The organism is Nocardiopsis coralliicola, assembly GCF_054779695.1.
This window is the reverse complement of the sequence record NZ_BAAGXT010000017.1, coordinates 57356-113131: the sequence shown is the minus strand read 5'-3', so window position 1 is coordinate 113131 and position 55776 is coordinate 57356. Positions and strand designations below refer to the sequence as shown.

45 protein-coding genes (1 of these 45 running past the window's edge) are annotated in these 55776 nt (G+C 74.7%); 27 read left to right on the top strand and 18 right to left on the bottom strand.

The genetic code is table 11. From position 1 onward, the window contains the following. On the bottom strand, positions 1-2069 hold a 2069-nt coding region (locus ACYVGT_RS14610), incomplete at its 3' end, for a helicase-associated domain-containing protein (protein ID WP_460858337.1). 228 nt (positions 2070-2297) lie between these two features. Next, positions 2298-2627, bottom strand: coding sequence for a hypothetical protein (locus tag ACYVGT_RS14605; protein ID WP_460858335.1), 330 nt, complete (start codon positions 2625-2627; stop codon positions 2298-2300). A gap of 206 nt (positions 2628-2833) precedes the next feature. On the opposite strand from ACYVGT_RS14605, the gene ACYVGT_RS14600 reads away from it, so the two are divergent. The 5 genes from ACYVGT_RS14600 to ACYVGT_RS14580 all read left to right on the top strand — a co-directional run bounded on the left by ACYVGT_RS14600 (position 2834) and on the right by ACYVGT_RS14580 (position 9525). Beyond that, complete coding sequence (locus ACYVGT_RS14600) at positions 2834-3706, top strand: hypothetical protein (protein WP_460858333.1); 873 nt, start codon at positions 2834-2836, stop codon at positions 3704-3706. Positions 3707-4214: 508 nt separating this feature from the next. After that, entirely contained in the window at positions 4215-4598 is a 384-nt protein-coding gene (locus tag ACYVGT_RS14595) for a cold-shock protein (protein WP_460858331.1), read from the top strand. Between the two features lie 124 nt (positions 4599-4722). Then, positions 4723-5529 (top strand): DUF3027 domain-containing protein, encoded by an 807-nt coding sequence (locus ACYVGT_RS14590; RefSeq protein WP_460858328.1) that lies wholly within the window; start codon positions 4723-4725, stop codon positions 5527-5529. Positions 5530-5572: 43 nt separating this feature from the next. Continuing rightward, on the top strand, positions 5573-6235 hold the full coding sequence (locus ACYVGT_RS14585; protein ID WP_460858327.1) for an AIM24 family protein: 663 nt from the start codon (positions 5573-5575) through the stop codon (positions 6233-6235). A gap of 158 nt (positions 6236-6393) precedes the next feature. Further along, positions 6394-9525, top strand: coding sequence for a sacsin N-terminal ATP-binding-like domain-containing protein (locus tag ACYVGT_RS14580; protein ID WP_460858325.1), 3132 nt, complete (start codon positions 6394-6396; stop codon positions 9523-9525). Between the two features lie 902 nt (positions 9526-10427). On the opposite strand, the gene ACYVGT_RS14575 is transcribed toward ACYVGT_RS14580, so the two are convergent. Next, on the bottom strand, positions 10428-11915 hold the full coding sequence (locus tag ACYVGT_RS14575; protein WP_460858323.1) for a DUF7059 domain-containing protein: 1488 nt from the start codon (positions 11913-11915) through the stop codon (positions 10428-10430). 10 nt (positions 11916-11925) lie between these two features. Then, entirely contained in the window at positions 11926-12204 is a 279-nt protein-coding gene (locus ACYVGT_RS14570) for a DUF2530 domain-containing protein (protein WP_460858321.1), read from the bottom strand. A gap of 246 nt (positions 12205-12450) precedes the next feature. Between ACYVGT_RS14570 and ACYVGT_RS14565 the strand changes: the two genes are divergently transcribed. From ACYVGT_RS14565 to thpR, 4 genes are all read left to right on the top strand, one after another. Continuing rightward, a complete protein-coding gene (locus tag ACYVGT_RS14565; RefSeq protein ID WP_460858319.1) occupies positions 12451-13950 on the top strand; it encodes an NCS2 family permease in 1500 nt (499 codons plus the stop codon). Between the two features lie 190 nt (positions 13951-14140). Further along, positions 14141-14590: a MarR family winged helix-turn-helix transcriptional regulator gene (locus ACYVGT_RS14560; RefSeq protein WP_460858317.1), complete on the top strand. Its 450-nt coding sequence runs from the start codon at positions 14141-14143 to the stop codon at positions 14588-14590. A 239-nt stretch (positions 14591-14829) separates the two neighbouring features. Then, positions 14830-16083, top strand: coding sequence for an MFS transporter (locus ACYVGT_RS14555; RefSeq protein ID WP_460858315.1), 1254 nt, complete (start codon positions 14830-14832; stop codon positions 16081-16083). A gap of 221 nt (positions 16084-16304) precedes the next feature. Then, positions 16305-16886: an RNA 2',3'-cyclic phosphodiesterase gene (gene thpR, locus ACYVGT_RS14550; RefSeq protein WP_460858313.1), complete on the top strand. Its 582-nt coding sequence runs from the start codon at positions 16305-16307 to the stop codon at positions 16884-16886. Positions 16887-17032: 146 nt separating this feature from the next. Here the strand turns inward: thpR and ACYVGT_RS14545 are convergent, their stop codons facing one another. After that, positions 17033-17764, bottom strand: a complete 732-nt coding sequence (locus ACYVGT_RS14545) for a 3-keto-5-aminohexanoate cleavage protein (protein WP_460858311.1) — start codon at positions 17762-17764, stop codon at positions 17033-17035. 391 nt (positions 17765-18155) lie between these two features. Between ACYVGT_RS14545 and ACYVGT_RS14540 the strand changes: the two genes are divergently transcribed. Then, the gene (locus tag ACYVGT_RS14540; RefSeq protein ID WP_460858309.1) at positions 18156-19241 is read left to right on the top strand and encodes a hypothetical protein; all 1086 of its coding nucleotides are present in this window, start codon (positions 18156-18158) and stop codon (positions 19239-19241) included. Positions 19242-19467: 226 nt separating this feature from the next. Here ACYVGT_RS14540 and ACYVGT_RS14535 read toward each other — a convergent pair whose 3' ends face one another. After that, on the bottom strand, positions 19468-20466 hold the full coding sequence (locus ACYVGT_RS14535; RefSeq protein WP_460858307.1) for a glycerophosphodiester phosphodiesterase family protein: 999 nt from the start codon (positions 20464-20466) through the stop codon (positions 19468-19470). A 332-nt stretch (positions 20467-20798) separates the two neighbouring features. Next, entirely contained in the window at positions 20799-21929 is a 1131-nt protein-coding gene (gene serC, locus ACYVGT_RS14530) for a phosphoserine transaminase (protein ID WP_460858305.1), read from the bottom strand. 349 nt (positions 21930-22278) lie between these two features. Here serC and pdxH point away from each other — a divergent pair, with 349 nt between their 5' ends. The 3 genes from pdxH (at position 22279) to ACYVGT_RS14515 (ending at position 26572) form a co-directional block, all read left to right on the top strand. Further along, a complete protein-coding gene (gene pdxH, locus ACYVGT_RS14525; protein WP_460858304.1) occupies positions 22279-22929 on the top strand; it encodes a pyridoxamine 5'-phosphate oxidase in 651 nt (216 codons plus the stop codon). 268 nt (positions 22930-23197) lie between these two features. Further along, the gene (locus tag ACYVGT_RS14520; protein ID WP_460858302.1) at positions 23198-23902 is read left to right on the top strand and encodes a metal-dependent transcriptional regulator; all 705 of its coding nucleotides are present in this window, start codon (positions 23198-23200) and stop codon (positions 23900-23902) included. 417 nt (positions 23903-24319) lie between these two features. Next, the gene (locus tag ACYVGT_RS14515; protein WP_460858299.1) at positions 24320-26572 is read left to right on the top strand and encodes an ATP-binding SpoIIE family protein phosphatase; all 2253 of its coding nucleotides are present in this window, start codon (positions 24320-24322) and stop codon (positions 26570-26572) included. Positions 26573-26816: 244 nt separating this feature from the next. On the opposite strand, the gene ACYVGT_RS14510 is transcribed toward ACYVGT_RS14515, so the two are convergent. Together ACYVGT_RS14510 and ACYVGT_RS14505 are read right to left on the bottom strand one after the other, a co-directional pair. Then, positions 26817-26984, bottom strand: a complete 168-nt coding sequence (locus tag ACYVGT_RS14510; protein WP_460858297.1) for a hypothetical protein — start codon at positions 26982-26984, stop codon at positions 26817-26819. 70 nt (positions 26985-27054) lie between these two features. Continuing rightward, on the bottom strand, positions 27055-28197 hold the full coding sequence (locus ACYVGT_RS14505; protein WP_460858295.1) for an acyl-CoA dehydrogenase family protein: 1143 nt from the start codon (positions 28195-28197) through the stop codon (positions 27055-27057). 444 nt (positions 28198-28641) lie between these two features. On the opposite strand from ACYVGT_RS14505, the gene ACYVGT_RS14500 reads away from it, so the two are divergent. Then, entirely contained in the window at positions 28642-30618 is a 1977-nt protein-coding gene (locus ACYVGT_RS14500; protein ID WP_460858346.1) for an MDR family MFS transporter, read from the top strand. 152 nt (positions 30619-30770) lie between these two features. Continuing rightward, on the top strand, positions 30771-31913 hold the full coding sequence (locus ACYVGT_RS14495) for an acetyl-CoA C-acetyltransferase (protein WP_460858293.1): 1143 nt from the start codon (positions 30771-30773) through the stop codon (positions 31911-31913). A gap of 53 nt (positions 31914-31966) precedes the next feature. Here the strand turns inward: ACYVGT_RS14495 and ACYVGT_RS14490 are convergent, their stop codons facing one another. Next, positions 31967-33199 (bottom strand): winged helix-turn-helix domain-containing protein, encoded by a 1233-nt coding sequence (locus tag ACYVGT_RS14490; RefSeq protein ID WP_460858291.1) that lies wholly within the window; start codon positions 33197-33199, stop codon positions 31967-31969. A gap of 473 nt (positions 33200-33672) precedes the next feature. On the opposite strand from ACYVGT_RS14490, the gene ACYVGT_RS14485 reads away from it, so the two are divergent. From ACYVGT_RS14485 to ACYVGT_RS14475, 3 genes are all read left to right on the top strand, one after another. Next, entirely contained in the window at positions 33673-34380 is a 708-nt protein-coding gene (locus tag ACYVGT_RS14485; RefSeq protein WP_460858289.1) for a DUF5058 family protein, read from the top strand. Between the two features lie 11 nt (positions 34381-34391). After that, positions 34392-35168 carry a hypothetical protein gene (locus ACYVGT_RS14480; protein WP_460858287.1) on the top strand — a complete coding sequence of 259 codons (777 nt, stop codon included), beginning with the start codon at positions 34392-34394 and terminating at the stop codon, positions 35166-35168. A 120-nt stretch (positions 35169-35288) separates the two neighbouring features. After that, positions 35289-36521 carry an amidohydrolase gene (locus ACYVGT_RS14475; RefSeq protein ID WP_460858285.1) on the top strand — a complete coding sequence of 411 codons (1233 nt, stop codon included), beginning with the start codon at positions 35289-35291 and terminating at the stop codon, positions 36519-36521. 154 nt (positions 36522-36675) lie between these two features. Here the strand turns inward: ACYVGT_RS14475 and ACYVGT_RS14470 are convergent, their stop codons facing one another. Both ACYVGT_RS14470 and ACYVGT_RS14465 read right to left on the bottom strand, forming a co-directional pair. After that, entirely contained in the window at positions 36676-38136 is a 1461-nt protein-coding gene (locus ACYVGT_RS14470) for a sensor histidine kinase (protein ID WP_460858283.1), read from the bottom strand. Between the two features lie 5 nt (positions 38137-38141). Then, positions 38142-38903, bottom strand: a complete 762-nt coding sequence (locus ACYVGT_RS14465) for a response regulator transcription factor (protein WP_460858281.1) — start codon at positions 38901-38903, stop codon at positions 38142-38144. Between the two features lie 280 nt (positions 38904-39183). Here ACYVGT_RS14465 and ACYVGT_RS14460 point away from each other — a divergent pair, with 280 nt between their 5' ends. Continuing rightward, the gene (locus ACYVGT_RS14460) at positions 39184-39972 is read left to right on the top strand and encodes an exodeoxyribonuclease III (protein WP_460858279.1); all 789 of its coding nucleotides are present in this window, start codon (positions 39184-39186) and stop codon (positions 39970-39972) included. Between the two features lie 242 nt (positions 39973-40214). Here ACYVGT_RS14460 and ACYVGT_RS14455 read toward each other — a convergent pair whose 3' ends face one another. Next, positions 40215-40592, bottom strand: coding sequence for a MerR family transcriptional regulator (locus ACYVGT_RS14455; protein WP_460858277.1), 378 nt, complete (start codon positions 40590-40592; stop codon positions 40215-40217). 56 nt (positions 40593-40648) lie between these two features. Between ACYVGT_RS14455 and ACYVGT_RS14450 the strand changes: the two genes are divergently transcribed. Together ACYVGT_RS14450 and ACYVGT_RS14445 are read left to right on the top strand one after the other, a co-directional pair. Beyond that, on the top strand, positions 40649-41368 hold the full coding sequence (locus ACYVGT_RS14450) for an SDR family oxidoreductase (RefSeq protein ID WP_460858275.1): 720 nt from the start codon (positions 40649-40651) through the stop codon (positions 41366-41368). 153 nt (positions 41369-41521) lie between these two features. Next, positions 41522-42412: a ribokinase gene (locus tag ACYVGT_RS14445; protein ID WP_460858343.1), complete on the top strand. Its 891-nt coding sequence runs from the start codon at positions 41522-41524 to the stop codon at positions 42410-42412. A gap of 12 nt (positions 42413-42424) precedes the next feature. Here ACYVGT_RS14445 and ACYVGT_RS14440 read toward each other — a convergent pair whose 3' ends face one another. Beyond that, positions 42425-43042, bottom strand: a complete 618-nt coding sequence (locus tag ACYVGT_RS14440; protein ID WP_460858273.1) for a YceI family protein — start codon at positions 43040-43042, stop codon at positions 42425-42427. Positions 43043-43411: 369 nt separating this feature from the next. Between ACYVGT_RS14440 and ACYVGT_RS14435 the strand changes: the two genes are divergently transcribed. After that, positions 43412-44029, top strand: a complete 618-nt coding sequence (locus ACYVGT_RS14435; protein ID WP_460858271.1) for a hypothetical protein — start codon at positions 43412-43414, stop codon at positions 44027-44029. Between the two features lie 300 nt (positions 44030-44329). Here ACYVGT_RS14435 and argS read toward each other — a convergent pair whose 3' ends face one another. The 3 genes from argS to plsX form a co-directional block, all read right to left on the bottom strand. Beyond that, positions 44330-46063, bottom strand: a complete 1734-nt coding sequence (argS, locus tag ACYVGT_RS14430; protein ID WP_460858269.1) for an arginine--tRNA ligase — start codon at positions 46061-46063, stop codon at positions 44330-44332. Between the two features lie 5 nt (positions 46064-46068). Next, a complete protein-coding gene (locus ACYVGT_RS14425; RefSeq protein ID WP_460858266.1) occupies positions 46069-47433 on the bottom strand; it encodes a hypothetical protein in 1365 nt (454 codons plus the stop codon). Positions 47434-47500: 67 nt separating this feature from the next. Continuing rightward, entirely contained in the window at positions 47501-48562 is a 1062-nt protein-coding gene (gene plsX, locus ACYVGT_RS14420; RefSeq protein WP_460858264.1) for a phosphate acyltransferase PlsX, read from the bottom strand. Between the two features lie 412 nt (positions 48563-48974). Here plsX and ACYVGT_RS14415 point away from each other — a divergent pair, with 412 nt between their 5' ends. Further along, on the top strand, positions 48975-50351 hold the full coding sequence (locus ACYVGT_RS14415) for a KamA family radical SAM protein (protein WP_460858262.1): 1377 nt from the start codon (positions 48975-48977) through the stop codon (positions 50349-50351). 77 nt (positions 50352-50428) lie between these two features. Here the strand turns inward: ACYVGT_RS14415 and ACYVGT_RS14410 are convergent, their stop codons facing one another. Then, on the bottom strand, positions 50429-52051 hold the full coding sequence (locus ACYVGT_RS14410; RefSeq protein WP_460858260.1) for an MFS transporter: 1623 nt from the start codon (positions 52049-52051) through the stop codon (positions 50429-50431). Between the two features lie 455 nt (positions 52052-52506). Between ACYVGT_RS14410 and ACYVGT_RS14405 the strand changes: the two genes are divergently transcribed. From ACYVGT_RS14405 to ACYVGT_RS14390, 4 genes are all read left to right on the top strand, one after another. Further along, positions 52507-53295, top strand: coding sequence for a hypothetical protein (locus tag ACYVGT_RS14405; protein WP_460858258.1), 789 nt, complete (start codon positions 52507-52509; stop codon positions 53293-53295). Positions 53296-53403: 108 nt separating this feature from the next. Continuing rightward, complete coding sequence (locus ACYVGT_RS14400) at positions 53404-54429, top strand: ROK family glucokinase (RefSeq protein ID WP_460858255.1); 1026 nt, start codon at positions 53404-53406, stop codon at positions 54427-54429. A gap of 61 nt (positions 54430-54490) precedes the next feature. Then, positions 54491-55219, top strand: a complete 729-nt coding sequence (locus ACYVGT_RS14395; RefSeq protein ID WP_460858253.1) for an SDR family NAD(P)-dependent oxidoreductase — start codon at positions 54491-54493, stop codon at positions 55217-55219. Positions 55220-55701: 482 nt separating this feature from the next. After that, positions 55702-55776: the 5' portion of a Gfo/Idh/MocA family protein gene (locus ACYVGT_RS14390; RefSeq protein WP_460858250.1), read on the top strand. The gene runs 930 nt beyond the window's last position; the window shows 75 of its 1005 coding nt (coding positions 1-75); the start codon lies at positions 55702-55704; its stop codon lies off the right edge, out of view.

Below are 55776 nucleotides of genomic sequence, written 5' to 3'. Positions count from 1 at the left end.
GCATTCGTTGTCTTCCTAAGACCGCTTGGCCTCCGACTTCGCAGCGCCCGCACCGCCGCAGTGCGCATGCCGCGGTCGGGCGGCGGCGGTTCCGCGACGGCGCTCGCCACCGGCCGCTCCTGGGCGCGCGGCCGCTCCGGCGCGGTCAGCCGCAGCGTGCCGTCGCCCGCCTCCGGCACCGGGTGGTAGCCCAGTTCGGTGAGCCGCTCCAGCAGCGCCGGCCGGGTGCTGCGGCTGGCGACCACCGTGGGTGCGAGGCGGAGCAGGCCCAGATCGGCGGCCGCCCGGTCGCTCATCAGCTCGTCCAGTATCGCGGTGTCCTCGCTGCGCAGGTAGCCGGAGGCGGCGCCGACGCGGAGCCGCGCATGCGTGCGGGCGACGTCGTCGATCAGGTAGCGCAGCGCCTGCGGCAGCGGCGTCGCCGAGTGCCGCTCCAGGAAACCGGCGAGTTCGGCCGGGCCGCGGCCGGCATCGAGCGCGCGGCGCACGGAGGCGGGGCCGAACCGGTAGACCGTCGCGCCGCCGGTCGACTCCACATCGGCGGCCAGCGCCAGCTCCGCGGCCAGGTGCGGGACGAGCGGGCCGGGCGCCACAGCGGTCAGGTCGCCCTGGACGAGGAACTCGTCGAGCGGCTTCGGCATCTGCGCGGCGAGCACGGATTCGCCGCGGTCGCCCGCGTCGTCGGGCAGCGCGGCGGCGTAGGGGGCGAGGGCGCCGCGCGCGATCAGGCCGAGGTCGCGGGCGTCGGCCAGGGCCGCGTCGGTGAGCACCGTGTAGGCGGGGCCCTGGCGGCGCGGCCGCAGCCAGCCGAGCCGTTCGGCAGCGGCATCCGCGCTGAGCGCGGCGCCCCCGGCGGCGGCGAGCACCCCGATCAGGTCGCGCCGCACCTCCGGCGCCGACCGCCGGTCCAGTCCTTCGCCGAGCACGTTGCGGGAGCGCCCGCGCGCGTCCTGCGATCCGGCGAGCGCTGCGACGCGGGTCGAGTCCAGCCAGGCCGCGGCGAGCCGGACCCACTGCCGGGCCGGCTCCTCGGCCCGCCACACGTCGGCGGCGGGGGTCGGCAGCCAGACGCCGCCGACGTCCTCGGTGGGCGCGACCAGCCCGGCGGCGCGGGCGGTCTCCGCCGCGAGGGCGACGCCGGCCTCGCCGGTGTCCAGCCGGGCCGCCGCGCGGCGCACATCGCGGACGCCCAGACCGCCGTTGCGCAGCACGCCCGGCTGCTCGGCCTCCCACAGGTCGAGCAGGTCCGCGACGCGGCGCAGGAACGCGTACGCCTGGCCGGCGGCGGCGCGCGCCACCCGGTCGGCGTCGGGGACGTCCGCATCGCCGGGCACCGGGTCCGGCGCAACGGTGGCCGGCGTGCGGAACAGGCGGCCGCCGCGAAGCACGAGGCCGACCTCGCGCGGCAGCGTCACGGTGTCCGCGGCGGTCGGGGCCAGCAGGCCGCGGGCCAGCAGGACGTCGATCGGGGAGTCGCCGCGGGGGTCGCGCAGCGCATCGGAGACCGTGCCGTCCGGCGGCCCCCAGGCGAGCCGCTCCAGCACCGCCAGCGCGTCAGGGCCGAGCCCGTCCAGCCGCGGCGGCACCGGGGCGGTCTCCGGGTCGCCGAGGCGCGCGGTGTGCGCCGGCGGAAGGGCGGCGGCGAGATCGGCGTAGGACGGGCCGAGCCCCGCTGGGCGGGGCAGCAGGCCGCCCAGCGCGTCGATCGGCATGAGGACCGGCTCAGCGCCGTCCTCCCAGATGAGGGCTGCGCTGAGGAGGGCTTCCAGGGCGCGGCCGACGGCTTCGGCGGGCCCGCCGACCGCCGCGGCGATGCGGTCCCGGTCGGCCCCGCCGAGCGCTAGGACGGCTTCGGCGGCGGCGATCGCGGCGGTGTCCATCCGGTCCAGCGCGCGCGCCGCAGAGCCGCGCGACGCCGCCCGGGCGGCAAGCGCGGCGACGTCGGCCGGCACCGGGGCGACGAGGTCGGGCCGGACCGCGAACAGCGCGGCCAGCGCTCCGTCGTCCCGCTCGCGGAGCCACCCGGTGAAGGTCCCCGGTGCGCTGGACCCGCTCCCGTTCTCACCCATCGGCCACACGATATGCCCGCCTGCGGCCCCGCCCATAGCCCGAGGTGGGCAAATGCGGAACGGCGCGGTTCCGCGCGCGGCCGCCACCCCGCTGCGCGGCGGAGAACGGCCAGGTCCGGTGGTCGCCCGAGGTCCGGGGCGCGGGCGTGCGGGGAGAGCAGCGCAGCAGGGGTGCCGGCCGCGGCGGAGCGGCCCGGAGCCCAGGCGCGGCCGGAACGCCGCGGCTGCTCAGCCGAAGTCGACCAGGACCGAGCGGGCGCCGAGGAGCGGCGGGATCCACTGGGTTTCGTCGCGGCCGCCGCCGAGGACGGTGCCGGTGCAGTCGGGGCCGGAGAAGAACCAGTAGTCCCCGATGGGGTCGAGGTCGGTGTAGTTGACCGCGCGGGCCGCGAACGTGCGGCAGCCATCGGTGACCTGCAGCTCTTCCATGCCGATGCCGGGGCCGGCGTAGAGGGTGAGGGTCCCCGACGCGGCCGCGGCCGCCGGCGCCGGTCCGGCCAGCGGGGCCGCGGCGAGCAGGGCGGTGCCGATCAGGACGGCGGTGCGGCGAGCGCGCATGGAGTCTCCCGTGTGCGGTGGGTCGGGCGGCGCTGGGCGCGCCAGCGGTGCTCCGCCAGTTCTACCGTGCGCAGGGTCGTGGCGTGGCTACTTTCGGTCATGAAATTTGGCCCGCGCACCCGAACCGTTAACCGGGGACCTGGACATTCGTTCGCACATTCTCCTATTACGGGCGCGGTGCGGTGATCTTGCGGCACGATGGGCCCATGTCCGAGTACCCCGAGCGCGCGATTCTGGACTACGTCTCCCGAGTGGGCGAGGAGGCCTACGGGCGGATCCCCGCCCGCCGCCGCGCCGCCTTCCTCGGGGAGGTGCGCGAGCACCTGGGAGCCGCGTGTGCCGCCGCGGGCGCCAGTACCGAGGCCGAGGTCGACGCCGTGCTGGACCGGTTCGGCGCCCCCGGCGAGATCGTCGACCGCGAAGTCGGCGCCGACCCTGCCGACCCTGCGGACGGTGCGGACCAGGACGGCGGTGCGGACGCCGGCGGCCCCGGCGGCGCCCAGGGCAGCGGCCCCCGCCGGTTCCGCACCCGGGAAGCGCCGCCGTGGCGCGGCGGGCCGGAGACGGGGTGGTTCGGCCGGCGGGCCGGCGCGGCCGGCGGTATCTCGGTCGGCCCGGCCCGGACAGAACCGATCGCGGGGCCCCGCCCGCCCGCCGGCGGGGCGGTACGCGCCATCACGTCGCTGACGGCGCTGTCCGCCCACCCGGCCGAGGCGGCGGCGCTGCTCCTCTACCTGCTCGGCGCGGTGTTCGGCGGCGCGGTCTACTTCTGGCCGGTGGCTGCCGCCCTCGTCGTACTCAGCCGCATGTGGCCGCGCACCGACAAGTGGGTGCTGGTGCTGGGCCCGATCGCCGCCACCCTGATCGGCATGGCCGTGTGGCCCGGCGACGCCCCCTACGTCGACCAGGCCGTGCTCGGCGCCCTTGCCGACACCGGCATCATCGGGGCCCGCATCGCGCTGGGGGCCTGCACCGCCTACATGCTCGCCCGGTTCGGCCGCGCCGCCGACCTCCGCGCCGCCGCCACTGCCGGAGAGGCGGGCGGGGACGGCCCCGGCACCGGGGTCATGGACCGTTAAATCCTCCGGCATTTCCTTCTTGACCAGGGCATTCGCGAGAGTCTCCGGGTGTGCTGACGGGTATTCGTAGGGGTGCGCCCGGACTACAGCGGCGCACTCGGCGCCGGACTTCGGCGACGGCGCCGAATACGGATGACGCAGCCCCGGCCCCGCCGGGCCCGTCCCACAACTCCGCAACCGGCAGCGGGGGCGTGCGTCGCCGGAGAGGCCCGGAGATCCGCGTCCGGGCCTCTCATTCTGTCTCCGGTCCTGTCTCCGGCTGCTGCGCTCCGCGCCCGCTGGAGAGCCCGCGGCCCGGCTCCGCCCCGGACGCCGGCGGTGACCGGAAGTGGCCCCGCCGCCCGGGTCGGGGCAGATGCGGTGATCAGCAGCGGTTTGCGCGGTGTCCGCGCTTCCGTGGCCTTTCCGGCCTGCTGTGTCAGGATGTGGGCGGGGCGTGCACCCGTGTGCGCTCCGACCGGTGACTCGGCGCAAACCCCGGCCCTACGGCGAGAACGCGAGGTCAGACGTGCCTACCGGCAAGGTCAAGTGGTACGACGGCGACAAGGGATTCGGCTTCATCACCCGCGACGACGGCGGCGAGATCTTCGTCCACTCCACGGCGCTGCCCGAGGGCACCGCGGCGCTGCGCGCGGGCCAGCGGGTGGACTTCGGCGTCGCCGAGGGGCGCAAGGGGGCCCAAGCCCTCCAGATCACGCTGCTCGACGCGCCGCGCTCGGTGGCCAAGGCGCTGCGCAAGAAGCCGGACGAGATGGTCGTCATCGTGGAGGACCTGATCAAGCTCCTCGACGGCGTCTCCGGTACCTACCGCCGCGGCAAGCACCCCGACCAGCGGGAAGCGGCCAAGATCGCCCAGGTGCTGCGCGTCGTCGCCGACGATCTGGAGGCGTGACCCCCGGGCGGCACTGTGAGAGTGCGCACACCCCGGGTTACTTCCGGCCCTAGGGGACGTAACGGTCGTCTATCGAGTCGGTGTCGTGGTCCGGGCAGCACCCGCCATCGGCGAAAATGGATACGTGAGTCCGAGCCGTCGCACACCCGCACCTGACAAGGCCACCCTGGACGCCGTCGACACCGCCCGCGCAGCTGCGGTCGACATCGCGCGCCCCGACTGGGTCGGCGCACACCTCGGCGCGCAGATCGAGGGTGACCGGCTGGTGACACACCTGTTCGGCTGCCTCGATCCCGCCTACCCCGGGTGGCACTACGCCGTCACGGTCGTCCGCGCCGCGCGCGCCAAGACCGTCACGGTGAACGAAGCCGTGCTCCTGCCCGGAGACGACGCCCTGCTCGCCCCGGACTGGGTGCCGTGGAAGGAGCGGCTCCGCCCGGGTGATGTGGGCGCCGGCGACCTGCTGCCCACGCCCGCCGACGACCCGCGCCTGGAGCCCGGCTTCGCCCAGGTGCCCGAGGACGAGACCGAGGAGGAGGGCGCCGACCAGCAGATGGTCTGGGAGCTCGGCCTCGGCCGCCCGCGGGTGCTCTCCGAAGCGGGCCGCGAGTCCGCCGCCCAGCGCTGGTACGACGGCGACGCCGGCCCGCGCAGCCCGGTCGCCACCGCTGCGCCCGGCCGCTGCTCCTCGTGCGGCTTCCTGACGTTCATGGCCGGCGGGTTCCGCCGCATGTTCGGCGTGTGCACCAACGAGTACTCGCCGGACGACGGCCGCGTGGTCTCCTTCGACCACGGCTGCGGTGCGCACTCCGAGGCCGCCGTCGAGGCGCCGCGGACCGAGCGCCCCGGGCCGGTGGTCGACGAGCTCGGCTACGATCACCTGATCGTTGACGACACCACCGAGCTGGAGCTCGTCTCGTCCGACTCCTGAGCGCAGCTGCTGCGCCGCGGGCGGGACCGGAAAGGAGCCCCCCGTGCGCAGCAACCTCTTCTCCTCCACCGAGGACAACCCCCATCCGGGGCTGACCCTGCAGAACCGCAAGCTGCTCCGGATGAGGATGCAGAACGGCGAGTTCTTCGCCAAGCAGGGAGCCATGGTGGCCTACCAGGGCGCGATCGACTTCGCGTACCAGGGCTCGGGCGTGAAGCGCTTCCTCAAGCAGGCGGTGTCCGGGGAGGACCTCTCCCTCATGTCGGTCACCGGATCCGGCGACGTCTACCTGGCGCGCGACGCCTGGGACATCCACCTGATCGACCTCGAGGGCGACGCGGTCAGCGTCAACGCCGAGAACGTGCTCGCCTTCGACGGCCGGCTGGACTGGGACGTCTCCCGCGTCTCCGGCGGCTCGATCGCGGCCGGCGGCCTGTTCAACACCGTGTTCAGCGGGCACGGCCGCCTCGCCATCGCCTGCCACGGCGAGCCGGTCCTGCTGAACGTCAACGCCCCGACCTTCGCGGACACCAAGTCGGTGGTGGCGTGGTCGGCGTCGCTGCACACCGGTATCCGCTCGACGGTGAAGGCGGGTGCGCTGATCGGCCGGGGGAGCGGTGAGGCGTTCCAGGTGTCTTTCGAGGGGCAGGGCTTCGTGATCGTGCAGGCGTCCGAGGGCGAGAAGCTTCCGGTCCAGCAGAGCTGATCTGCGCCGATCCCGCCACACTCGGGCGCACCTCCCGTACCCCGCGCACCCGGCTCGCGTACCGTGGTGCAGCCCGCAGTGCCGCCCGCCGCGCCTTCCGCGCGGTGCGGCGGTCGGCGGTGCGCACCAGCACGGAAGCTCCGGACCGGGAGGACCCCATGGACGCCGACCCCTTCGGTACGGCCGACCTGCGGCGGCGGGTGCTCGACGGCTGGGCGGCGTCGGCCGCGCGCTTCCGCGAGGACGCCAACGCCGAGCAGGACCTGGCGCTCGGCGGCTACCGGGACCGCGCCGTCGTGGAGCTGGCCCAGAACGCCGCCGACGCCGCCCAGCGCGCCGGCGTGCCGGGGCGGCTGCTGCTCCGGCTGTCCGGCGGGGTGCTCACCGCCGCCAACACCGGTGCGCCGCTCACCGGCGAGGGCGTGGAGTCGATGTCGACCCTGCGCGCCTCCGCCAAGCGCGGCCCGGACGGCTCCGGCGAGCCGGTCGGCCGGTTCGGTGTCGGCTTCGCCGCGGTCGCCGCGCTGGCCGACGAGGTCGCTGCAGCGACCTCCGGCGGCGCGGTGCGGTGGAGCCGGGAGGCGGCCCGCGCCGCGGTGGCCGCCCGCGGCACCGCCGGCCTCGACGCCGAACTGGAGCGGCGCGGCGGCGACGTGCCGCTGCTGCGGCTCCCCTTCCCCGCCGATGCCGGCCCGGCCGGAGAGGGCAGCGGCGAAGGGGGGCTGTTCCCCGCGGCCGTGCCCGGCGGCTACGACACCGCGGTCGTGCTGCGGCTGCGCGACGGCGCCGCGGTGGCCGCCGTGGAGCACCTGCTCGCGGCCACCGGGCCGGCCCTGCTGCTGGCGCTCCCGGCGCTCGCCGAGGTCCGCATCGAAGCCGGCGGCACCGAGCGGGTACTGACCCGCGCCGAGCCGGAGGCCGACGGCACCACCGACTCCGACGACGTGCTGCTCGGCGAGGAGTCCGGCGGCCGGCGGCGGCTCACCCGCTGGCACACCCTCACCCGCAGCGGCCGGTTCGACCCGGCCGACCTCGCCGACCGGCCCAGCGAGGAGCGCGGCCGGTTGGACTGGACCCTGACCTGGGCCGTCGCGCTCGGTGCCGACGGCCGGCCGGGCCTGCCCGACGGAGTGCCCGCGGTCCTGCACGCCCCCACGCCCAGCGACACCGGCCTGGACCTGCCCGCGCTGCTCATCGCCGGCTTCCCGCTGTCGGTGGACCGCCGGCACGTCGCCGACGGGCCGGCCACCGACCGGCTGCTCGCCGAGGCCGCCGACGCCTACGCCGAGCTGCTCACCCGCCTCGGCCCGGCCCCGGCGCTCGACCTGGTGCCCGGCGCCTCGCTCGGCGGCAGCGCCTTCGACGCCCGCTTCCGCGCCGCGGCGGCCGAACCGATCCGCGACGCGCCCTTCCTGGCGGCCGCCGACGGCGCGCCGCTGCGCCCGCGCGACGCGGTCCTCGCCGAGGGCGGCGCGCCGATCGCCCAGGTCCTCGCCGGTACCGTGCCCGGTCTGCTGGACGGCGCGGTCGACGCCGCCCACCCCGCGCTCGCGGTGCTCCGCATCCCCCGCATCGGGCCGGCCGAACTCGCCGACCTCCTCGCCGAACTCGACCGCCCGCCGCGGTGGTGGGCGCAGGTCTACCGCGCGCTGCGCGCCGCAGCCCTGGACATCGGCGAACTCGGCGCGCTGCCGGTGCCGCTGGCCGACGGCCGGACCGTGCGCGGGCCGCGCTCGCTCCTCATCCTGGACACCGACGCGCCCCCGGCGCCGCCGCAGGCGCTGGCGCCGCTGGGGCTGCGGGTGGTCCACCCGGACGCGACCGACCCGATCCTGCTGCGGCTCGGCGCGGTCGAGGCCGATGCGGCCGCCGTCCTCGCCGACCCGAACACGCGGGCCGCCGTCGAGGGCTCGATCGACGCCGACCACCCGGACGCGGTCGCCGGACCGGTACTCCGGCTCGCCGCGGCGGCGGGCGCCTCCACCGAGTCCGCGCCGTACCTGGCTGAGCTCGCGCTGCGCGACACCGAGGGCGACTACGCGGTCGCCGCCGAGCTGCTGCTGCCGGACAGCCCGCTGCGCGAGGTGCTCGCCGACGACGCTCCGCTCGGTGTCATCGCCGGCGACCTGGTGGACGCCTACGGCCGGGATGTGCTCGCCGCGGTGGGCGTGCTCGACGGCTTCGCGGTGCTGCGGGCCGGCGAGACGGCGCTCACCGGGGATCTCGCCGACGCCTTCGACGCCGGGGGAGCCGGTGTCGACGTCGACGGCATCGACGAATGGGCGGAGGAGTCCGCCGACCGCGCCGGGGACGGGGAGCTGCCCCCGACGGCCGCCGAGCTGACCGCCCTCGCCGACCTCGACTACGTGCGGTCCGACCGCTGGGACCGCGCGCTGGAGCTGATCGCCGCCGACCCCGCGGCGCGCGCCGCCGTCGTCGAGCCGGCCCGGCTGGTCCTGGACGACGGCACCGGCATCGACGTGCCGTCCTACAGCGCCTGGTGGCTGCGGACCGGCGCACTGCTCGGCGGCCAGGCGCCCGCGACGCTGCGCACCGCCGGCGCCGACCCGGTCCTGCAGGGCCTGTTCGAGGCCGCGCCGGAAGGGCTGGACCCGGTACTGGCGCGCGCCATCGGGGTGCGGTCCAGCCTCGCCGACGTGCTGGCCGACCCGGACGGGGCGGACGACCTCCTCGACCGGCTCGCCGACCCCGAGTGCCACCTCGACCACCGGTCCCTGCACGCGGTGTGGACGGCGCTCGCCGACGCCGCCGGAACCACCGCCGACGCCGACCCGCCCGAGCGGGTGCGCGCACTGCAGGGCGGCACGATCGTCGTGGCCGACGCCGGGGACGCGGTCGTCGTCGACGCGCCCGACCTGCTGCCGCTGGTGCGGGACCGCCCGGTCCTGCTGCCCCCGGCCGGCCGCGCGGCGGCGCTGGCCGACGTGCTGGACGTGGCGCTGGCCAGCGAAGAGGTCGAGGGCGCCGTCCGCGGAGCCGGCGAGATCCGCGCCGTGCCGGAGACGGTGCGCTACTTCATCGATACCGGCGTCCTCACCTACCTGCACCACGACCGGCTGGTGGTGGACGGCACCGAGGTCGAATGGCGCGCCGACGGCGCCGTCCTGCACGCCGCCACCCCGGCCGGCCTGGCCCGCGCCCTGTGCTGGGAGGCCGGCGAGTGGCCCCGCCGCCACCTCGTCGCCGCCGTCCTCGACAACCCGGACGACGCCGCCCTGCTCCTCGCAGAGGCCGACCTTGAGGACACGTCCCTCGATACGGCGCGCTAGCGCGGCCGCCCGTCCCCAGCCTGTGGACAGGACTCCTCTGCCCGCCACGGGGAGCCCGCCGCGGGCCGGGCCCGCCCGCCCGGGGCGGGCGGGGCCCAACCCCGCGAGGCCGCTGCTGCCCCGGCCCGCTGGGCCCGGCTTCGCGTGCGCGGGGTCGGAGAGGCTCCGGACCCCACCGCGAGTCGCGGGGACCACCCGCACGCGGCGGGGCCTTCAACCTGGTCCCTGAACATGATGGCCCGGGTGCGCCGGGTTTCGGCGGACAGAGAACGGTCGGGTGTGCAGCACGGGCGGGCGCTCGCTCGCGCACGCGGCTGCCCCTCTCCGGAGGCGCGGGGTCGGAACGTGCCGGTGAGGGCGGTATCGACGACGCGCGGCGGACGGCGAAAGGCGACCTGCCACCCGGGCCGCGCACCCGTCCCCGGGTGCGGGCGCACCGCTGGGGGCTCGGGCGCAGTGTCCAGGGCGCAGCGCTGGATCCATCCCCGCGCGCGGAGCATCCCATCCCGACGATCACGGGTGTGGAGGGGCCACCCGGCACACGCGCAGGGCGCAATCACGTTCCCCAGGGGCGAACGGGCGGTGTCCGGGCCCAAGCCCCGGGTGCGGGCGGGCGGAGTCCGGGTCCGCTCCGGTCCGTGCGGGTGCAGGGCCGCGCCGGCCCGCCGGCTCCGTTGCCAGCTGACCTGCGCGGGGAGCACGCCGATCCCTCTGCGGAGGATGAGCAGCTACGCAGGGACCATCCCTGCGTGCCCGGGGAGCACCCTTCGCGACCTGCCTGCCTTATGCTGGAAGGCAGACGATCCCGCATCGTGCCCGGGGGGAACCGCCCGCCTCGCAGCGGGACCGGCGGCCGGCGCAGCATCGCCGGATCCGGGTGCCGCGGGCACCGGCCGCGCCGCCTACCGGGCCACTCGGAAGAAGCCCTCGGCGATCAGGGAGCGGAGGACGTCCGGGGCCTCGGCGCGGACGCGCGCCGGGTCCTGCTCGGTGAGTTGCGCGATGGCGTCCAGGAGCGGGCCGACCGGCATGGTGCCGTCGCAGACGCCGGCGAGGGCGGCCTCGACGGTGCCGACCTGGGCGGCGCGGCGGAGGCCGTTCTGCTGGCGCAGCACGATCCGCTGCGGGTCGGGCGCGCCCGGCACGCCGATCCGCTCTTCCACCACGCCCGGAGCCAGGGCGACGTGCGCCGACAGCAGCGCGGCGTCGGTCAGGCGGTGCGCGCTCATGGCGCCGTCCACCACGTCCGGCAGGTAGGCGCCCACCGGCTGGTCGATCTCGTGGCGCAGCTCCTCCACGCGGACCGCGGCGTCCTGCGCGCCGTCGTTGCGCAGGCAGATCCAGCCGAAGCCGATACCGGAGACGCCCTCCCGCTCGAAGTAGTCGAGCCAGGCGTCGTAGCGGCGGGTGTACTCGGGGCTGCCCTGCTCGCAGGAGTCGCGCAGCCACAGCTCCACGTACTCGGCCGGGTCCTGCACGTCGCGCTGCACAACCCAGCCCGACGACCCGGTGCCGGCGACCCAGCCGCCGACCCGGTCGCGCCAGTCCTCGCCGTCGACGTGCAGCCAGTTGCCGAGCAGCTGGCACCAGCCGCCGTCGGTCAGCTGCTCCGGCGCGCGCCGGACCAGCTCCGCCACCACCGCGTCACCCGGCAGGTCGGACTCGCGGTAGGTGTAGCGCGCCGAGTCCGGGGTGATGACGAACGGTGGGTTGGACACGATGAGGTCGAACCGCTCGCCGGCCACCGGCGCGTACAGCGACCCCTCGCGCATCTCCACGTCGGAGACTCCGGAGAGGGCGCAGCTGATCGCGGCCAGGTGCAGCGCGCGCGGGTTGACGTCGGTCGCGGTGATCGACCGTGCCCGGGAGGCGAGGTGGAGGGCCTGTACGCCGCAGCCGGTGCCGAGGTCCAGGGCGCGGTCCACCGGGCCGTCGACGATGAGCGAGGCCAGCGTCGACGACGCGCCGCCCGCGCCCACCACGTGGTCCGGCCGCACGGTTCCGGCGCCGGGGCGCACGGTCGGGTCGCTGACCACGTAGCCGGGAGCGCCCTCGGCCATCTCCCACGGGGACAGGTGCACGCGCGCGTGCACCCCGCGCTGGTCGACGGCGAGCAGGCCCTCGGCGGCGAGCTCGTCGACCGGCAGCAGGGCGCGGGCCGCCTTCTCCTCGATCGGCTCCTGCAGCCACCACAGGCGCAGCAGCTGGCCCAGCCCTTCTTCGCCGCCGGTGGCGCGCAGCGCTGGCACGAGCTGCTCGCGGGCGAGCGCGCGGGCGGCGGTGTTGCCGAGGCGGTCGCGGACACCGGAGACGGTGTAGTCGGCGTCGATCAGGGTGCGGCGGAGCCGTTCAGCCAGGCGGTGCGGGAACGGGCGGAGCGAATCGGACACGGGCCTATTATCACGCGCCAGAGGGGTCTTCCGCCCGCTCCGCGCCCGCGTGCTCGGCGTCGCGCGCCGCTTCGGCGGCCTCCCGCTTGCCCAGCAGGTACGGGATATAGGCGTAGGCGAACACGCCGAGCGCGATGCCGACGGCGCACACCCAGATCCACCAGCGGTCCGCGGTGCCCTGGACCAGCAGGACGACGAGCGCAGCGGTCCACCCGGCGGTCCCCAGCGCAGTGGGGATCCGGTAGTCGAATTCCAGGACCTCGGGGTCCGGCCGTCTCGCTGCACGCACCCCTTCAGCCTACGCGACCGGCCTTTCGGGCCGAGCGGGCCGCAGGCGGGCCGCACCGGGAGCGGCCGCCGCGCGGCGGGACGGCGCCCGGGGTGGTGTCGGGCACACCGCACCGGCGAAAGTGCCGGAACCACCGCGCATTTGGAGGATCATCCAAGCGATGAGGCGTCTACTCTGTCCGTTTTCGTCGATTTCTCCCCCTAGTGTGTTCGCGTACGTCAAACTGCGCACCACAAGGTCGGGCGAGTGAACGCATCACCTGAATCCACCACCAGCGCCGACGCGCCGCCCAAGCACGGCGGCCTCCTCGGGCGGCTGGACCGCTACTTCCACGTGACGGCCCGCGGGTCCGACTTCGCCCGCGAGCTCCGCGGCGGTGTCGTGACGTTCTTCGCGATGGCCTACATCATCGTGCTGAACCCGCTGATCATCGGTACCGCTCCGGACGTGAACGGCGATGAGCTCGGCATCGCCCGTGTCGCCGCCACCACCGCGCTGGTCGGCGGTGTCATCTCGATCCTGATGGGCGTGGTGAGCCGGTACCCCTTCGCCGTCGCCGCCGGTATGGGGATCAACGTGATCGTGGCCTACACGCTCGCCCCCCAGATGACCTGGGCCGACGCGATGGGCCTGGTGGTGCTCGAGGGCATCGTGCTGCTGGTGCTGGTCCTCACCGGCTTCCGCAACGCGGTCTTCCGCGCGGTGCCGGCCGGCCTGAAGAGCGCGATCGCCGTCGGCGTCGGCCTCTTCCTGACCTTCGTCGGTTTCGTCAACGCCGGCTTCATCCGGCGGATCCCGGACGCCGCCGACACCACCGTGCCGGTACAGCTCGGCGACGGCCACCTCAACGGCTGGCCGATCCTCGTCTTCGTGCTGGGCCTGGCCGTCACCATCGGCCTCATGGTGCGCGGCGCCAAGGGCGCCATGCTCATCGGCCTCATCATCGCCACCATCGTCGGCATCATCGTCGAGGCCGTCGCGAAGGTCGGCCCGATGGTCGGCGACGACGGCACCGTCAACCCCACCGGCTGGGCGCTCACCGTCCCCTCGGTGCCGACCTCGGTGGGCGACATCGTCGCCGCGCCCGACTTCAGCCTCGTCGGCCAGTTCAACCTGTTCGGCAGCTTCGCCAACGTCGGCGTGATCTTCGTGATCCTGCTGATCTTCACCCTGCTGCTGGCCGACTTCTTCGACACCATGGGCACCATGGTCGGCGTGGCCGAGCAGGGCAAGATGCTCGACTCCGAGGGCAACCTGGAGAACACCCGCGAGGTCCTCGTCGTCGACGCGGTCGGCACCATGGCCGGCGGCGGCGCCTCCGCCTCGGTGAACACCGTGTTCGCCGAGTCCTCCGCGGGCGTGGCCGAGGGGGCCCGGACCGGCATCGCCCCGGTGGTCACCGGCCTGCTGTTCCTCGTTGCGACGCTCTTCTCGCCGCTGGTGGCGCTGGTGCCGTTCGAGGCCGCCACCCCGGTGCTGATCATCGTCGGCTTCATGATGATGACCCAGGTGACCAAGATCCCCTTCACCGACTACGCGATCGGGATCCCCGCCTTCATCACCATCGCGACCATGCCGTTCACCTACTCGATCGCCGACGGCATCGGCTTCGGGTTCATCAGCTACGTCTTCATCAAGCTGGTGCAGGGCCGCCCCCGGCAGATCCACCCGCTGATGGCGCTCGTGGCGGCCGCCTTCGTCGTCTACTTCGCGCTCGGCCCGATCCAGTCGGCCCTGGGGCTGTAACCCCGCGCGCGGAACACGATTCGCTGCCCGCTCAGGGATAGAGTGCCCTGTCCGCCCCGTTGGGGAGGGCAGGGCACTCTGCCGTTCCCGCGGTGCTGCCCCGCGGGGCGCCGCTCCGGTGCCGCGCTCCGCGCGTCCGGGGAATGTCTCAGGCCCCCATTTCTGTTAGCAAGAGTAATGAGTCGTGCTAATGAAGAATCCCGATCTTTCCCCGCAGACCCGAACCGACGCCGGACTGGCAGCGGTGCTGCGCGTCGTGGTGGGGCGGCTCGCCCGCCGGCTGAGGGCGCAGCGCCCGGACGCGTCGCTCTCCCTCGGACAGGGAGCCGTCCTGTTCGCGCTCGCGCGCCGCGGCCAGATGACCCCCCGGGCCCTGGCCGACCACGAGAAAGTCCAGCCGCCGTCGATGACCAGGATCATCAGCGCCCTGGAAGAGCGCGGTCTGGTGACCCGCAGCCCGGATCCCCAGGACGGGCGCCAGCAGCTGGTCGACCTGACGCCGGAGGGGCATCAGCTGGTGCAGGAGGACCAGCACCGCAGGGAGGCGTGGCTGGCGCGCGGCCTGGCGGAGCTGAGCCCGAAGGAGAAGGCGGTGCTGCGCCAGGCGGCGGAGATCCTGGACCGGCTGAGCCAGTCTTAGGCAGCCGCGCCGGCGGGCGCGCTGCCGATTCCGGAGCCGGCCCCGCCGCGGGCGCCCCCGCGGACAGCGGCCCGGCCGGTGGCGCTGCGGACCTTCCGCCGCCCGCGCCGTCTCCCTCCGCGCCGGACGCTGCGCCGGGTGCTCCCCCCGAGGCGGCGCCCGAGGCCGCGGTCCCGGAGCCCGCTGCCCCCGAGGCGGCGGAGAACACCTCCGGCCGGTCGGGCGTCCGGCTGCCCGCGATGTTCCGCTCCCTCGCGGTGCGCAACTACCGCCTCTTCGCGCTCGGCCAGGTCGTCTCCAACACCGGCACCTGGATGCAGCGCGTCGCCCAGGACTGGCTGGTGCTCCAGCTCAGCGGCGGCAGCGGCATCGCGCTGGGCATCACCACCGCGCTGCAGTTCCTGCCGATGCTGGTCCTGGGCCTGTGGGGCGGCACCATCGTCGACCGGGCCAACAAGCGCCGGCTGCTCATCACCACCCAGGCGATCATGGGCGCCCTCGCGCTCGGCCTGGGCATCCTCGCCACCGCCGGCCACGCCCAGGTGTGGCACGTCTACCTGTTCGCCGTCGGCCTCGGCCTGGTCACTGTGCTCGACAACCCGGCGCGGCAGACCTTCGTCGTCGAGATGGTGGGCCGCCGCGACCTGCCCAACGCCATCGCCCTGAACAGCGCCAGCTTCCAGCTCGGCCGCGTGCTCGGCCCCGCCGTCGCCGGTCTGCTCATCGCCGCCATCGGCAGCGGGCCGGTCTTCCTGATCAACTCCGCGTCCTTCCTCGCCGTGCTGGGCGGCCTCTGGCTGATGCGCCCCCGGGAGCTCCAGGTCACCGAGCCGGCGCCGCGCGCGAAGGGCCAGACCCGGGAGGGCCTGCGCTACATCGCCGGGCGCCGCGACCTCGTCCTGCTCCTCGTCATGACCGCGTTCCTGCAGATGTTCGGGTCGAACGTGCAGAACCAGATCGCGCTCATGACCAACAACGTCTTCACCGCCGGCGCCGCAGCCTTCGGCGTGGCCGCGGCCGCGCTCGCGATCGGCGCCCTGGCCGGCGCGCTGATGTCCGCCCGCCGCGAGCGGCCGCGGCTGCGCACCGTCCTGATCGGCGCCCTGGTGTTCGGTGCTGCCGAGACCGCCTCCGCGTTCGCGCCCGGCTACCTCTCCTTCACCCTGGTCCTGATCCCGATGGGCGTCGCGTTCCTGACGTTCACCGCAACCCAGAACGCCTTCTTCCAGACCAGCGTCGAACCGCAGCTCCGCGGCCGGGTGATGAGCATGTACATGCTGGTGTTCCTCGGCATGGCGCCGATCGGCGCGCCCATCGTCGGCGTCCTCGCCGACGCCTTCGGGCCGCGGGTCAGCCTCGCCACCGGCGGCATCGTGACGCTGGTCGTGACCACGGTGATCGCCGTCCTGCTCGCCCGGCTGAGCGGGGTCCGCCTCGCCCGGTCGCCCCGGTGGCCGTGGCTCTCGGTGGAGCGGGGGCCGATCGGCCCGTGACGAGCGGGCGGGCCCGCCCGCCCCGGCAGCCGGAGCCGCGGGCGACCGCGGGCCGCGCTGGTGCTGATGGGGTTCCCCGGCCCGTCGGGGACTCATGTCCCTTTCCCCGCGCCCGGGGGTGCTGGTAGGCGTAGGGCGTGCCTCTGCGCATTCGGCCGAGACCGACGGCCGCAGTCCGCCATGATGCACACGACGGGCCCGAGGGAACCGAGGAGGTGGCCGTGCGCCTGTTCGTCGCGGTGGACCCGCCGGAAGAGGCACTCGACGCGGTCGACGGCGCGCTCGCCGCGGCCCCCGGTCCCGCGCTGCCGCTGCGCTGGACCGCCCGTGCCGACCGGCACATCACGCTCTGCTTCCTCGGCGACGTCCCCGACCGCCGGTACCAGGGCCTGTGCACCGCCCTCTCCGCCGAAGCCCGCCGCCACGCCGCGTTCCGGATCGCGCTGCGCGGCGTCGGCACCTTCCCGGGCGACGATCGGGCCGCACGCGTCCTGTGGGCCGGGGCGGAAGGCGGCACCTCCGCGCTCGGGCGCCTGGCCGCCGCGCTCGCCAAGACCGCCCGCCGCTGCGGCCAGCCCGCCGACCGGCGCGCCTTCGTGCCGCATCTCACCCTCGCGCGCAGCGCGGAGCCGGCCGACCTCGCCGATCTCCGCACCGCCCTCGCCGCCCTCGCCAGTCCCTTCTGGAACGTGGGCGCCGTGCACCTTGCGGAGTCCGTGCCCGGCGCCGCCGACGGCGCCCGCTACCGCACCCTGCGCACGTGGGAGCTGGCGCAGGGCGCCGACAACCCCGCGCTAGGCTGAGGGTGCCCCTCCGCACCCAGCACACCCTGGCGCTCCGGCGCATCCCCTCCCCGCGCGACGAGGTCGGTCCATGAGCATGCTCACCAACAACCGCAAGCAGCGCTGGCTGCTGCCCACCGTGCTCACGGTGATCATGCTGATCGTCGTCATCGGGGCGCTGCTGCGCTGACCCGCTGCACCGCCTCGGCCACCAGCGCCGCGTTCCCCTCCGCCTCCCGGCCGTCCGGACCCGCGAGGGTGTCCTCCAGCCCGATGCGGATGTCGCGGCCGGTGGCGATCGCCGCGTCCAGCAGCGGCCACGCCGCCGCGCCGGTGCCGTGCAGGGTCCGCGGCCCCGGAACACCCGCCCGGTCCAGCACCGCGTCGATCGCGTCCGCGGTCTGCAGCGCCTCCTCGGGATCCTCCTGGGCCGGCTCCACCAGGATCCGGGCCACCGCGCCCGCCAGCTCCGTCGCCACCAGCAGCCGCGCCGCCTCGACGGTCGCCAGGCCCGCCTCCACCGCCACGCGACGGTCCAGCAGCAGCCGCGCGACCTCCACCGCGCCGGCCTCGTGCAGGTGCACCACCGCCGCGTCCGGCATGGCACCCCAGCGCTGCACCAGGTCGTAGCGGCGCCACGGGTCCGGTTCCGCCGTCAGCGCGGTCGTGACGCTCAGCGGCACTCCGCCCGCCGCTCGGCGGACCTGCGCCAGCAGCGGGGAGAGCACCTGCGGCCCGAGCTCCTGAGCGCCCCGCGCATCGCGCGGATGCAGGTGCAGGGCGTGTGCACCCGCGCCGACCGCGGCGGCGGCGTCGGCCGCGACCTGGTCGGCGGTGACGGGCAGGGCGGGGTGGTCGCCGGGGCGGCGGTCCCCGTTCAGGCAGGCGGTGATCCTCATTGCTCCATCCCTTCATCGCGGCGGCGGAGGGTGCGGTCCCGGCGCCGCGGGCGCGGCCGCCGGAGGAGCCCCGCACCGCCCGGCGGCTCCCTCCGCCGGGCCGGCCGCGCGGCCGGTGCACCGCCCGCCGCGGGGGCGGCGGCTCGCGGGCATGTTCGGCGGCACGCCCTGGGGTGCGCTCGGCGGGTCGCCGTCCCCTGCACGGCGTCCCGGCACTCTCCTCGCCGCGGCCTGCTCAGCCGGTGGCGAGGGGACCGGCGGGCCCACCGGGTCCCCGCCGTCCGGTGCCGGACCACCGCTTGCCGCGGAGACCGCCCGCCGAACACGCCCTTGCCTGAACATGCCCCGCCTCCGGGCCGGAATCACCCCCGGCGCGGGCGGGGATGGCAGGATGACCGGTATGGTCCGCCGCCGCGCTGCAGCGCTTCTCCTTGCCACGGTCCTGGCCTGCACGCCGGCCGCGGGGGCAGCGGCCGACAGCTCCGGCGGGGGCGGCTCCGGCGGGTCGGGGGGTCTGCGGGGCGGGGGGAACGTGCCGGAGGGCGCGGAGCTCGCGTTCCGCATCGACGACGAGCGCGTCACCGAGTCCAGCGGCCTCGCCGCCTCAGCCCGGCACGACGGCGTGTACTGGACCCACAACGACAGCGGCGACTATCCGGCCGAGGTGTACGCCGTCGACTCCAGCGGCGCGGTCGCCGCCGCAGTGGGCCTCACCGGCGACGGGGTCGAGCTGCGCGACTGGGAGGCGATCGCGGTCGCCGAGGACGCGGACGGCAGGGCGGAGGTCTTCGTCGGCGACATCGGCGACAACCACGACGGCGGCTGGCCCTCGGTCCGCGTCTACCGCTTCGCCGAGCCGGAGACGCTCGCCGACACGTCGGTGGAGGCCGAGGCGTTCACGCTCGTCTACGCCGACGGCGCGCGCAACGCCGAGTCCCTGATGGTCGACCCGCGCGACGGGCGTCTCTACGTGGTCAGCAAGGAGTTCGGCGGGAGCCTGTACGCGGCGCCCGAAGAGCTCGACCCGGACGGGGAGAACGTCCTGGAGCGGATCGGCCCGGCCCCCGCCTTCGCCACCGACGCGACCTTCGCACCGGACGGCTCGGCCTACGCCATCCGCACCTACTGGGGCGCCACCGTCTACGAGGCCGCCGACGGCGTGCCCGGCCCGTCCCGCACCAAGCTCGGCCTCCCGGAGACCGAGCAGGGCGAGTCGCTCGCCTTCACCCCCGACGGCACCGCCCTCATGGCCGGCAGTGAAGGGGCCCAGAGCCCGGTCTACAGCGTTCCGGTACCCGATCCGGACTCCGGCTCCGCGGCCGACGCCGCAGATCCCGCCGAAGCCGCCCCCGCCGACGGCTCCGCTCCGGACCCCGACGGCGCCTCCGGCTCCGGCGGCCGCGGCCTCCTGCTCGGCGGGGCAGCGGTCGCAGCCCTCGTCATCGGCGCCATCGTGTTCCTCGCCCGCAAGGCGTGAGGCGGGGCGGCACCCCGCCCGGGAACCAACGGCGGGTGGCTGCCCCAGCCGAACGCAACGGCAGGCAACGGCAGGCAACGGCAGGCAACGGCAGGCAACGGCGGGTTGCGGGGGGTGCGGGGGGTCGTCTCCCCGCCCGGCGGTACTGGTGCGGGGGGTCGTCACCCCGCCCGGCGGTACTGGTGCGGGGGGTCGTCTCCCCGCCCGGCGGCACGGAACCGCACCGTCAGCCCTCGGCTTCGAAGACCTCGCGGGCGAGGTAGGCGTGCCGCGAGTGGTCGGTGAAGACGCCGTCGACGCCGGCCGCGAAGAAGGCGTCGTACTCGGTGGCGAAGGACCCGAAGGCGCTCGGGCCGCCGCCGGAGCGCAGGTCCGCGGGGAGGAAGCGGTTCTCGCTGCGGAAGGTGAACGGGTGCACCAGCAGGCCTGCCTCGTGCGCCGCGTCCACCAGGCCGGTCGGCTCGGCGGACAGCGCGCCGTCGGCGTCGCGCGCGATCACGAGCTCCTTCGCCGGACCGATCGCCGCCGCGTACTCCGCGACCGCCGCCATCCCCTCCTCGGTCAGCACCGGCGCCCACTCCGGGCCCGACCCGATCAGCTGGACCGCCGGCAGCTCCAGCTCCGCCAGCGCCTGCAGGCTGTCCGCCTCGAACGACTGCAGGAAGACCGGCAGCTCCGGCTCCGGGCCGGCCAGGCCCGCCGCGTTCAGCTCCTTGATGAGCAGCGGCTCCAGCGCCAGCCCCTGGGAGGAGTGGTAGGCCGGGTGCTTGGTCTCCGGGTAGATGCCGACCGGCCGGCCCAGCTCCGCGGTGAGCTCCCGGGCCAGGGCGATGATCTCCGCCAGGGTCGGGATCTCCTCCTCGCCGTCCCGCTCGGCGTTGTCCGGGCGGATTTCGGGCAGGCGCTCCACGGCACGCAGCGTCTTCAGCTCTGCCAGCGTGAAGTCCTGCGCGAACCAGCCGGTGTGCTCGGTGCCGTCGATGGTGCGCGTGGTGCGCCGTTCGGCGAACTCCGGCCGGGCGGCGACGTCGGTGGTGGCGCCGATCTCGGCGTCGTGCCGCGCCACCAGCGCGCCGTCGGCGGTGGCGACCAGGTCGATCTCGATGAAGTCGCCGCCGTACCGCGCCCCGAGGCGGTAGGCCGCGGCCGTGTGCTCCGGGCGGTGCCCGGAGGCCCCGCGGTGGGAGATGACGGCGATCGAGTGCTGCCCCTTGTTCCTGCGCACGCTGTGCTCCGCCCGGTTCGGCTCGGTGGGATCCGCGCGCCGGAAACCGCCTCGGCGAGGGGGCGGACGCGCAGGTGGCCGGCGCCCGATCGGGCGCCGGCCACCTGTCTATCCGCTCGCGGGTGCGCAGGCCAACTCGGTGCCGGACCGGTGCCTGCGGCCGGGCGCTCTAGGTCGTGTTTGTTGAACCATTCCCGGCTGCGCGACTACCAGGCTGCCTCTCGCTGCGCCGCTGCACTCGAAAAGCCACACCAGGCTCAGCTTCGCACAGCGGACTCGCGAGAGATTGCCTGGACGGCCGCCCGCCTGACGGAAGCCGTCAAAAACACTCCCTAGCCCAGGGCGGCGACGACGTGGTCGATGCACGCCGTCAGCGCCTGCACGTCGGACGGCTCGACGGCCGGGAACGTGGCGACGCGCAACTGGTTGCGGCCCAGCTTGCGGTAGGGCTCGGTGTCGACGATGCCGTTGGAGCGCAGCACCTTGGCGACGGCGGCCGCGTCCACCGCCTCGTCGAAGTCGATGGTGGCCACCACCTGCGAGCGCTGCGCCGGGTCGGCCACGAACGGAGTCGCGAACTCCGCCTTCTCGGCCCAGGTGTAGAGGATGCCGGAGGACTCCGCGGTGCGGGCGACCGACCAGTCGAGCCCGCCGTGGCCGTTCATCCACTCCAGCTGCTCGGCGAAGAGCAGCAGGGTGGCCACGGCCGGGGTGTTGTAGGTCTGGTCCTTGCGGGAGTTGTCGATCGCGGTCGGCAGCGAGAAGAACTCGGGCACGTACCGGCCGGAGCCGGCGATCTCGGCCGCCCGCTCCAGCGCGCGCGGCGACATGATCGCCGCCCACAGGCCGCCGTCCGAGGCGAAGCCCTTCTGCGGCGCGAAGTAGTAGACGTCGGTCTGGGCGATGTCCACCGGCAGGCCCGCCGCGCCGCTGGTGGCGTCGGTGAGGACGAGCGCGTCGCCGGCGGCGCCGGCCGGGCGGCGGATCGGCATCGCCACACCGGTCGAGGTCTCGTTGTGGGTGAGCGCGTAGGCGTCGATGCCGTCCTCGGCGCGCGCCTGGCCGTGGGTGCCCGGGTCGGTGGCGATCACGGTGGGCTCGCCCAGCCACGGCGCGCCCGCCGCGACCTTGGCGAACTTGCTGGAGAACTCGCCGAAGGACAGGTGCTGGGAGCGCTCGCGGATCAGGCCGTGCGCCGCGATGTCCCAGAAGGCGGTGGTGCCGCCGTTGCCGAGGACCACCTCGTAGCCCTCGGGGAGCGAGAACAGTTCGGAGAGGCCGGAACGCACCCGGCCGACGAGGGATTTGACCGGCTTTTGGCGGTGGGACGTTCCCAGATAAGTCGATCCGGAATCGGCCAGCGCCCGGAGCTGCTCGGGGCGGACCTTGGACGGGCCGCTCCCGAAACGTCCGTCGGAGGGAAGCAGGTTCGCGGGGATCTGAATGTCGCTCACCCGGCACATGGTAGTGCCCGCGCTCGCGGCGCCGCAGGTAAGGGGGTGGAAAGCGCGGATGCGCGAGGTCGCGCCGGGAATGCCTGCGGCGGGGGCGGTGCGGCCCCCGCCGGTTCCCGCAGGGCGCCGGCGCGCACTGCGAATAGCGGCTTCCGAGAGCGCAACGGGGCGCTTCGCGAAGGCGCCGGGGAGGCCCGTCGAATTGGCCGGCCGACTGTGAAGAAACTGTGAATTCGCGGAATTCGGCGTTAATCCCTGTGAATTGCGCCGGGGCGGGCCGGCGGCGGGCGGGGGCCCTGCGGTGCGCGCCGCGGAACCGCTGGCGCCGCGGTACGGCAACGTGCTTGGATGCGGCCTCGTGAACCACTGCGATCCCGCCGAGCTGCGGGAACCCTACAGCGGGGCGCCGCTGCACGCGGCCGGCCTGCCCGCGGAGCCGATGGACCTCTTCGCCGCCTGGTTCGAGGACGCCGCAGCCGCCGGCCTCGCCGAGCCCAACGCGATGGTGGTCGGCACCGTCGACGCCGACGGCACGCCGCGGTCGCGCACCGTCCTGCTCAAGGGCTTCGACCGCGACGGGCTGCGCTTCTACACCAACCTGCGCTCCCGCAAGGCCGCCGCGCTCCGCGCTGAGCCGCGGGCGAGCCTGCTCTTCCCCTGGCACCCGATGCGCCGCCAGGTCCTGGTCACCGGCCGCGCCGAGCCGCTCGGCGCGGAGGAGAACGACCGCTACTTCCGGTCCCGCCCGCGCGGCTCCCAGATCGGTGCCTGGGCCAGTGCCCACCAGTCGTCCCCGGTGCCCGACCGGGCCGCCCTGGACGCCGCCTACGCGCACTGGGCCGGAGTCTGGGGCGACCGGGAGGAAGTGCAGCGCCCGGACTACTGGGGCGGCTACCTGGTCCGGCCGGTCGAGATGGAGTTCTGGCAGGGCGGCGGCGATCGCATGCACGACCGGTTCCACTACCGGCGCTCGGGCCGCGGATGGGCGGTGGAGCGGCTCGCGCCCTGACCCCCGGCGGTGCCCGGCGGGGCACGGGGAGCCCGCGGCGGTGATGTCGGACACGGCCGCCGGCGCCCGGAAGCGGAGCCGGTGCCCGGAGTGCCGGCGGCGCCGGCACTCGGCCCGCCCCGCCGCACCCGCGTCGCGCTATGATGGCTGCACCGGTGGCCACGTCGCGCCCCCGGCGGGAATCCGGTGCCGTCCGCGGATGTTGGCATCTCCGCCGGAACCGCCGCGCCGCGGCGATCGCCCGACGGCCGGCGAGGGGAGGAGAACGTTGACCGCGCACGGGCTCATCGACACCACGGAGATGTATCTCCGCACGATCTTCGAGCTCGAAGAGGAGGGCATCGTCCCCCTTCGGGCCCGCATCGCCGAGCGTCTGAACCAGAGCGGCCCCACCGTGAGCCAGACCGTGGCCCGGATGGAGCGCGACGGCCTGCTCCGCGTCGAGAACGACCGCCACCTCGTGATGACCGAGGAGGGGCGCCGCCTCGCCACCCACGTGATGCGCAAGCACCGGCTCGCCGAGCGGCTGCTGATCGACGTCATCGGCCTCCCCTGGGAGGACGTGCACGTCGAGGCGTGCCGCTGGGAGCACGTCATCTCCGAGGCGGTCGAGGAGCGCCTGGTCGGCCTGCTCAACGCCCCCTCGGTGTGCCCGCACGGCAACCCCATCCCGGGGCTGGACGAGCTCGGCCTCGCCGACTACGCGCCGGAGCCGTTCTCCGACGACTCGATCGTCCCGATGACCGAGATCGTCAACGGCGCCGAGACCCAGGTCGCGGTCCGCCGCATCAGCGAGCAGCTGCAGACCGACACCGCCGTGATGCTCCGCCTCAAGGAGGCCGGCGTGCAGCCCGGCCGGGAGGTCACCCTCCTCGCCAGCGAGGACGGTGTGCGGGTCCTGGCCGGTGCCGACCACGCCGAGGGCGAGCTCGCACGGGACATCGCCGACCACGTCTTCGTCGCCAAGCTGTGACGGAAAGGCGGTGCGGAGCTCGGCGGCGGCACGTCCGTACCGCCCTGCTCCGCCTGTCCGGCGCCCGCCGCTCCGCGGCCGCCCGCGCCGCCCCGGCAGTCCGCTGCCCTGCACTTCCAGCCGCCGGCCACCCTGTCCCCTCCCGCTCTCGCCCCACATGCCCCACCGGTCCCGCTGCGCGTGTGCGCGGCGCGCATCCGGCATCCGGGCCGCCCCGCTCAGTGCGGGTGCGCACCGCGCCCGCACCAGCGGCGCGCACAGCGCCCCACCTGCGGTCCTGTGCCGCTGCGGGTCCCCGAAATGTCGCGTTGCACTGCGGATTCGTGCCCTATGGGGCTATGCTCGGCCGAGAGCGGGGGCGATCCGGAACGCGCGGGGCGTCATGACGTGGATCCTTGACGGCAAGGTGGCGGCTGAATGAAGCGGTGGGGGGAAGCCTTCTACGGCGACAGCGCGGTCACCGGGGAGACGGTCGTCGAACAGGCGCAGATCGCCGTCGTCATGACGGACCGCTACAGCCACCTGCGCTACTGGAACAGCCATGCCCGGGAGCTCTTCGGCTTCGCGGAGGGCGCTGACCCGTTCGGTACCTCGCTGCTGGACATCGGCATCCACGAGTCCGACCGCGAGCGCGCCGCCCAGCTGGCCCGGCGGGTCCTCAAGGGCGAGACGTGGGAGGGCACGTTCGGCGTGGTCCGCGCCGACCGCACCTGGATGCACGTCCGGGTGCAGGCCGTGCCGGTGTGCGATGACGACGGCGCGATCGAGGGCATGGCGATGTTCGCCTACGAGGCGATGCGCAGCGGCCGCGTCGAGGAGCAGTACGGGCTCCTGGAGCGGATCGGCGACCGGCTGGCCGGCTCGCTCCGCTTCGACGGCGCGCTGACCGCCGTCGCCGAGACCCTCGTCCCGCAGTTCGCCGACCACTGCTTCATCGACCTCTACGACGGCGACCGCCTGGTCCGCCGCGCCTCGGTGCACGCCGAGGGCTGGTCGCCGCCGCCCGGTACCTGGCCCGACGTGGGCGAGGACGTCCACTACGCCGACCGCAGCTTCGCCGCCGTCGCCATGCGCCGGCTCGAAGCCGTCGCGGTCGACGACGTCACCCACCCGCCCGGCTCGCTGGACGCCGCCGCTGAGCGCGTGGTCGAACAGGTCGGCGTCACCTCCGCCGTCGCCGCGCCGCTGCGCGCACGCGGCGAGCTGATGGGCGTGCTCACCCTCGCCCTGTCCCGGCTCACCCCGCGCGACAAGGCCACCTACGACGGCTTCGACCGCGACCTCGTCGGCGCGGTCGCCGGGCGCGTCGCCCTCGCCATCGACAACGCCCGCCTGTTCGAGGAGGAGCGCAGCACCGCCCTCGCGTTCCAGAACAGCCTGCTGCCCAACGGCTTCCCCTCCTTCGACGGCCTCTCCGTCGCGCACCGCTACCTGCCGGCGAAGCCGCTGGAGGCGCACGGCCGCGGCGTGCAGACCCAGGTCGGCGGCGACTTCTACGACGTCATCCCGCTGTCGGCCGGCCGCGTCGGCATCGTCATCGGCGACGTCGAGGGGCGCGGCCCGCACGCCGCCGCAGTGATGGGCCAGCTCCGCGCCGCGCTGCGCGCCTTCGCCCAGGCCGACCGCGAGCCCGCCGACATCCTCCGCGAGCTCGACGAATGGGTGCGCCGGCTCGGCATGCCGGACGGCGCCGGCGGCACCTGGGTGCCCAGTGTCAGCTGCCTCTACATGGTCTACGACGCCTGGTCCCGCGAGCTCGCCTACGCCAACGCCGCGCACCTGCCGCCGCTCCTCATCTCCGGCGGCCACGTCGACGAGCTGCGCCTGGAGGTCACCGACTCGCTGCTCGGCGTGAAGACCCGCGGCGTCCCCTACGACGAGGCGATCTACCACCAGGCCGAGCTCACCCTCCCGCCCGGCGCCACCCTGCTGCTGTTCACCGACGGCCTGATCGACCGGCGGCTGCCCGGAGGCCGCGCCGACTCGCGCCGCGCCCTGGAGCAGCTGCGCCGCCGCATCTCCGGCGTCGCCGAGGCCGATGTCGAGCGGATCGCCGAGACCGCGCTGTCCGCGGTGCCCGGCGAGAACGACGACGACACCGCGCTGCTCGTCGTCCGCACCCACCCCGACGAGCTGGCGCTGCGCGAAGGCTGGTTCGTGGCCGACGCCGCCACCGTCGCCGAGGCCCGCCACCTCGCCGCCGACACCTTCTCCGACTGGGGCATGGACCCCGGCCAGGCCGAGCTGGCCTGCCTGCTGGTCTCCGAGATCGTCACCAACGTCGTCATCCACGCCGCCCCGCACCCGGTGCGCCGCGACTTCACCGAAGGCGGCGTGGTCGACTCCGGCGCGGCATCCGCCGATCTGGGCGGCGAGGAGTTCTCCGAGGACTGGTCCGACCTGCTCGACGAGGTCGCCGACACCGAGGAGGACGCCGACGACGAGCCGGCGCCGGTCTCGTTCCTGCTGCGGCTGCGCCGCGGCGCGGGCTCGGTGTGGGTCGAGGTGTTCGACCACGACCTGAGGCTGCCGCGGATCCGCAGCGCCGGCGCCGACGACGAGGGCGGCCGCGGCCTCTACCTCGTCGACCAGCTCGCCGACCGCTGGGGCTCGCGCCCCACACCTTCGGGTAAGGCCGTCTGGTTCGAGATCTCGATGAAGGGCGAGTAGCGAGGGCCAGCCGCCCCGCCGCCCCGCCGCCCCGCCGGACTGCCGCGCCGCGCGTTCCGCCCGGCCGGCGTCCTCGAGGTGGCGGCCCGCGCCGGCGCGAGCGCTCCCGAGCCGTCCCGGCCGCCGCGGCTGCGCCCCGGTCACGCCTGCGGCGGCTCCCGTCCCGGGCAGGCCGCCGCCCGGCACGGCGCACACCGGTCCGCGGCGCCGCGGGCATCGCCGCCGCGCCGGCCCCTCCGCGGGTCTACCGCCAGGACCACGCCCACAGCAGCAGCACCAGGAAGATGAAGAACACCACGATGCCGCCGGTGGACCAGGGGATGTGCATGCGCGGGCGGAGCTTGCGCACGCCGATGACGAGGAGGAGGACCAACAGGCCCAGGACGATGAGACCGTCCCACGCGCCAGTCATGGAGACCTTTCGCCGCAGCCGGACGCCCCGCGGGGCCCCGGTGGCCGGGACCCCGCCGGGAGGGCGGTGGCTACTGGAGCAGCGAACGGCCCACGATCTCCTTCATGATCTCCGTCGTTCCGCCGAAGATCGACTGGATCCGGGCGTCCTGCCACGCCTTCGCCACCGGGTATTCCATCATGTATCCGTACCCGCCGTGCAGCTGCAGGCACCGGTCCGCCACCCGGTTGACGAGCTCGGTGGTCCACCACTTCGCCTTCGCCGCGTCCTCGACGGTCAGTTCGCCCCGGTTGAGCAGGGTGATCGCCCGGTCCACGTAGGTGCGCGCGAGATCCACCTCGGTCGCCAGTTCGGCCAGTACAAAACGGGTGTTCTGGAACTTCCCGATTGGCCGGCCGAAGGCGGTGCGCTCCTTGCAGTAGGCGACGGTCTGCGCCAGCATCGCCTCGGCCCCGGCGGTGGCGGCCACCGCGATGGACAGCCGCTCCTGCGGCAGCTTCTCCATCAGGTGGATGAAGCCCTGGCCCGCGGTGCCGATCAGGTTCTCCGCGGGCACCCGCACGTCGGTGAAGAACAGCTCCGCGGTGTCCTGGGCCTTGAGCCCGATCTTGTCGAGGTTGCGGCCGCGCTCGAAGCCCTCCGCGCCCCGCTCCACCACGAGCAGTGAGAACCCGTGCGCGCCGGCGTCGGGGTCGGTGCGGGCGACGACGATCACCAGGTCGGCGTTGATCCCGTTGGTGATGAAGGTCTTCTGGCCGTTGATGACGTAGGAGTCGCCGTCGCGGACCGCGGTCGTCTGCAGCCCCTGCAGGTCGCTGCCGGCGCCCGGCTCGGTCATCGCGATCGCGCTGATCAGCTCGCCCGAGGAGAAGCCGGGCAGCCAGCGCTGCTTCTGCGCGTCGTCGGTGAGGTCCACGAGGTAGGGCGCGATGACGTCGTTCTGCAGAGTGAAGCCGAGGCCGCTGGCGTGCGCGGCGCAGATCTCCTCGCCCAGCACCGCGTTGAACCGGTAGTCGCGCACGCCGCTGCCGCCGTACTCCTCGGGCACCCCCAGCCCCAGCAGGCCGAGCGCGCCGGCCTTGGTCCACACGTCGCGGGGGACGATGCCGTCCTGCTCCCACTGCGCGTGGAACGGGGCGACCTCCTTGGCCAGGAAGCCGGCTGCGGTCTCCCGGAAGAGGTCGTGCTCGGCCTCGAAGAGTTCCCTCTTCATGGATGCTCCTTCGCGTGCTGGGGCGTGGTGGCCCCACGGTAACCGAATGGCGTTCGGTTTTGTATCCCCGGGGAGCGCCGCCCGGCAAAGTCCGAGGCCGGCGGGGCGTGGCAGCGCGCCGGGCCAGGGGCGGCGCGCCTACCGTGGTCGCCGGACGCCGTGCGGCGCACCGGGCGAGGGAGGGGGCGGCCAGTGGCGGGGCAGGGGGGCGGCGCGCACAGCGCCGATGGCCGGAGCGGCCGCGCCCGGGGCGGTGGGCACGGCCGGCACCGCAAGGGCGGCGGAGGCGGTGCGCCGAGCGGGGCCGGGGCCGCCGGCGCCGCCGGTGCCGCCGGTGCCGCCGGTGCCGCAGGCGCCGCTGATGCGGCCGGTGCCGCCGCGGACACCGCGGAGCCCGAGCGCGCCCGGCGGAACCCGGACGAGGAGCACGGCGCCCGGCTCGGCATCGTCATCTCCGCCCTGATGCTCACCGTGCTCGTCGCGGCCCTCAACCAGACCGTGGTCGCCACCGCGCTGCCGCGCATCGTGTCCGAGCTGGGCGGGCTGAGCCACATCTCCTGGGTGGTCACCTCCTACCTGCTGGCCGTCACCGCGGGGACGCCGCTCTGGGGCAAACTCGGCGACCAGTTCGGCCGCAAGTGGGTGCTGCTCGCCTGCCTGGTGGTGTTCCTCATCGGCTCGGCCCTGTGCGGCATCGCGCAGGACTTCACCCGCCTCGTGCTCTACCGCGCGGTGCAGGGCCTGGGCGGCGGCGGGCTCATCGTGCTCGCCCAGGCCGCCATCGGCGACGTCGTCTCGCCGCGCCGCCGCGGCTCCTTCATGGGGCTCTTCGGGGCCGTGTTCGGCCTGGCCAGTGTCGCCGGACCGCTCATCGGCGGCTTCATCGTCGACGACCTGTCCTGGCGGTGGGTCTTCTGGGTGAACCTGCCGCTCGGCGTCCTGGCGCTCATCGCCCTCGTGATCGCCCTGCCCGAGCGGACCGGCGAGGCGCGGACCAGCATCGACTACGCCGGCATCCTGCTGCTCGCCGGCGCCTCCGTCGGCGCCGTCCTGGTGACCGCGGCCGGCGGTACCGCCTACCCCTGGCTGTCGCCGCAGATCCTCGGCCTGATCGCGGCGACCCTCGCGCTGGCCGCCGCCTGGTGGTGGAGCGCCCGCCGCGCGGCCGACCCGGTGCTGCCGCTGACCCTGTTCCACCGCTCGATCATCGTCATCGGCTGCCTGGTCAGCTTCGCCGTCGGCTTCGCGATGATGGGCTCGATGTCCTACGTGCCGCTCTTCCTGCAGGTGGTGCACGGGTACTCGCCGACCGCGTCCGGGATGCACATGCTGCCGATGGTGGGCGGCATGCTGGTCTTCTCCATCACCAGCGGCCAGCTCCTCACCCGCACCGGGCACTACCGGATCTACCCGATCGCGGGCACCGCGCTGGTGGCCCTCGCCCTGTTCCTGCTCTCCCGGCTGGGCGCCGAAGCCGCCTACTGGGAGCTGGGCCTCTCGCTCTTCCTGCTCGGTTCGGGGCTGGGCCTGACCATGCAGGTCATCGTGGTCGCCGTGCAGAACGCCGCCGACTACTCCGACCTGGGCGCCGCCACCTCGGCCGCGACGTTCTTCCGCTCCATCGGGGGCGCCATCGGCACCTCCGCCTTCGGCGCGGTGTTCGCCGCGACGCTCAGCTCCAACGTCGCGGAGCAGCTCCGCGGGGTCAGCCTGCCGCCGGACGTCGACGCGTCGCAGCTGCAGAACGACCCCGGTCAGCTCGCCCAGCTGCCCGCCCAGATCCAGGATCGGTTCCTCGCCGCCTACGCCGGCGCCGTCGACACCGTCTTCCTCTCCGCGGTCCCGCTCGCCGTCCTCGCGTTCGTGCTCGCCCTGTTCCTCAAGCAGATCCCGCTGCGCACCAGCGTCGGCGCCGACGACCTCGCCACGGCGGTGGCACCGGTCCGGGAGGACCGCGCGGCGATGGAGCAGGTGGAGCGGCTGGTCTACCGGGAGTGCGGCGCTGAAGGACCGCGGCACGGCTACGGGCGCCTGGCCCGGGAAGCCGGACTGGACCTGTCGGCGGCGGCGAGCTGGCTGCTCACCCACCTCGCCGTCACCGGGCCGATCAGCGCCCCCGACCTCGCCCAACTCGCGCACTGCCCCGCGGACAAGGCCGAATCGGTCTGCACCGAGCTCCGGCGGGCCGGCCTGCTGGGCGCCGCCGACGGCGGCGCCGAGGTGCTCACCCCCGCCGGCCGGGACGCGGCGCGGCGCCTGTTCGACGCCCAGGAGGCGACGCTGCGGGTGCTGCTGCAGGACTTCTCGCCGCGCACCCACCCCGAGCTCAACGCCCGGCTGACCGCGCTGGCCCACGAGATCCTCGGCGACGAGGCCGATGCCGTCCTGGTCCGCGAGGGCGGCGACGAGCGGCGCCTCTGAGCGCTCCGGCGCGCCAGCGCAGCCAGCGCAGCCAGTGCAGCCGGTGCCGGCGGCACCGGGGAGCGGGGGCGCGAACCCGCCGGTGTCGCCGGGAGGCAAACCGAATAGGATTCGGTTAACGACCGCACAACGCCGCTCCCCCTGGAGGACACATGGCTGAGGCATTCATCGTCGGGGCCGTCCGCACCCCCGTCGGGACGAAGAAGGGCGCCCTCGCCGGCGTCCACCCCGCCGACCTGGGCGCCCACGTCCTCGCCGAGCTGGTGCAGCGCACCGGCGTCGACCCCGCCGCGGTGGAGGACAACATCATGGGCTGCGTCAGCCAGGTCGGCCCGCAGGCGCTGGACCTGGCCCGCACCGCCTGGCTCTCGGCCGGCCTGCCGGAGACGGTCGCCGGCGTCACCATCGACCGGCAGTGCGGCTCCTCCCAGCAGGCGATCCACTTCGCCGCACAGGGCGTGCTGAGCGGCACCCAGGACCTCGTCGTCGCTTCCGGCGTGGAGAATATGGGCATGGTGCCGATGGGCTCCAACGTCAAGTTCGCCATCGACGAGGGCCTCCCGCTGTACGGGGAGGGCTGGCTCGAGCGGTACGGCATGCAGGAGATCTCGCAGTTCCGCGGCGCCCAGCTGATGGTGGAGAAGTGGGGCTACAAGCGCGACGACCTCGAAGAGTTCGCGCTGGAGAGCCACCGCCGCGCCGCCGCCGCGCAGCAGGCCGGCCGGTTCGACGACGAGATCGCGCCGCTGGCCGGCGTGGCCCGGGACGAGGGCATCCGGCCGGAGTCCACCAAGGAGAAGCTGGCCGAGCTCAAGCCGCTGCGCGACGGCTGGGCGCTCACCGCCGCAGTCGCCAGCCAGATCTCGGTCGGCGCCGGCGCCGTGCTCATCGCCTCCGAGGCGGCGGTGAAGAAGCACAACCTCACCCCGCTCGCCCGCATCGTGCAGCTCTCGCTCCTCGGCGACGACCCGGTCTACATGCTCACCGCGCCCATCCCGGCCACCCGGACCGCGCTGGAGAAGTCCGGGCTGTCCATCGGCGACATCGACGTCACCGAGATCAACGAGGCGTTCGCGCCGGTCCCGATGGCCTGGACCGACGAGCTCGGCGCCGATCCCGCCGCGGTCAACCCCAACGGCGGCGCCATCGCGCTCGGCCACCCGCTCGGCGCCACCGGCGCGGTACTGATGACCAAGCTCGTGCACGAGCTCCGCCGCTCCGGCGGCCGCTACGGCCTGCAGACCATGTGCGAGGGCGGGGGACAGGCCAACGTGACCATCATCGAACGCGTCTGACCCGGCGGGGCTCCGGGCCGCGGCGCAGTCGGAGGCGGCAGCCCGGGGCCCGGCTATCCCTCGTAGACGGGCGTCTCGTCCAAGCCGAGCCAGACCGCGGCCTCGGACAGCGCCGCATGCAGCTCCGCGGGTGTCTCCGGCGGCGCGGACTCCTCCACGGTGGTGCGGCGGACCAGCAGCTTCCCGGCCGCGCGGTCGGCCTTGAGGTCGACCCGGGCGACCAGCCGGTCGCCCAGCAGGAACGGCAGCACATAGTAGCCGTGCACCCGTTTGGCGCGCGGCACGTAGATCTCCAGCCGGTAGCGGAAGCCGAACAGCGCCTCGGTGCGGTCCCGCTCCCACACCAGCGAATCGAACGGGGTCAGCAGCGCCCGGGCCGCCACCGCCCGCGGGATGCGCGCGTCGGCGTGCAGGTACGACGGCCCCGGCCGGCCCTGCACCGACACCGGTACCAGAGTGCCCGCATCGGCGAGGTCGGCCACCGCGCGCCGCGATTCGGCCGGGCGCAGCCGGAAGTAGTCGCGCAGGTCCCGCTCGGTGGCGACGCCCAGCGCCCGCGCCGCGATGGCCACCAGCGCGCGGCGGGCATCCTCCGGGTCGGGGTCCGGCGCTGCGTGCACCCGCTCCGGAAGGGCGCGGGCGGGCAGGTCGTAGAGCCGCTCGAACTGGGCCGTGCGGCCGTTCGCGGTGATGTCCCCGGCCCAGAACAGGTACTCCAGCGCGGTCTTGACCACCGACCAGTTCCAGCCCCAGTGGCCGGTCGGGCGCGGCGCGTCGTGCTCCAGCGCCGCCTCGACGGTGCGGGCGGTGGCCGGGCCCGACCGCTCTACCTCCCCGCGGACCGCGTCCACCAGCCCGGGGTGCTCCTCAGCGACGGTGCGCATCCGGCTCCACGCCTCGCTGCGCGCCCGCTCCATCCGCCAGCGCAGCAGCCGGTGCGTCTCCGGCGGGACGAAGCTCGCCTCGTGCGCCCAGTACTCGACGAGCCGCCCGCCGCGCGCCGTGGCGGCGCGGTCCAGGAGCGCCCGGTCGTAGCCGCCGAGCCGGGCGAAGAACGGCATGTAGTGGCTGCGCGAGAAGACGTTCACGCTGTCGATCTGCACCACGCCCACCCGGTCCACGACCCGCTGGATGTGCCGCAGGGTCGGCGCGCCCGAGGGCGGCCGGTCGGCGAACCCCTGCGCGGCGAGCGCGATCCGCCGCGCCTGCGCGGTGGACAGCACCGCGTCCCGGCGCGGATGGGGCAGCGGCGCGGACGGGGGCGGGGCGGAGGCGTCTTCGTACATGCGTACTACGGTAGCGATCTCCGGGGCTCCGCCACCACCCGTTCGCGCCCGCGGGCTGCGGGGATACCCGCGGTCCGTGCGCGGTGCGCGGGGTGCGCGAGCGGAAATGCGCACGACTGCGCACCATGGTGCAGGTGGGGCAGGTGAAACGGGATGTAACTCTGGGTCCATTGTGCGGAAATGGAGCGCGGCTTAGACTTCCCGAACGCGGGCGCAGAAGCCCGCCGCGTGGACGTCGACAGTATTCGATCTGCAGTATCCGGACCTGCTTCCGCGCATGAGCGGACGCACCGGACCGTACCGGCCGCACGACAGCTGCACGGGCCAGCCCTGCTGCCCGCCGCACCCCCGAGCCCCGATCTGCCGCCGCACCGTCCCCGAATCCCCGACCACCGCAACTCCTGCGGCCGATCCCCGCCCAACCGGCCGCGGAGGGCCGCCGCCCTCCCCTCCTACCCCCACCAGGAGCCGCGATGGAGTACATGAACTCGCCCGTCCTCTGGATCTGCGCGATCGCGGTGTTCGCCGTGATCGGCGTCCAGAGCCTCATCTACATGCGAGCGGTCAGCCTCGCCGGGCCCGACAACGGATTCACCCGCGCCGACCTGCGGGCCTCCTTCCGGTCCGGCGCGGTCGCCGCGATCGGCCCCTCGCTCGCCGTGGTCCTCGTCGCGATCGCGCTGCTCGCCCTGTTCGGCACCCCGGCGGTGCTGGTCCGGATCGGCCTCGTCGGCTCGGCCGCCACCGAGACCGCGTCGGCGCAGCTCGCGGCCGGCACCATGGACGCCCAGCTCGGCGGCGCCACCTGGACCGGTGAGGTCTTCACCGTCGCGCTGTTCGCGATGTCGCTCTCCGGGATGATGTGGATGGTCGCCACGCTCGTCCTCACCCCGGTCCTCAAGCGCGGCGACGCCACGCTGCGCCGCGTCAACCCGGCCCTCATGGCGATCGTGCCGTCGGCCGCACTGCTCGGCGCCTTCGCGTCGCTGGCGGTGGCCGAGCTCCCGAAGAGCGCACTGCACGCGGTCATCGTCGGAGTGTCCGCCCTGGTCATGGCCGTCCTGCTCGTCCTCGCCCGGAAGCTGGACCTCGCCTGGCTGCGCGAGTGGGCACTGGGCTTCGCGATCATCACCGGCCTCGTGGTGGCCTACTTCGCCCAGCACTCCGCCCTCGCCGCGTGAAGGAGACCGACGTGACAACGGCTACCGACCCCGCGGCCCGCGCCTACGCGCTCTACGACCGCACCACTTCGCGCTGGGGCCGCATCACCATGATCATGGGGCTGGCCGCCTCGGTCATCGGCCCGCTCTACCTGGTGTTCGGCACCGGCCAGCAGTTCTCCTCCTGGGGGCTGCTGACGGCGTTCCTGGCCGTCGCCGCGGTGTACGGCCTGATCTGGTTCATCGAACCGCTCACCTACTACCCGGTGCTCGGGCCCGCGGCGATGTACCAGGCGTTCATGATCGGCAACATCGCGAACAAACTGGTCCCGTCCGCCATCGTCGCCCAGCAGGCGATCGGCGCGAAGCCCGGCACCCGGCGTGCGGAGTTCGGCGCGGTCATGGCGATCAGCGGTGCCGCGATCGTGCACATCGCGTCGCTGCTGGTGTTCGTGGGGTTCCTGGGCACGTGGCTGATCGGGCTGCTGCCCGAGGCGGTCATCGCCGCGGCCCGCGACTACATCTTCCCGGCGATCATCGGCGCGGTCGTCGTGCAGCTCGCGGCCTACGCCAAGCAGCCGCGGGTCACCGTCATCGCGCTGGTCGTCGCCATCGCCGTCCAGGTAGGGCTCGCGCCGCTGTTCGGCCAGGTCTTCGCCAACTTCGCGACCGCCCTCGTCGTGGTCGCCACCGTCGCCATCGCCTGGGTCCTGCGCGACCGCACGGCACCGGCGGACACGCCCGGCGGCGGTGCGGTCGCCGGGTCCGGCGGCGACGGCGGCACGGCAGGACCCGCAGAGCAGGACTGAGCCCGCTGCCCGCCCGCGCCGGAGCGGGCGGGCAGAATCGAACCGCTGCCCGCCGCGGCAACGGGCTGCCCACACGCGGCACCGCGCCCCGCGGGCCGCGCCGAGACGCAAGGAGACGCCTTGACCACGCTGGAAGCGGTCGCGAAGTTCACCGACGAGCAGCGCACGGAGCTGCACGAGCTCTATCAGCACCTGCACCGCAACCCAGAGCTGTCCATGCAGGAGGAGCAGACCGCGGCGCTCATCGAGGAGCGGATGCGCGCGCTCGGCTGCACCGTGTTCCGCAGCGGCGGCACCGGCGTGGTCGCGGTGCTCGCCAACGGCGACGGGCCGGTGGTGGGCTTCCGCGCCGACACCGACGGCCTGCCCGTCGGCGAGGAGACCGGGCTCGACTACGCCTCCACCGCCCGCGGCACGCTGCCCGACGGCACCGAGGTCCCGGTGATGCACGCCTGCGGCCACGACACCCACATCACCTGCGCGATCGGCGCCGCCACCCGGCTCGCCGAGCACACCGATGCGTGGTCGGGCACGGTCGTCTTCCTCTTCCAGCCCGGCGAGGAGACCGCGGCCGGTGCCAAGGCGATGGTGGAGGACGGGCTGTGGGACCGCGCGCCGCGCCCCGAGGTGGTCTACGGCCAGCACGTCTGGCCGGGGCGCAGCGGCGGAGTCGAGCTGTCCTCCGGCCCGGCGATGGCAATGGCCGACGCCTGGAAGGTCACCGTGCACGGCCGCGGCGGGCACGGGTCGCGGCCGGAGGACACCATCGACCCGGTCGTGCTCGCCGCGCACATGGTGGTGCGCATCCAGAGCATCAAGTCCCGCGAGGTGGCGGCCCAGTCGGCCGCGGTGGTGACCGTCGCGACCATGCACGCCGGCCTCAAGGAGAACATCATCCCGGCCTCGGCCGAGTTCACCCTGAACGTCCGCAGCCTCGACCCCGAGGTGCGCGAGCGGGTGCTGGAGGCGCTGCGCCGCGTCATCGCCGCCGAGGCCGCGGCCTCGGACGCGCCCGAGCCCGTCATCGAGGAGCTGTACAGCTTCCCGCTGCTGGTCAACGACCCCGAGGAGACCGCCGCGGTCCGGTCGGCGCTGGCCGGCGCGCTCGGTGCGGCCAACGTCGCCGACCGCCCCGCCCAGATGGGCAGCGAAGACTTCGGCCACCTCCCGGACGCGATCGGCGTGCCCGGCGTCTACTGGTTCTTCGGCGGTATGCCGGAAGAGCGGGTCAACGGGGCGGAACCGGTCCCGTCCAACCACTCGCCGCACTTCGGCCCGGTGATGGAGCCGACCCTGGGCACCGGGGTCACGGCTGCGCTGGCCGTCCTCCTGGCCCGCCTCGGCGGGGACTGAACGGCCGGGCCCTTCCGCCCGCGGTCCCGCCGGGACCGCGGGCGGAAGGGCACCCCGGCGGCTCCCGCCGCCTGCCCTGTCCTGCCCTGTCCTGCCCTCCCGCGCTGCGGCCCGGCTCCGGCCGATCGGCCGGAACCGCACGGGTGCGCCGCCCTCAGCCGTCGGGGCGGGAGCCGTCGGGGGCGACAGCCGGTCCGGCCGGAGGCTCGGCCTCGGGGGCCGGCGGGCCGTCGACGGGGAGGCGCACGGTGACGGAGGTACCGGTGCGCGGCGAGGAGTGGATCGAGGCCGAGCCGCCGTGCGCCTCGGCGATGGCCGCGACGATGGCCAGGCCGAGTCCTGCGCCGCCGCCGGGGGAGCGGAGGCCGCGGTGGAAGCGGTCGAAGGCGCGCTCCAGGTCGGCCGAGCTCATGCCGGGGCCCGAGTCGGAAACGGCCAGCACGGCGTCGCGGCCGTCGGCTCTCAGCTCGACCCGCACCGGAGTGCCCTCCGGCGTGTGCTCGGCGGCGTTGGCGAGCAGGTTTGCGAGCACCTGGCGGAACCGGGCCTCGTCGACCCGGCAGACCAGCTGCTCCGGCGTGTGCGGCTGCACCGTGCGGTCGGTGGCGAGGAACCGCGCCTCGTCGGTCATCTCCCGCACCACCGGCACCAGGTCGGCGACCGCCGGCTGGAGCGAGCCGCCGCGGTCGAGGCGGGCCAGCTCGAGCAGCTCGGAGACGAGCCGGCTCATCCGCCGCGCCTCGTCCTCGATCCGGCCCATCGCACCGCCCACCTCGACGGGCGGCACCGCGCCCTGCCGGTACAGCTCCGCGTAGCCGAGGATGGTGGTGAGCGGCGTGCGCAGTTCGTGCGAGGCGTCGGCGGCGAACGCGCGGACCCGCTCCTCGGACTCCCGCTGGGCCCGGAACGCGTGCTCCAGCCGGGCGAGCATCGTGTTGATGGCGCGCGCGAGCCGCCCGACCTCGCTGTGCGTCTCCACCCGCGGCATGCGCGCGGAGAGGTCGGAGCCGGTGGAGATGCGGTCCGCAGTGGTGGCCATCCGGTCCAGCGGCTCCAGGCCGCGCACGATCAGCCACCGGCCCGCCAGCGCCAGCCCGCCGAGCAGCAGCGCGGCGGTGACCAGCTGGGTGACCACCAGGAGCCACGGGTACTCTTCGCGCTCGTTGGTGGGGACCGCGGTGACCATGATGCCGTTGGTGCGCAGCCGGACGGTGGTCCGGTACGGCGGCACCGCGGTGTCGCGTCCGTCCAGGTCGAAGATGGCCCGGGAGCGTCCGAGGTCCTGCAGGTCGCGGACGGGCATCTCGTTGAGCCGCTCCAGCACGATGTCGTCCCGCTCCAGGTCGCCGTAGACCTGGTTGACCTCGCCGGTCCGCGGATTGAGCAGCACCACCAGGTAGGGCGACGGGCTCGGCGCCTCGACGCCGACCGGCGGGGTGTCGTTGTCCAGCCGGGACATGGCGCGCTCGGCGGCGAGCACCACCTGGTCGTCGATCCGGTCGGAGATGAACGACCGCAGCGTCAGGAAGCCGGCGACACAGGTGACCAGCAGGCCCGCGGCGGTCACGCCGAGCAGGCCGATGAGCAGGCGGGAGCGGAGCCGGCCGGGGAGCACGGCGGTCAGTGCCGGTCGGGGGCGACCAGCGCGTAGCCGACGCCCCGCTGGGTGCGGATCAGCGGCGGGCCGAGCGGGTCCAGCTTGCGCCGCAGGTAGCTGATGTAGGTCTCCAGGATCTGGGTGTGCCCGGCGTAGTCGCCGCCCCAGACGCTCTCCACCAGCTGGGCCCGGGGCACCACCGCGCCGGCGTGGTTCGCCATGTAGGCGAGCAGCCGGAACTCGGTGGGCGAGAGGTCGACCTGCACGCCGTCCCGGTGCACGGTCCAGTGCCGCTCGTCGATCTCCAGGTCGGCGTAGCGCAGCGTGTCCCACCGGTCCCGCTCCCGGTCGGCGCCTGCCGCGTGCGCCGCGGTGCCGCCGGCGAGGGCGCCCTCGGGCGCGGGCCGGCGGGCGCGGCGGAGGAGGGCGCGCATGCGCGCGATGAGCGCCTCGACCGAGAACGGCTTGGTCACGTAGTCGTCGCCGCCCAGGGAGAGGCCGGTGACCGTGTCGGTGGGGGCGTCGCGCGCAGTCAGGTAGATGACCGGGACCTCGTCGCCGCGGCCGCGGAGCTGCCGGCAGACCTCGAAGCCGCTGATGTCGGGCAGGAGCACGTCCAGCAGGACGAGGTCGGGGCGGACCTCCTCGACCCGGCGCAGCGCGCTCGCGCCGTCTGCGGCCGAACTCACCGTGAAGCCGTGGAAGCGCAGCGCGGCGCGGACGAGCTCGCGGATGTTCGGCTCGTCGTCGACCACCAGGACGTGCGGCGCCGTCGGGGCTGGCATAGAGGCGCTCCCTCCTGTTCTTCCGGGCCCTCCATGATGCCCCAGCCGGCGGACGGGACCCGACGCGGCGGCCCGGCCGGCACCGCCCCGCCGGCCGGATCAGGGATCCGGTGAACGGAGTGAACCGATCGGGGGAAACCTGCGTCGAAGTGGGCAGAGGCGTCCGGGCTCATCGCAGCCCGGCCGCCCGCGGGCGGGACGGAGCGGAGGACGGCCGCTCCGTCCCGCCCTGCGTTTCCCGCGCTCTCCTCTGTCGCCCCGGCGCGCTAACCTTCGGGGCGTGCGTATCGCTACCTGGAACGTCAACAGCATGAGGGCCCGCGCCGACCGGGTCGGAGCCTGGCTGGACCGCAGCGACGTCGACGTCGTCGCGATCCAGGAGACCAAGTGCCGGGACGACCAGTTCCCCGCCGAGGTCTTCACCGGCCGGGGCTACGAGGTCGCCCACTTCGGGCTCAACCAGTGGAACGGCGTCGCCCTCGCCTCCCGGGTCGGGCTGGACGGGGTCGAGCGCGGGTTCCCCGGCCAGCCGGGCTTCGGCGACCCGGAGGCCGTCGAGGCCCGCGCGATCTCCGGCCTGTGCGCCGGCGTGCGCGTGTGGAGCCTGTACGTGCCCAACGGCCGCGAGCTCGACGACCCGCACTACGCCTACAAGCTCCGCTGGCTGGAGGCGCTGCGGACCTACGGCGCCGGCCAGCTCGCCGCCGATTCCGGCGCCCAGGTCGCGTTCTGCGGCGACTTCAACGTCGCCCCCCAGGACGACGACGTCTGGGACATGGCGGTCTTCGACGGCAAGACCCATGTCAGCGCGCCCGAGCGGTCCGCCTACGCGGCGCTGGAGGAGGCCGGCTTCACCGACGTCGCCCGCGCCTACACGCCCGGCCCCGGCGTCTACACCTTCTGGGACTACCAGGGCCTGTCCTTCCCGAAGAAGAAGGGCATGCGGATCGACTTCTTGATGTGCTCGCCGCAGCTCGCCGGGCGGGTCACCGGCGCCGCCGTCGACCGCGAGGAGCGCAAGGGCAAGGGCGCCTCCGACCACGCCCCGGTCATCGTCGACCTCGACTAGGGCGCGTTTGGTGGACACCTGTCCTGCTGCGCGGCGCCCTGGCGCGCCCCTCGCTGCGTTCTCCTTGGCCGACAGGGAAAACCGCCCTGACTCCTTCGTCGGCTGTGCGACGGGTGCACCGCCGACACCGCTCGCGGTGAACGCCACCCACCGGACACGCCTGGCGCGCGTCCCGGCCGGCAGCGCCCGGGCTCTTGGCAGCGCCGGCCGGGCGGCCCCGATGCCCGGCCCGGTGCCGCGGTCTACGGCGCCGGCACGCCCGGCCGGGCCGCTGCGCTGCGCTCGCCGGCGGCGGCGATGAGGCGGTCGAGCCGGCCGAGGGTGTCGGCCATCTCCGCGACGCGGGCCGCGAGCTGGTCCCGCTCGGAGCGGAGCATCCGGTGCTGCTCCGCCGTCGTGCGGCCGTTGTTCACGCACGGCAGCAGCACCGCGATGGAACGGCTGCTGAGGCCGGCCGCATAGAACCGCTGGAACAGGCGGACCACCTCCACGGTGTCCTCGGTGTAGCGGCGCTGCCCCGACGCCGTGCGCTCCGGGCTGAGCAGACCCTGCTCCTCGTAGTAGCGCAGTGCCCGCACGCTCACGCCCGCCCGCCGGGCAAGCTCCCCGATCTTCAGCACACTGCGCCCTCCTGCCCTTGACCCTCACGCCAACGTGAGGTCCTACCGTACCGGGCATGGACATTCGGAACTCGACGGCGCTGGTCACCGGCGCCAACCGGGGCATCGGCCGCAGCTTCCTCGACGAGCTGCGCAGCAGGGGTGCCACCAAGATCTATGCGGCCGCACGCCGGCCGGAGACGCTTCCCGCCGGCCCGGGCATCGTGCCGCTGCAGCTCGACGTCACCGACGACGCCTCCGTGGCCCGGGCCGCGGAGGCGGCCGCCGACACCACGCTCCTGATCAACAACGCCGGAGTGTCGACCTACGCCCGGCTCACCGATGGCGCGGCCGACGACATCCGGCGGGAGATGGAGACCAACTACTTCGGCCCCCTGCGCATGGTGCGCGCCTTCGCGCCGGTCCTGCGCGCCAACGGCGGCGCCGTGCTGAACGCGCTGTCGATCATGGCGTGGATGGCCTACGAGCACTCCAACAGCTACGGCGCCTCCAAGGCCGCGGCCTGGGCGCTGACCAACGGTGTCCGCTACGAGCTCGCCGGCAGCGGCATCCAGGTCACCGCTCTGGCCATGGCGAGCGTCGACACCGACATGATGGCCGGCATCGAGGACGAGAAGTCCGACCCGGCCGTGATCGCCAAGGCGGCGCTGGACGGCGTCCAGGCAGGCGCCCTGGAAGTGCTGGCGGACAGCCGCACGGCCCAGTGGAAGGCCCGGCTCGGCGAGGACCCGGCCCGGCTGTACCCGCAGCTGGCCGCGGACCGCGCCGTTCGCTGACCCGGCCAGCGCCGCCCGCCCGCCGGTGCGGGCAGCGGCCCGGCTCCGCTCCGGCCCGGAGCACCTGCCTCCGGGCCGGATACTCGCTGCGGCAGGGCCCCGCTGGATAGGGTTGCCGCCGTGAGCCAATCTGAGCGAGGAGCGGGCGCCCCGGTGCGGCCGCGGATCACCGTCTACGGCAGCGTCAACATGGACCTGGTCGCCTACGTCGGCGAGCGGCCGGCCGCCGGGGAGACCGTCTACGGCACCCGCTTCGCACAGGTGCCCGGGGGCAAGGGCGCGAACCAGGCGATCGCGGCGGCGCGGGCCGGCGGGGACGTCGCGTTCCTCGGCGCCGTCGGCGACGACGCCTTCGGGGTCGAGCTGCGCAGCGCGCTCGTCGACTCCGAAGTCGACACCTCGGCGCTGCGCACCGCCGCCGGGCCCTCCGGCATCGCGCACATCGTCGTCGAAGGCGGCGGCGACAACTCGATCATCATCGTCCCCGGCGCGAACGCCGCGATGGGCGGCCTGGAAGGTGCCGACCGCCGGCTGCTGGACGGCAGCGACGTGCTCCTGCTCCAGCTGGAGCTTCCCATGGCGGGCGTGCTCGCCGCCGCGCGCGAGGGGCGGGAGCGCGGCGTGCGCACCGTCCTGACCCCGGCGCCCGCTGCGGACCTGCCGGACGAGCTCCTCGGCGCCGTCGACCTGATCATGCCCAACCAGCACGAGGCCGCTGCCCTGACCGGCGCGGCCGACCCCGAGCGCGCTGCGCAGGCGCTGCTGGAACGGGTCCCCGCGGTGCTCATCACCCTCGGCGCCGAGGGCTCGCTCTACGCCGAGCGGCACGCCGCGCCGGTCAGGGCCGCCGCCCACCCCGTCCGCGCGGTCGACACCACGGCCGCCGGCGACACCTTCTGCGGCGCGTTCGCCGTCGCCACCGCCGAGGGGCGCGGCCCGGCCGAGAGCATGGCGTTCGCGGCGGCAGCCGCCGCGCTGTCGGTCCAGCGGCCCGGCGCAAGCACGTCGATGCCGCACCGGACCGAGATCGACGCCGGCGCTTAGCGGGAGCGCCGGCTAGGCGATGTGTCCGATCTCGCGCAGCCACGCGGTCGGGTCGGTGTTCTGCAGCCGGACCTCCAGCACCACGTCGACCGTCTCGCCGACGATGCGCTCGCCCCACGGGGTGGGGCCGACGTCGGTGATGCCGAAGTCGGAGAGCGCCAGCTGGGTGTCGGCCGCGAAGAAGTGCCCGTGGGTCTCGTCCGGGTTCTGCAGGTCCGGTGCCTCACCGCCCCACCGGCAGTCGAGCGCGACCGGACGGGTCGTGCCGTGCAGGGTGAGCTCGCCGTGCATCCGGAACGCGTTCCGCCCGCGGCCGGAACGCTCCAGTGCGGTGCTGGTGAACCGCATCTCCGGGTAGGCCTCGGTGTCCAGCAGGTCGGGGGAGCGGAGGTGCCGGTCGCGCGCCTGGACTCCGGTGGACAGGCTTTCGGTGCGGATCGACACGTCGACCGCCGAGTGGGCCGGGTCCTCGGCGACGCGCACGATCCCCCAGGTGTCGCCGAACGTGCCCTGGACCCGCCCGAAGCGCAGATAGCGCGCGACGAAGATGATGCACGAGTGCGCCGGGTCGATGTACCAGGTGCCGGGCGCGAGGCGCGGCTGTTCGTCGACTGCCTGGTCATAGCCCATGTCGGATATCCCCCCAATGGATGCTGTCTGCCGGTGACAGGCTAAACGTCCTCTGTTTGAACCGTGTACACCCCTCGGCCGGGGTGCGGCCGGAAAAGGACGGGAGGCGTGCGGTGCGCCGCATTGTGCCGAGTACGCTCTCAATCGGGACCTTCGCCTCTTGTCCAGGTTCGGCCACCCCGGGTGCGTTGCCTTCGTCACACGTTGACCGGCCCCGATCTGCGGATCGCCGTGTATGGCGGCCTTCGCGCAGATTGACGGGTGGGATCCAGGGTGTTGCGGAGCGTCGCTGTTCCTTACAGTTCATCCCGGGGTGTCCTCTGCGGGACCCTCGTCCGTCCCCCCTCCCCAACGGAATTGCGTTCCACCATGACGGAAGAACCGCTGAGCAGGACCGAGCGCCGCCAGATGGAGCGGCGCCGCTCCCGCAACCGGATCATCGCCGCCGGCGTGGCCCTGGTCGCACTCGGCGCCGGCGGCGTTGCCGTCGCCGGCATGGTGCTCCCCGGAGACTCGCAGGTCGAGGCGGGAGACCCGCCGCCGTCCGGAGGGCCCGGCGGGGAACTGGAGAACGGCACGGGGCGGGGGCCGAGCGGCTCCGGCGACATCGACCCCGATCCCGCGCAGGTCCAGCGCTCCACCGCCCCGGATTCCGGGAGCGGCGGGTCCGGTTCGGGCGGCTCCTCCTCAGGCGGGGGCGGCCAGAGCGGACGCGGCGGGGACAGCAGGGGCGACCGGGGCGGCGGCGGGGACAAGGACCGCGACGACGAGCGCCCCACCCAGCGGCCGACGCCGCCGGACAAGCCCACTCGCACCCCGGAGCCTGAGCCGGAACCGGAGCCGGAACCGACGACGCCCGAGCCGGAACCGTCGCCCACCCGGCCGCCCGGCGGTCCGGACGGCTATCCCGGCCAGAGCCACCCGGCCGCACCGTACTCCTCGCCTCCGGTGTCGAGCACGAGCCCCGGCACGAGCCCGGGTCCCTGATCCGGCCCGCCGCCGCGCACCGCTGCGGCGGCTGAGCGCCCCGCCCCTCCAAGCGCGGAGGAGCGCCCGGCTGCGCGCGCCGCCCGGTCCGCGGCGCCGGCGGCCGCGGCACCGACCGGGGTGCCGGACCGCCGGCAGTCTGCCGCCCGGGCGGCGGCCCGTCTGCGGCCTCCACCGGGTAGCCCCCATTGCGCCGCGGCGCCCGAAAGCAGCGCCGCCGCACCGAACGGGGTCCGGTGCGGCGGCGCTGAACCGCTGGTCTCCGTGCTCGGCCCGGAGCGCCGCGGAGGCGCAGCCCGGCTACATCTGCTCGGGCGCCTGCACTCCGAGCAGGTCGAGCCCCTGGACCAGGATGCGCAGCGCGGCGGCGCACAGCGCGAGCCGGGACGCGCGCAGCTCGCTGGTCTCCGCGGTGAGCACCGGGCAGTGCTCGTAGAACGCGGTGAGGGCCTGGGCCAGGTCGAACAGGTACCCGCAGAGGCGGTGCGGCACCAGCTCGTCGCCGACCAGCGCCACGGTCGGACCGAAGCCGAGAAGCGCCAGGGCCAGGGTGCGCTCCGCCGGGTGGCCGATGGCGATGCTGCCCTGCGGCGCCGCCGGGTCGGCGCCGCCCTTGCGGAAGATCGACCGCAGCCGGGCCTGGGCGTACTGCAGGTAGGGGCCGGTGTTGCCGGTCAGCGCCAGCATCCGGTCGAAGTCGAAGGTGTACTCGGTGTCGTGCGCGACCGAGAGGTCGGCGTACTTCACCGCGCCGATGCCGACCTGGCGGGCGATCTGGGCCTGCGTCCCGGCGTCGAGGTCGGGGCGGTTCTCCCGGACCACGGCGCCGGCCCGCTGCACGGCCTCCTCCAGCAGCTCCATCAGCCGGATCGGCTTGCCGGAGCGGGTCCGCAGGATCTTGCCGTCGGAGCCGAGGACGTTGCCGATCTGCACGTGGACCGGCGCCACGTCCTCCGGGATCCAGCCGGCCAGCCGCGCCGTCTGCCACACCATGCGGAAGTGCAGGTTCTGCGGCGCCCCCACCACGTAGAGCACCCGGTCGGCCTTGAGCTCGGCGATCCGGTACTTGATGGTCGCGAGGTCGGTGGTGGCGTAGCCGTAGCCGCCGTCGCTCTTGCGGATGATGAGCGGCACCGGCTTGCCCTCGCGGCCGGTGAAGTCGCCGAGGAAGACGCAGAGCGCCCCCTCGCTCAGCACCGCGAGGCCCTTCTCCTCCAGCTCGCGGCAGACCTCTTCGAGCATCGGGTTGTACTTGCTCTCGCCGGCGAGGTCGGCGTCGGTCAGGGTGACGTCGAGCTGGGTGTAGACCCGGTTGAAGTAGGCCTTGGACAGGTCGATCAGGCCCTGCCAGATGCGCAGTGTCTCCGGGTCGCCCGCCTGCAGGGCGACGACGCGCTTGCGCGAGCGCGCGGCGAACTCCTCGTCGCCGTCGAACTTCTCCCGGGCGCCCTGGTAGAAGGTGTTCGGGTCGGTGGTGAGGTGCTGCGCCTCGGCGGAGTCCTCGCCGACGTCCAGCAGGTGCTCGATGAGCATGCCGAACGGCGTGCCCCAGTCGCCGATGTGGTTCTGCCGGACGACGTCGTGCCCGAGGAAGTCCAGCGTGCGCGCCAGCGCGTCGCCCACGACGGTGGTGCGCAGGTGCCCGACGTGCATCTCCTTGGCGACGTTGGGCGCCGAGTAGTCGATCGGGATGACCTGGCGCTCCTGGACCGGCACCCCCAGCCGGTCGTCCGAGAGCAGCGCGCCGGCCTGCGCCGCGATCCACTCGTCGCGCAGGGTGAGGTTGACGAAGCCGGGGCCGCTGATCTCCACGCCGCTGCACACGTCGTCCACGTCCAGGTGGGCGGCGATGTCGGCCGCAACGTCGCGCGGCGCTCGTCGGAGCCGCTTGGCCAGCGCTAGGGCGGCGTTGGCCTGGTAGTCGGCGAACTGCGACGGGCGGATGACGGGGTCCGTCTCGGCGAACTCGGCGCCGAACGCGGCGGCGAGAGCGGACTGGACCCGGTGCGCGAGGATCTCTTGCGGGTCGGCCATGCCCTTCAGCCTACCGACTTTGCCCCACTGGATTTCCCGTGACCAGCAGGGATCCGGGCCTGGGCCGGGCCCCTCCTGGGCCGCCCCAGCATCCACGCCGCGGCGGCCGGGAGCGCCACCGCGGCGGCCGCGCCGAGCTGCCAGGGCAGCCGCCACCAGGCCGGCGGTCCGGCCGGCAGTCCGCCCGCCGGCTCCAGCGGGGGGCGCTCGCCGACCGCGGTGTGCGACCAGACGAAGAACGCGTCGCCCACCGGCAGCGCACCGAACAGGTAGCGCCGCTCCGCCGACCCGGTGGCCAGGCCCAGCGGTTCGCCGAGCCCGGTGAGGGCGGCGGCCGCCGCAGTGTCGCCGTGCGTGGCGGCGGCGCCCAGCGCCACCGCGCTCGCTGAGGCGGAGAGCCCGGCGATGAGCGGTCCCGAGTCCACGTCGCCCGGGCTGCTGTCGCCGTGCGGGAACTCGCGGATGCCCGGCGCCCAGAAGTGCGTCGAGTCGAACGCGGTGCGGAACCGCGCGTAGTCCGCGGCGGAGCGGTCCGGGTCGATGTCGGGCAGGAAGCGCAGCAGGAGCGCCTGGGAGCTGCCGCGGGCGCCCTCCAGCGGTGCACCGCCGGCGGGGTCGGCGCTGTGCGGGAGCAGGCCGGTCTGCGGATCGGTGCGCTCGTCTGCGGCTGCGAGCCACTCCGCAAGCAGTTCCGCGTGGGTGTCGGTGCCGAGCGCCCTGTCGGCCCGCGCCAGAGCGGCCGCGGCGACCACGCTGTCCACCGGCCAGGCGCGGCCCGGATACGCCTCCAGAAAGGGGCCGCGGCCGGCGTCGAGCGATGCGGCGAAGGCGTCGGCGATCTCCGCCGCGCGGCCGGCCAGGCGGCGCTCTTCGGCGGGGGTGCCGCCGGCCTCGGCGACGCGGGCGAGCAGGTAGGTGCTCCAGCCCGCGTGGAACACGCCGGACTCCGGCGCGGCGCCCTCCGGGAACGGCGCCCTGCCCTGCGGCGACTCCATCTGCTCCAGGGCCCAGCGGGCGCGGTCCCGGGCCTGTTCGGCGTGCTTCGGTTCCAGCTCGGCGGTGTTCATCCACGCCAGCCCGTAGAGCGCGTGGCTGAACACGAAGCCCTCCGGGAAGAGCACCTGCATGTCGGCTCCCGCACCGTCCCGGAGAGCGGCCCCGAGGTAGCGGAGATGGGGGACCGCCGCCGCGGCGGACTCCGCCGCGGAGCGTTCCAGCGGGGAGGGCGTATAGGCGCGGGCCGCGGCCGTTCCGGTGAGTGCGGCGGCGAGCGCGGCCAGTGCGAGCAGCGCCGCGGCGATGCGGCGCGGCAGCGGGCTGCGCGCGGCGGCCGGGGCGGCCGGCGCCGCAGCGGTGCGGGGGGACGGCACGCGGTGGATGGTACCCGCGGCGCGGCGCCGGTCCGCCCACGTCCGCCCCGCTGCAGCCGGGCGCCGCTCAGTCGTCCTGCGCCGCCCGCCGGCTCAGCCACGATGCGCGCTGCGGGGTGCCGACGCGGCGCCGGATCTGCTCGACGATGCGGCCCGCGACGAGGTCGGCGGCGAGCACGCACGCCTGGGCGATCCCGCGGTCCTGCGCGGCGCCGTGCGCGATGACGACGGTGCCGTTGAGGCCGAGCAGTACCGCGCCGCCGTAGGTTTCGCTGTCGAACCGGTCGCGCAGCGAGCGCAGCGCCTTGCGCTGCAGCAGGGCGCCGGCCTTCGCCAGCGGCGTCGCGGTCAGCGCGCCGTGCACCTGGTCGAATGCGAAGCGGACCGCGCCCTCCACCGACTTCAGCGCGACGTTGCCGGTGAAGCCGTCGGCGACGACGACGTCCACTTCGCCGGCGAGCAGGTCGTGGCCCTCCACGTTGCCGCGGTAGTCCAGCGGCGGCGCTCCTTCCGCAGCGGCGGCGGTGAGCAGCTCGCCGGCCTTGCGGGCGAGCCGGTTGCCCTTGCCCGGCTCGGCGCCGATGGTGAGCATGCCGACCCGCGGCGCCGCCACCCCGAAGGCGGTGCGCGCATAGGCCGCGCCCAGGTGGGCGAACTGCAGGAGCATCTCCGGCTTGGCGTCGGCGTTGGCGCCGGCGTCGAGCAGCACCGTGGGGGTGGGCGACGTCGGCAGCGGCACCGCGAGCGCGGCGCGCAGCACGCCCGGCTGGGTGCGCAGCCGCACCGTGGAGGTGGCGACCACACCGCCGGTGGAGCCCGCCGAGACCAGCGCCTGGGCGTCGCCGTTCCGGATCAGCCGGCACGCCACCGCCACGCTGGAGCGCGGCCGCCGCCAGCTGGCCAGCGCGCCCTCGTTCATCGCCAGGGTGTCCTCGGCGTGCACGACCGGGATCTCGCCGGCCGCTCCCTCTTCGGCGAGCAGGGCGGTGAGGTCGGGGGCCCGGCCGACCAGGATCACCCGTGCCCCGTGCTCGCGGACCGCGGTGACGGCGCCGCGGACGGCCTCGCGCGGCCCGTGGTCGCCGCCCATGGCGTCCAGGGCGATCACCGGGGGCGGTGGTCCGGTCACGGAAGGGGCCTCCCAGCCAGTGCGGTGCTGCGGTGCGTGTGCTGCGCCGGAGAGCGTGGCGCCGGTGCAGGGCCCAGGCTATGCCGCCGCCGGGAGCGCCGTGTGCCCAGGTCCGCCGCCGCGCGCCCGCGCCGCAGGGGCAGCAGCGGCGCGCGGTAAGCGGGGTATTTCGGAAAAGTGGGTAATAAGAGGTCGAGATCGGGTACGCCTGATCGTCGGTCGGGCCCGCGCTCCGGCGCCGCTCGGCAGGGCTGCGCAGCGGGGAGCCCGCACCAGCCGGCGGCGCGGCACCGGTGCCCCGCCGAACCGGCACAACAGCATCCGCTTTCCGGACGGCCCCGCCAGCGGCGGGACGTCCGGCTCCGGGCTGCCCGGCCGCGCGCCGGGCGCCCCGCATGGTGAAGGGAGACGCGTGAGCTTGACGCACGACGCGGCATCGGCCGTCTCGGCGCCGGCCACCGCCGGCCGCCGTTTTCGGGCCTACACCTCGAAGCACCTCGACGAGCTGACGGCGCGCGCCGGGCTCGGCGACGAGGAGCGGCTCGCCGTCCGCGCCGTCGCGACGGTGCTGCCGTTCCGGGTCAACGCCTACGTCATCGACGAGCTGATCGACTGGAATGCGGCCCCGGACGACCCGATCTACCGACTGGTCGTCCCGCAGGCCGACATGCTGCCCGCCGACGACGTCGCCCGGATGGCCGACCTCCTGCGCCGCGATGCGCCCAAGAAGGAGATCAATACCGCCGCCAACGAGATCCGTGCACGGCTCAACCCGCACCCAGCGGGCCAGATGGACCTCAACGTCCCCTCCGTCGGGGGCCCCGACCCCCTCGAAGGGATGCAGCACAAATACGCCGAGACCGTGCTCTTCTTCCCCAAGCAGGGGCAGACCTGCCACGCGTACTGCACCTACTGCTTCCGCTGGGCGCAGTTCGTCGGCGAGCCCGACCTGAAGTTCGCCACCGGCGAGGTCGACCACCTGGTCGCCTATCTGAAGGCCAATCCGCAGGTCACCAGCGTCCTGTTCACCGGCGGCGACCCGATGATCATGGGGGAGGGGGTGATCTCCCGCTACATCGAGCCGCTGCTGGAGGTCGAGACCCTGGAGTCGATCCGGATCGGCACCAAGGCGCTGGCCTACTGGCCGCAGCGGTTCACCACCGACCCGGACGCCGACGACACCCTGCGGCTGTTCGAGCGGGTCGTGGAGTCCGGCAAGAACCTCGCGTTCATGGCGCACTTCTCGCACCCCAACGAGCTCGACCCGCCGCTGGTCGGCGAGGCGGTGCGGCGCATCCAGGCCACCGGCGCGGTGATCCGCACCCAGGCGCCGCTGATCCGCACGATCAACGACGACCCCGCCGTCTGGGAGCGCATGTGGCGGATCCAGGTCCGGATGGGCATGGTGCCCTACTACATGTTCGTGGAGCGCGACACCGGCCCGCAGGACTACTTCGCCGTCCCCCTGGCCCGCGCCTACGAGATCTTCCGGGAGGCGTACAAGAACGTCTCCGGCCTCGCGCGGACCGTACGCGGCCCCTCGATGTCGGCCACGCCGGGCAAGGTGTGCGTGGACGGCGTCGTCGAGGTGGCGGGGGAGAAGGTGTTCGCCCTGCACTTCATCCAGGCACGCGACCCCGAGCTGGTCGGCCGCCCCTTCTTCGCGCGCTACGACGAGGAGGCGGCCTGGCTGTTCGACCTGGAGCCGGCGTTCGGCGCGGCGTCCTTCCCCTACGAGGAGGAGCCGCCGGCCGACGTGTCCGCACTGGTGGACCCGGCCCAGGCCTGACGCGCCGCCGCTGATCCGCGCCCCGCCCGAGCGGACCGCGGCCGCGGTCCCGGCGCCCGAGCTGCGGGCGCCGGGACCTACTCCGCCCGCTCCGCCGCAGCCGGCTGCTCCGGCGCAGTGTGCGGGTCCCGCATGTTGCGGGCGAGCAGCGTGGCCAGCAGCCCCAGGCCCAGCGCCGCCACCGGCACCCAGCCCACCGCGTGGAACGTGTCGGTGAACGCGTGGGCGTAGACCGACTCGGCGAGCGCAGCGATCTGCTCCTGCACCTGGTCCGGCACACCGGAGGGCAGGTCGGGGGCCGGCGGCGGGCCGAGCTCCAGGCCGGCGCCGTGGTCGGCGGAGACCCCGGCGACGAAGTCGTCCTGCGCCTCCGGCGGCAGCCCGCCGGCGCGGGCCTGCGCCTCGTCGGCGAGGTTGGCGTTGAGCGAGGTCTGCATCAGCGCGCCCACCACGGCGCCGCCGAGCACCGAGCCCAGCTGCCGCACGGTGTTCAGCACTCCGGACGCCGCCCCGGCCATCGCGGGCGCCACCCGGTACATGGCCAGCGAGTTCATCGGGCCGAACACGGCCGCCACCCCGGCGCCCATGACGACCAGCGGGCCGGCGAACACCAGCCACCCGGAGTCGGTCGAGGCCACCTGCAGCAGGACGGCCATTCCGCCGCCGAACAGCGCGAACCCGGCCATCAGCAGGAACTTGCCGCCGTAGGCGTCCACCCACCGGCCCACGATCGGCGCCGCCACCATCGACACCACCGACATCGGCGCCATGGTGAGGCCCGCTTCGAGCGCGCTCATCTGCAGCACCGACTGCAGGTAGATGGTGAACAGCAGCGAGTAGCCCAGCATCGCGACCGACACCAGCGCGGCGTTCAGGCTCATCAGGCTGTAGTTGCGGTCCCGGAACAGCGCGAAGGGCACCAGCGGGTCGCGGCCCTGGCGGGTCCACTGGTGCACGAGGAACAGGGCGAAGACGACCGCGCTGCCGGCGAGCACCAGCGGGATGGTGACCGGGCCGGCCACCGTGCCCCACTGGAAGCGCTCGCCCTCCACCAGGCCGAACGCCAGCAGCGCGAGACTGGCCGTGGCGAGCAGGACGCCCACCGCGTCGAACCGCGGGCGGCGCTCCGGCGCCGGGTCGGCGGGGATCAGCACGGCACCGAGGAACAGCGCGACGGCGCCGAACGGGATGTTGACGAAGAAGATGAACCGCCAGTCGAACCCGGTGACGAGCAGCCCGCCGAGCGTGGGGCCGGCGATCGTGGCCAGGCCCGCCACGGCTCCCCACACACCCATCGCGGTGCCGCGCCGCTGCGGCGGGAAGACGCGGACGATCAGCGTCATCGTCTGCGGCATCATGATCGCCGCGCCCACGCCCTGCACCGCGCGCCATCCGATCAGCCACGGCGCATCCGGCGCGAACCCGCACGCGACCGAGGCCAGCGTGAACACGGCGACGCCGACGAGGAAGAGGCGCTTGGGCCCGAAGAGGTCGCCGAGCCGGCCCGCGGTGATGATCAGGACCGCGAGCACCAGCGTGTAGGCGTTGACCACCCACAGCACCTCGTCGACGGCGGCGTCGAGGCGGGCGATCATGTCCGGGATGGCGATGTTGACGATCGTCAAGTCCAGCAGGGTCATGAAGAACCCGAGGCAGAGGGCGGTCAAGATCGCCCAGGGATTGCCGCGCAGGGATCTCACCGGTGTTCCTCCGTATCTCGGATGTCTGGCCGCTGCCCGCGCCGCGCGGTGCAGTCCGCGTGTGCAGTGCGGCGGCTGCGCCCTCCCCCCCCGGAAGGCGGCTCCCGGGGCCGGTCGCAGGGCCGGGCCGGGCCGCGGCCCCCGCAGGTACGGCCGGGCGCGGACGGACCGCGCAGCGCCCGCCTCCCGCCCGGCGGAGCGGCCCGGTGCCGGCTCGGCGCTATCGCCGGGCCGCCCGGAGCCGGTGTCCGGTCTGTGCCGTGTGCCCGACCCGGCTACGTTACTCCTCGTTGTCCTACCCGCTGTCCGGCACCGGCCTGCCGCCTGGCCGGAGTATGCGGGGCCGCGCGCTCGGGGGCAGCGGCCCCGGCGCCGCAGGGGGCGCGGGGCATAATCGGGTCCCGTACGCCGCGGGCCGGTGCGCCGCGGACGGCGCGTCCGGGACGGGAGAGCGCATGGAGGGCTGGTTCGACGGAGCGGTGGTGGACACGGGCCGGCTCCCCCTGTTCAGCTTCTTCGTGGCCTTCGTGGTGGGCTTCGTGCTGATCCGGATCAGCGTCCGGATGATCCGGGCCGGCGTGCGCTGGTGGCCCGGCAACGTGCGCCCCGGCGGTCTGCACGTCCACCATGTCGTGTTCGGCGTCGGGATGATGCTGGCCGGCGGCATGGCGCTGCTCCTGGTCCGCGACGGCACCGGAACGGCCGTGGTCGTCGCCGCGGCGCTCTTCGGCCTCGGTGCGGCGCTCGTCCTCGACGAGTTCGCGCTCCTGCTCTACCTGCGCGACGTGTACTGGTGCGAGCAGGGCCGCGCGTCCGTCGACGCGGTGTTCGCCGCGATCGGCCTCACCGGGGCGCTGCTCACCGGGGTGCGCCCGTTCGGCTGGGCGAGCGGCGCCCTCTCCGCCCACGTGGGCGAGACCGCGCTGCTGGTCCTCGCCGCGGCGAACCTGGCCGGCGCCGTCGTCGCCGTCCTCAAGGGCAAGATCTGGACCGGTCTGACCGGCGTGTTCGTACCGGTGATCTCCCTGGTGGCCGCCGTGCGGCTGGCCGTGCCGTCGTCGCCGTGGGCGCGCCGCCGCTATCCGGCGGGATCGGCGAAGATGACCGCCGCCATCCGCCGCGACCAGCGCATCCGGCGGCCGCTGATCCGCGCGAAGATCCGGGTGCAGGAGTTCATCGCCGGCCGGCACGACCTGCCCGCCGACCCGGCCGCGCCGCGCGGGCCCGCCGCCGTGCCGGACTGACGCGCCGGACCGCGCCCCGGTCCGGCCGCCGGTGTGCGCCGACGCACAGTGCCGCGGGACAGGCAGCGCCGCGGGCAGAAACCCGCGGCCGGATAGGTTGAAGCGGTCATGGCATTCACCAGCTCCACCACCGGCCGGCTGCGCGGGCTCGTCATCGGCGTCGACATCGGCGGGACCAAGGTCGCGGCCGGGGTGGTCAACCCCTCCGGCGCCGTGCTCGCCCGCCGGCGCGCGGAGACGCCGGACCGCAGCAAGAGCCCCAAGGTCGTCGAGGACACCATCGCCGGGGTCGTGGATGAGCTCCGCACCGAGTTCCGGGTGCGCGCGGTCGGCGTCGGCGCCGCCGGCTTCGTCGACCGGCAGCGCTCCTCGGTCCTCTTCGCCCCGCACCTGTCCTGGCGCGGCGAGCCGCTGCGCGAGGCGCTGACCGCGCGGCTCGGCCTGCCGGTCGCGGTGGAGAACGACGCCAACGCTTCGGCCTGGGCGGAGATGCGGGCGGGAGCCGGGCGCGGCTCCCGCGACGCCGTGGTCGTCAACCTGGGCACCGGCATCGGCGGGGCGGCCGTCCTCGACGGCGCGCTGTACCGCGGGCGCTTCGGCATCGCCGGCGAGTTCGGGCACATGCAGGTGGTGCCGGGCGGACACCGGTGCGAATGCGGCAACCGCGGCTGCTGGGAGCAGTACGCCAGCGGCAACGCGGTCACCCGCGAGGCGCGCGAGCTCGCGGCGTCGGACTCGCCGGTGGCGCGCGGTCTGCTGCAGGCCGCCGGCGGCGACCCGGCGAAGATCACCGGCCCGCTCGTCGCGGAGCTCGCCCGGGAAGGCGACAGCGCCTGCGGAGAGATCCTCGACGACGTCGGGCGCTGGCTCGGCATCGGCCTGGCCAACCTGGCCTCCGCCTTCGACCCGGAGCTGTTCATCATCGGCGGCGGCGTCTCCGAGTGCGGCGACCTGCTTCTCGGTCCGGCCCGGACGGCCTTCCGCCGCCACCTCAGCGGCCGCGGCTACCGCCCGGAGGCCGGCATCGTCCGCGCCACCCTGGGCAACGAGGCCGGCCTGATCGGCGCGGCGCTGCTCGCCCGGGAGGAGCCCCGCTCGCTGCGGCACCGCTTCGCCATGCGCCGCCGCCCCTGACCGCCCGCTGCGCGTGTCCCGGCTCCGCGCCGCCGCAGCTGCGGGCGGCACAATGGCCGGTATGGAACAGCAGGGGATCACCGCGGTGACCGGGGCATCGCGCGGAATCGGTGCGGCGGTGGCACTGCGGCTGGCCCGGGACGGGCACGACGTCCTCGTCGGCTACGGCGCCGACGCCGACGGGGCGGCGGCCGTGGCCGACGGGGTCCGCCGACTCGGCCGGCGCGCCGTCTGCGCGCCGGTCGAGGTCACCGACGCCGGGGCGCTGGACTCCTTCTTCGCCGCCTCCGCCGAGCTGGGGCCGCTGACCGGTGCCGTGGTCAACGCCGGCGCCGTCCGCGCCGTCGGCCCGCTGGTGGAGCTGGACCCCGAGGACCTGCGCCGCGACGTCGAGGTCAACCTTCTCGGGCCAGTCCTCACCTGCCGCGCCGCCGCCCCCTACCTGGTGCGGACCGCCGGCGCCCTGGTGCTCGTCGGATCGGCCGCCTCCACGCTGGGGCGGCCAGGGACCTACGTCCACTACGCGGCGGCCAAGGCCGGCGTTGCCGCGCTCTCCTCCGGACTCGCCCAAGAGCTGGCACCCTGGGGCGTGCGCGTCAACTGCGTCGAACCCGGCATCGTCGACACCGCCTTCCACCACGATCCGGACCGCCCGTCCCGCGCCGGAGCCGAAACCCCGGCCGGCCGCCCCGGAACCGCCGACGAGATCGCCGGAGCGGTTGCCTGGCTCCTCGGCGCGGACGCCTCCTACACGACCGGCGCCACCCTGCGCGTCGCCGGCGGTGTCTAGGGCGCCGCAGCGTGCGGTCGCGCCGCGCGGAGGAGCGCCGGTACCGCAGCGTGTTCGCCGGGCACAAGGGAGCGCAGGGGGCGGGACACCGGCCCGCGCCGCCGCGCACGTCTCCGGCGCGGCAACTCGCGGCACCCACGGTGCGCATCGCTCCTCTGGCGGGCGGTGTTCGGCCCGGTGCCGCGTGCCCGCGGGGAGCCGCGGCGGCTGCGGCAGAGCTTCTCCTCGAACGTCGGATGGCCGCCCGGTCGGCAACGGGTGCGGCCTGCGGGGCCTGCGGTGCTCCTGATGCGGTCCCGCCGGCCGATCCGCCGGGATGTTCCCGGGAAGGTGTTGACACCCGTTCCGGCCGACACGTAGAACGGCGACGGGATGTGACGGAGTGCACAACCGTGCCGGGTGCCCCCGACCCCTTCCCCGCAGTCCTCCCCGGCGCGCCGCCCGGCGCCGCGTCCCCGCAACCGGATCGGGAGAGGTGGGGCATGCGGGTCGGGCTCATCGGAACCGGGCGGATCGGAACCGCCCACGCTGCGGCGCTGGCCGCGCATCCGGCAGTG

Bases quoted from the DNA above. Each gene is read 5' to 3' on its own strand.
- ACYVGT_RS14605 (WP_460858335.1), bottom strand. From the start codon at position 2,627: ATGCGCGCTCGCCGCACCGCCGTCCTGATCGGCACCGCCCTGCTCGCC.
- ACYVGT_RS14600 (WP_460858333.1), top strand. From the start codon at position 2,834: ATGTCCGAGTACCCCGAGCGCGCGATTCTGGACTACGTCTCCCGAGTG.
- ACYVGT_RS14580 (WP_460858325.1), top strand. From the start codon at position 6,394: ATGGACGCCGACCCCTTCGGTACGGCCGACCTGCGGCGGCGGGTGCTC.
- ACYVGT_RS14560 (WP_460858317.1), top strand. From the start codon at position 14,141: ATGAAGAATCCCGATCTTTCCCCGCAGACCCGAACCGACGCCGGACTG.
- ACYVGT_RS14555 (WP_460858315.1), top strand. From the start codon at position 14,830: ATGTTCCGCTCCCTCGCGGTGCGCAACTACCGCCTCTTCGCGCTCGGC.
- ACYVGT_RS14545 (WP_460858311.1), bottom strand. From the start codon at position 17,764: ATGAGGATCACCGCCTGCCTGAACGGGGACCGCCGCCCCGGCGACCAC.
- ACYVGT_RS14540 (WP_460858309.1), top strand. From the start codon at position 18,156: ATGACCGGTATGGTCCGCCGCCGCGCTGCAGCGCTTCTCCTTGCCACG.
- serC (WP_460858305.1), bottom strand. From the start codon at position 21,929: ATGTGCCGGGTGAGCGACATTCAGATCCCCGCGAACCTGCTTCCCTCC.
- ACYVGT_RS14515 (WP_460858299.1), top strand. From the start codon at position 24,320: ATGAAGCGGTGGGGGGAAGCCTTCTACGGCGACAGCGCGGTCACCGGG.
- ACYVGT_RS14510 (WP_460858297.1), bottom strand. From the start codon at position 26,984: ATGACTGGCGCGTGGGACGGTCTCATCGTCCTGGGCCTGTTGGTCCTC.
- ACYVGT_RS14505 (WP_460858295.1), bottom strand. From the start codon at position 28,197: ATGAAGAGGGAACTCTTCGAGGCCGAGCACGACCTCTTCCGGGAGACC.
- ACYVGT_RS14495 (WP_460858293.1), top strand. From the start codon at position 30,771: ATGGCTGAGGCATTCATCGTCGGGGCCGTCCGCACCCCCGTCGGGACG.
- ACYVGT_RS14490 (WP_460858291.1), bottom strand. From the start codon at position 33,199: ATGTACGAAGACGCCTCCGCCCCGCCCCCGTCCGCGCCGCTGCCCCAT.
- ACYVGT_RS14485 (WP_460858289.1), top strand. From the start codon at position 33,673: ATGGAGTACATGAACTCGCCCGTCCTCTGGATCTGCGCGATCGCGGTG.
- ACYVGT_RS14465 (WP_460858281.1), bottom strand. From the start codon at position 38,903: ATGCCAGCCCCGACGGCGCCGCACGTCCTGGTGGTCGACGACGAGCCG.
- ACYVGT_RS14450 (WP_460858275.1), top strand. From the start codon at position 40,649: ATGGACATTCGGAACTCGACGGCGCTGGTCACCGGCGCCAACCGGGGC.
- ACYVGT_RS14440 (WP_460858273.1), bottom strand. From the start codon at position 43,042: ATGGGCTATGACCAGGCAGTCGACGAACAGCCGCGCCTCGCGCCCGGC.
- ACYVGT_RS14435 (WP_460858271.1), top strand. From the start codon at position 43,412: ATGACGGAAGAACCGCTGAGCAGGACCGAGCGCCGCCAGATGGAGCGG.
- argS (WP_460858269.1), bottom strand. From the start codon at position 46,063: ATGGCCGACCCGCAAGAGATCCTCGCGCACCGGGTCCAGTCCGCTCTC.
- ACYVGT_RS14405 (WP_460858258.1), top strand. From the start codon at position 52,507: ATGGAGGGCTGGTTCGACGGAGCGGTGGTGGACACGGGCCGGCTCCCC.
- ACYVGT_RS14400 (WP_460858255.1), top strand. From the start codon at position 53,404: ATGGCATTCACCAGCTCCACCACCGGCCGGCTGCGCGGGCTCGTCATC.
- ACYVGT_RS14395 (WP_460858253.1), top strand. From the start codon at position 54,491: ATGGAACAGCAGGGGATCACCGCGGTGACCGGGGCATCGCGCGGAATC.